The organism is Aeromicrobium endophyticum, assembly GCF_003586285.1.
In the GTDB taxonomy this organism is placed as follows: domain Bacteria; phylum Actinomycetota; class Actinomycetes; order Propionibacteriales; family Nocardioidaceae; genus Aeromicrobium; species Aeromicrobium endophyticum.
Genome location: NZ_QUBR01000002.1, coordinates 54001 through 109382, shown reverse-complemented (window position 1 = coordinate 109382; position 55382 = coordinate 54001). Strand labels below are relative to the sequence as shown.

General features: G+C 71.6%; 58 protein-coding genes and 1 riboswitch (2 of these 59 only partly in view). Of the genes, 15 read left to right on the top strand and 43 right to left on the bottom strand.

Annotated features, from left to right (window positions below; genetic code table 11):
• The 3 genes in view from cydD to DX116_RS11090 are tightly spaced (at most 27 nt apart) and all read right to left on the bottom strand, a layout consistent with a single transcriptional unit that may run on beyond the window.
• Positions 1-446 carry the 5' end (the start) of a thiol reductant ABC exporter subunit CydD gene (gene cydD / locus DX116_RS11100; RefSeq protein WP_119704341.1) on the bottom strand. 1171 nt of this gene lie to the left of the window's left edge, so the window shows 446 of its 1617 coding nt (coding positions 1-446); it begins with the start codon at positions 444-446; its stop codon lies off the left edge, out of view.
• A 5-nt stretch (positions 447-451) separates the two neighbouring features.
• Positions 452-1447, bottom strand: coding sequence for a cytochrome d ubiquinol oxidase subunit II (cydB, locus tag DX116_RS11095; protein ID WP_119704340.1), 996 nt, complete (start codon positions 1445-1447; stop codon positions 452-454).
• Between the two features lie 27 nt (positions 1448-1474).
• Complete coding sequence (locus tag DX116_RS11090; RefSeq protein ID WP_119704339.1) at positions 1475-2875, bottom strand: cytochrome ubiquinol oxidase subunit I; 1401 nt, start codon at positions 2873-2875, stop codon at positions 1475-1477.
• A gap of 107 nt (positions 2876-2982) precedes the next feature.
• Here DX116_RS11090 and DX116_RS11085 point away from each other — a divergent pair, with 107 nt between their 5' ends.
• Both DX116_RS11085 and DX116_RS11080 read left to right on the top strand, forming a co-directional pair.
• Positions 2983-3351 (top strand): BlaI/MecI/CopY family transcriptional regulator, encoded by a 369-nt coding sequence (locus DX116_RS11085; protein ID WP_119704338.1) that lies wholly within the window; start codon positions 2983-2985, stop codon positions 3349-3351.
• Positions 3348-4235 carry a M56 family metallopeptidase gene (locus DX116_RS11080; RefSeq protein WP_119704337.1) on the top strand — a complete coding sequence of 296 codons (888 nt, stop codon included), beginning with the start codon at positions 3348-3350 and terminating at the stop codon, positions 4233-4235. The genes DX116_RS11085 and DX116_RS11080 overlap by 4 nt, the downstream gene beginning before the upstream one ends.
• A 124-nt stretch (positions 4236-4359) precedes the next feature.
• On the opposite strand, the gene DX116_RS11075 is transcribed toward DX116_RS11080, so the two are convergent.
• The 4 genes from DX116_RS11075 to DX116_RS19940 form a co-directional block, all read right to left on the bottom strand.
• Positions 4360-4917 (bottom strand): NYN domain-containing protein, encoded by a 558-nt coding sequence (locus DX116_RS11075; RefSeq protein WP_119704336.1) that lies wholly within the window; start codon positions 4915-4917, stop codon positions 4360-4362.
• Between the two features lie 26 nt (positions 4918-4943).
• On the bottom strand, positions 4944-5387 hold the full coding sequence (locus DX116_RS11070) for an acyl-CoA thioesterase (protein ID WP_119704335.1): 444 nt from the start codon (positions 5385-5387) through the stop codon (positions 4944-4946).
• Complete coding sequence (gene smc, locus DX116_RS11065; protein ID WP_119704334.1) at positions 5387-8938, bottom strand: chromosome segregation protein SMC; 3552 nt, start codon at positions 8936-8938, stop codon at positions 5387-5389. The genes DX116_RS11070 and smc overlap by 1 nt, the downstream gene beginning before the upstream one ends.
• A 106-nt stretch (positions 8939-9044) precedes the next feature.
• Positions 9045-9245: a hypothetical protein gene (locus DX116_RS19940; RefSeq protein WP_158591979.1), complete on the bottom strand. Its 201-nt coding sequence runs from the start codon at positions 9243-9245 to the stop codon at positions 9045-9047.
• Between the two features lie 158 nt (positions 9246-9403).
• On the opposite strand from DX116_RS19940, the gene DX116_RS11055 reads away from it, so the two are divergent.
• Positions 9404-9895 carry a PH domain-containing protein gene (locus DX116_RS11055; protein WP_119704332.1) on the top strand — a complete coding sequence of 164 codons (492 nt, stop codon included), beginning with the start codon at positions 9404-9406 and terminating at the stop codon, positions 9893-9895.
• Complete coding sequence (locus DX116_RS11050) at positions 9879-11189, top strand: PH domain-containing protein (RefSeq protein ID WP_119704331.1); 1311 nt, start codon at positions 9879-9881, stop codon at positions 11187-11189. The genes DX116_RS11055 and DX116_RS11050 overlap by 17 nt, the downstream gene beginning before the upstream one ends.
• A 97-nt stretch (positions 11190-11286) precedes the next feature.
• On the opposite strand, the gene dusB is transcribed toward DX116_RS11050, so the two are convergent.
• Positions 11287-12429 carry a tRNA dihydrouridine synthase DusB gene (dusB, locus tag DX116_RS11045; protein WP_119704330.1) on the bottom strand — a complete coding sequence of 381 codons (1143 nt, stop codon included), beginning with the start codon at positions 12427-12429 and terminating at the stop codon, positions 11287-11289.
• Between the two features lie 54 nt (positions 12430-12483).
• Here dusB and DX116_RS11040 point away from each other — a divergent pair, with 54 nt between their 5' ends.
• Positions 12484-13221 carry a hypothetical protein gene (locus DX116_RS11040; protein WP_119704329.1) on the top strand — a complete coding sequence of 246 codons (738 nt, stop codon included), beginning with the start codon at positions 12484-12486 and terminating at the stop codon, positions 13219-13221.
• A 7-nt stretch (positions 13222-13228) separates the two neighbouring features.
• On the opposite strand, the gene DX116_RS11035 is transcribed toward DX116_RS11040, so the two are convergent.
• From DX116_RS11035 to DX116_RS11010, 6 genes are all read right to left on the bottom strand, one after another.
• The gene (locus tag DX116_RS11035) at positions 13229-13846 is read right to left on the bottom strand and encodes a response regulator transcription factor (RefSeq protein ID WP_119704328.1); all 618 of its coding nucleotides are present in this window, start codon (positions 13844-13846) and stop codon (positions 13229-13231) included.
• Complete coding sequence (locus tag DX116_RS11030) at positions 13843-14940, bottom strand: sensor histidine kinase (RefSeq protein ID WP_199716053.1); 1098 nt, start codon at positions 14938-14940, stop codon at positions 13843-13845. Before DX116_RS11030 ends, DX116_RS11035 begins: the two co-directional genes overlap by 4 nt.
• A gap of 13 nt (positions 14941-14953) precedes the next feature.
• Positions 14954-15733: an ABC transporter permease gene (locus DX116_RS11025; RefSeq protein ID WP_119704327.1), complete on the bottom strand. Its 780-nt coding sequence runs from the start codon at positions 15731-15733 to the stop codon at positions 14954-14956.
• Positions 15730-16677, bottom strand: coding sequence for an ABC transporter ATP-binding protein (locus DX116_RS11020; RefSeq protein WP_119704326.1), 948 nt, complete (start codon positions 16675-16677; stop codon positions 15730-15732). The genes DX116_RS11025 and DX116_RS11020 overlap by 4 nt, the downstream gene beginning before the upstream one ends.
• A gap of 209 nt (positions 16678-16886) precedes the next feature.
• Positions 16887-17480, bottom strand: a complete 594-nt coding sequence (locus DX116_RS11015; RefSeq protein ID WP_147393651.1) for a hypothetical protein — start codon at positions 17478-17480, stop codon at positions 16887-16889.
• A 25-nt stretch (positions 17481-17505) separates the two neighbouring features.
• Entirely contained in the window at positions 17506-18906 is a 1401-nt protein-coding gene (locus DX116_RS11010; protein ID WP_119704324.1) for a glycine--tRNA ligase, read from the bottom strand.
• Positions 18907-19073: 167 nt separating this feature from the next.
• Here DX116_RS11010 and DX116_RS11005 point away from each other — a divergent pair, with 167 nt between their 5' ends.
• The 4 genes from DX116_RS11005 to DX116_RS10990 are packed head-to-tail and all read left to right on the top strand — an operon-like array spanning position 19074 to position 22050.
• Positions 19074-20033, top strand: a complete 960-nt coding sequence (locus DX116_RS11005) for a metal ABC transporter substrate-binding protein (RefSeq protein ID WP_119704323.1) — start codon at positions 19074-19076, stop codon at positions 20031-20033.
• Positions 20030-20821, top strand: a complete 792-nt coding sequence (locus DX116_RS11000) for a metal ABC transporter ATP-binding protein (protein WP_119704322.1) — start codon at positions 20030-20032, stop codon at positions 20819-20821. The genes DX116_RS11005 and DX116_RS11000 overlap by 4 nt, the downstream gene beginning before the upstream one ends.
• Positions 20814-21653 (top strand): metal ABC transporter permease, encoded by an 840-nt coding sequence (locus tag DX116_RS10995; protein WP_119704321.1) that lies wholly within the window; start codon positions 20814-20816, stop codon positions 21651-21653. The genes DX116_RS11000 and DX116_RS10995 overlap by 8 nt, the downstream gene beginning before the upstream one ends.
• A 10-nt stretch (positions 21654-21663) precedes the next feature.
• Positions 21664-22050, top strand: coding sequence for a Fur family transcriptional regulator (locus DX116_RS10990; protein WP_119704320.1), 387 nt, complete (start codon positions 21664-21666; stop codon positions 22048-22050).
• Positions 22051-22068: 18 nt separating this feature from the next.
• Here the strand turns inward: DX116_RS10990 and DX116_RS10985 are convergent, their stop codons facing one another.
• Positions 22069-22722, bottom strand: coding sequence for a VOC family protein (locus DX116_RS10985; protein WP_119704319.1), 654 nt, complete (start codon positions 22720-22722; stop codon positions 22069-22071).
• Between the two features lie 22 nt (positions 22723-22744).
• Between DX116_RS10985 and DX116_RS10980 the strand changes: the two genes are divergently transcribed.
• Positions 22745-23200 (top strand): GNAT family N-acetyltransferase, encoded by a 456-nt coding sequence (locus tag DX116_RS10980; protein ID WP_119704318.1) that lies wholly within the window; start codon positions 22745-22747, stop codon positions 23198-23200.
• Here the strand turns inward: DX116_RS10980 and DX116_RS10975 are convergent.
• On the bottom strand, positions 23197-23952 hold the full coding sequence (locus DX116_RS10975) for a hypothetical protein (protein ID WP_147393650.1): 756 nt from the start codon (positions 23950-23952) through the stop codon (positions 23197-23199). The genes DX116_RS10980 and DX116_RS10975 overlap by 4 nt on opposite strands.
• A 48-nt stretch (positions 23953-24000) precedes the next feature.
• Entirely contained in the window at positions 24001-25608 is a 1608-nt protein-coding gene (gene cimA, locus DX116_RS10970; protein ID WP_267897694.1) for a citramalate synthase, read from the bottom strand.
• A 157-nt stretch (positions 25609-25765) separates the two neighbouring features.
• Between cimA and DX116_RS10965 the strand changes: the two genes are divergently transcribed.
• The gene (locus tag DX116_RS10965; RefSeq protein WP_147393649.1) at positions 25766-26461 is read left to right on the top strand and encodes a hypothetical protein; all 696 of its coding nucleotides are present in this window, start codon (positions 25766-25768) and stop codon (positions 26459-26461) included.
• 96 nt (positions 26462-26557) lie between these two features.
• Here the strand turns inward: DX116_RS10965 and DX116_RS10960 are convergent, their stop codons facing one another.
• From DX116_RS10960 to DX116_RS10950, 3 genes are read right to left on the bottom strand one after another with little or no spacing between them, the layout of a single operon-like run.
• On the bottom strand, positions 26558-27970 hold the full coding sequence (locus DX116_RS10960; RefSeq protein WP_119704314.1) for an aspartate ammonia-lyase: 1413 nt from the start codon (positions 27968-27970) through the stop codon (positions 26558-26560).
• Positions 27971-28021: 51 nt separating this feature from the next.
• Positions 28022-29116, bottom strand: a complete 1095-nt coding sequence (locus tag DX116_RS10955) for a branched-chain amino acid aminotransferase (protein ID WP_119705593.1) — start codon at positions 29114-29116, stop codon at positions 28022-28024.
• A gap of 42 nt (positions 29117-29158) precedes the next feature.
• Positions 29159-30229 carry a 3-isopropylmalate dehydrogenase gene (locus tag DX116_RS10950; protein ID WP_119704313.1) on the bottom strand — a complete coding sequence of 357 codons (1071 nt, stop codon included), beginning with the start codon at positions 30227-30229 and terminating at the stop codon, positions 29159-29161.
• 528 nt (positions 30230-30757) lie between these two features.
• Here DX116_RS10950 and DX116_RS10945 point away from each other — a divergent pair.
• On the top strand, positions 30758-31321 hold the full coding sequence (locus tag DX116_RS10945) for an O-methyltransferase (protein ID WP_119704312.1): 564 nt from the start codon (positions 30758-30760) through the stop codon (positions 31319-31321).
• Here DX116_RS10945 and yczE read toward each other — a convergent pair.
• Positions 31308-31946, bottom strand: a complete 639-nt coding sequence (yczE, locus tag DX116_RS10940; protein ID WP_119704311.1) for a membrane protein YczE — start codon at positions 31944-31946, stop codon at positions 31308-31310. The genes DX116_RS10945 and yczE overlap by 14 nt on opposite strands.
• Positions 31943-32092: a hypothetical protein gene (locus DX116_RS19935; protein ID WP_158591978.1), complete on the bottom strand. Its 150-nt coding sequence runs from the start codon at positions 32090-32092 to the stop codon at positions 31943-31945. Before DX116_RS19935 ends, yczE begins: the two co-directional genes overlap by 4 nt.
• Before the next feature lie 60 nt (positions 32093-32152).
• On the opposite strand from DX116_RS19935, the gene yczR reads away from it, so the two are divergent.
• Positions 32153-33604 (top strand): MocR-like transcription factor YczR, encoded by a 1452-nt coding sequence (gene yczR / locus DX116_RS10935; RefSeq protein ID WP_158591977.1) that lies wholly within the window; start codon positions 32153-32155, stop codon positions 33602-33604.
• Positions 33605-33691: 87 nt separating this feature from the next.
• Here yczR and DX116_RS10930 read toward each other — a convergent pair whose 3' ends face one another.
• From DX116_RS10930 to DX116_RS10845, 18 genes are all read right to left on the bottom strand, one after another.
• Positions 33692-35083: an AMP-binding protein gene (locus tag DX116_RS10930; protein WP_119704309.1), complete on the bottom strand. Its 1392-nt coding sequence runs from the start codon at positions 35081-35083 to the stop codon at positions 33692-33694.
• Positions 35080-36162 (bottom strand): MSMEG_0565 family glycosyltransferase, encoded by a 1083-nt coding sequence (locus tag DX116_RS10925; RefSeq protein ID WP_119704308.1) that lies wholly within the window; start codon positions 36160-36162, stop codon positions 35080-35082. Before DX116_RS10925 ends, DX116_RS10930 begins: the two co-directional genes overlap by 4 nt.
• Positions 36159-37010, bottom strand: coding sequence for a carbon-nitrogen hydrolase family protein (locus tag DX116_RS10920; protein ID WP_119704307.1), 852 nt, complete (start codon positions 37008-37010; stop codon positions 36159-36161). The genes DX116_RS10925 and DX116_RS10920 overlap by 4 nt, the downstream gene beginning before the upstream one ends.
• 4 nt (positions 37011-37014) lie before the next feature.
• On the bottom strand, positions 37015-38268 hold the full coding sequence (locus tag DX116_RS10915) for an MSMEG_0569 family flavin-dependent oxidoreductase (protein WP_119704306.1): 1254 nt from the start codon (positions 38266-38268) through the stop codon (positions 37015-37017).
• Positions 38265-38573 (bottom strand): MSMEG_0570 family nitrogen starvation response protein, encoded by a 309-nt coding sequence (locus DX116_RS10910; RefSeq protein WP_119704305.1) that lies wholly within the window; start codon positions 38571-38573, stop codon positions 38265-38267. Before DX116_RS10910 ends, DX116_RS10915 begins: the two co-directional genes overlap by 4 nt.
• A complete protein-coding gene (locus DX116_RS10905; protein WP_119704304.1) occupies positions 38566-39417 on the bottom strand; it encodes a carbon-nitrogen hydrolase family protein in 852 nt (283 codons plus the stop codon). Before DX116_RS10905 ends, DX116_RS10910 begins: the two co-directional genes overlap by 8 nt.
• Positions 39414-40877: an MSMEG_0567/sll0787 family protein gene (locus DX116_RS10900; RefSeq protein WP_119704303.1), complete on the bottom strand. Its 1464-nt coding sequence runs from the start codon at positions 40875-40877 to the stop codon at positions 39414-39416. The genes DX116_RS10905 and DX116_RS10900 overlap by 4 nt, the downstream gene beginning before the upstream one ends.
• Positions 40877-41968 carry an MSMEG_0568 family radical SAM protein gene (locus tag DX116_RS10895; RefSeq protein ID WP_119704302.1) on the bottom strand — a complete coding sequence of 364 codons (1092 nt, stop codon included), beginning with the start codon at positions 41966-41968 and terminating at the stop codon, positions 40877-40879. Before DX116_RS10895 ends, DX116_RS10900 begins: the two co-directional genes overlap by 1 nt.
• Positions 41969-41970: 2 nt before the next feature.
• Complete coding sequence (locus DX116_RS10890; RefSeq protein WP_119704301.1) at positions 41971-42495, bottom strand: MSMEG_0572/Sll0783 family nitrogen starvation response protein; 525 nt, start codon at positions 42493-42495, stop codon at positions 41971-41973.
• Between the two features lie 65 nt (positions 42496-42560).
• Complete coding sequence (locus tag DX116_RS10885; protein WP_119704300.1) at positions 42561-43385, bottom strand: amidohydrolase family protein; 825 nt, start codon at positions 43383-43385, stop codon at positions 42561-42563.
• Positions 43386-43537: 152 nt separating this feature from the next.
• Positions 43538-44194, bottom strand: a complete 657-nt coding sequence (locus DX116_RS10880; protein ID WP_119704299.1) for a TenA family protein — start codon at positions 44192-44194, stop codon at positions 43538-43540.
• Complete coding sequence (gene thiD / locus DX116_RS10875; protein WP_199716051.1) at positions 44191-44988, bottom strand: bifunctional hydroxymethylpyrimidine kinase/phosphomethylpyrimidine kinase; 798 nt, start codon at positions 44986-44988, stop codon at positions 44191-44193. The genes DX116_RS10880 and thiD overlap by 4 nt, the downstream gene beginning before the upstream one ends.
• Entirely contained in the window at positions 44985-45626 is a 642-nt protein-coding gene (gene thiE / locus DX116_RS10870) for a thiamine phosphate synthase (RefSeq protein WP_119704298.1), read from the bottom strand. Before thiE ends, thiD begins: the two co-directional genes overlap by 4 nt.
• The gene (gene thiM, locus DX116_RS10865) at positions 45623-46426 is read right to left on the bottom strand and encodes a hydroxyethylthiazole kinase (protein WP_119704297.1); all 804 of its coding nucleotides are present in this window, start codon (positions 46424-46426) and stop codon (positions 45623-45625) included. Before thiM ends, thiE begins: the two co-directional genes overlap by 4 nt.
• A riboswitch (TPP riboswitch) is annotated at positions 46417-46511 on the bottom strand. It overlaps the preceding gene by 10 nt.
• Before the next feature lie 74 nt (positions 46512-46585).
• The gene (locus tag DX116_RS10860; protein WP_119704296.1) at positions 46586-47803 is read right to left on the bottom strand and encodes an esterase-like activity of phytase family protein; all 1218 of its coding nucleotides are present in this window, start codon (positions 47801-47803) and stop codon (positions 46586-46588) included.
• 168 nt (positions 47804-47971) lie between these two features.
• Positions 47972-48997, bottom strand: coding sequence for a ketol-acid reductoisomerase (ilvC, locus tag DX116_RS10855; RefSeq protein WP_119704295.1), 1026 nt, complete (start codon positions 48995-48997; stop codon positions 47972-47974).
• 53 nt (positions 48998-49050) lie between these two features.
• On the bottom strand, positions 49051-49584 hold the full coding sequence (ilvN, locus tag DX116_RS10850; protein ID WP_119704294.1) for an acetolactate synthase small subunit: 534 nt from the start codon (positions 49582-49584) through the stop codon (positions 49051-49053).
• Positions 49585-49666: 82 nt separating this feature from the next.
• Positions 49667-51445 carry an acetolactate synthase large subunit gene (locus tag DX116_RS10845; protein ID WP_199716050.1) on the bottom strand — a complete coding sequence of 593 codons (1779 nt, stop codon included), beginning with the start codon at positions 51443-51445 and terminating at the stop codon, positions 49667-49669.
• Positions 51446-51798: 353 nt separating this feature from the next.
• Between DX116_RS10845 and DX116_RS10840 the strand changes: the two genes are divergently transcribed.
• Together DX116_RS10840 and DX116_RS10835 are read left to right on the top strand one after the other, a co-directional pair.
• On the top strand, positions 51799-52116 hold the full coding sequence (locus DX116_RS10840) for a hypothetical protein (protein ID WP_119704293.1): 318 nt from the start codon (positions 51799-51801) through the stop codon (positions 52114-52116).
• 180 nt (positions 52117-52296) lie between these two features.
• Entirely contained in the window at positions 52297-52626 is a 330-nt protein-coding gene (locus tag DX116_RS10835; protein WP_119704292.1) for a hypothetical protein, read from the top strand.
• A gap of 88 nt (positions 52627-52714) precedes the next feature.
• Here DX116_RS10835 and DX116_RS10830 read toward each other — a convergent pair whose 3' ends face one another.
• From DX116_RS10830 to ilvD, 3 genes are all read right to left on the bottom strand, one after another.
• Positions 52715-54157 (bottom strand): SDR family oxidoreductase, encoded by a 1443-nt coding sequence (locus DX116_RS10830; RefSeq protein ID WP_119704291.1) that lies wholly within the window; start codon positions 54155-54157, stop codon positions 52715-52717.
• A 43-nt stretch (positions 54158-54200) separates the two neighbouring features.
• A complete protein-coding gene (locus DX116_RS10825) occupies positions 54201-54869 on the bottom strand; it encodes a hypothetical protein (RefSeq protein WP_119704290.1) in 669 nt (222 codons plus the stop codon).
• A 109-nt stretch (positions 54870-54978) separates the two neighbouring features.
• Positions 54979-55382 carry the final stretch of a dihydroxy-acid dehydratase gene (gene ilvD, locus DX116_RS10820; protein ID WP_119704289.1) on the bottom strand. It continues 1282 nt past the right edge of the window, so 404 of the gene's 1686 nt are visible here — the last part of the coding sequence; its start codon lies beyond the right edge, outside the window; its stop codon occupies positions 54979-54981.

The following is a 55382-nucleotide window of genomic DNA, read 5'->3' as shown; positions in this document are numbered from 1 at the left end:
CCGATCGCGACGACGATCGCTGGCGGGACGAGGGCCGACAGGACGATCTGCGGCAGGAACCGGCCGACGTAGCCGTCGAACGCGTCGAGCCCCGGGCCGAGCAGCGTCACGACACCGGCGCTGCTGGGCCGCGGGCCGAGGCGGCGCGGGTCCATCAGGTCGTCGACGAGCTCGTGGCGCAGCTCGGCCTTGACCGACGCGGCCGCGCGGGCCGCGACCGCCGTGTGGGCCCACGCGATCGCGGCGCGCAGGCCCAGGCCCGCCAGCACCGCCACCGGCAGGAGCCCGATCGCGTCGGCGTCGAACCGGCGGGCCACGACGTCGGCGACGAGGTGCGCGACGGCCACGACCGTCGCCGCGGTGCCGACGCCCAGCAGCACGCTGGTGCCGAGCAGCCGGCGGACGCCGCGCGACCGGCGGACGAGGCGGGGGTCGAGGGGTGCCATCGCCGTCAGCCCGGGATGTGCTGGACGCCGATGCGGCGACGGAACACCCAGTACGACCAGCTCTGGTAGATCAGGACGATCGGCGTGAAGACGACCGCGACCCACGACATGATCTTCAACGTGTAGGGAGTCGAGCTGGCGTTGTCGGTCGTGAGCGACCACGCGGGGTCGAGCGACGACACCATGACGTCCGGGAACAGCGCCGCGAACAGCATCACGACGAGCAGGCCGATCGCGACCGCCGTGCCGGCGAACGCCCAGCCGTCCCGGCGCGCGGTGGCCGCCGCGAGACCCAGGACGAAGGCGACCAGCACGCCGACGCCGACGGCCCAGACCTGCATCGTGTCGTCCCGCAGCGCCGTCCACCCGACGAAGACCGTCGTCAGGAAGGCGGCGAGGACGCCGACCCGCAGACCCATCGCGATGGCTCGCTCGCGGATGGGCCCGGTCGTCTTGAGCCCGATGAAGAAGGCACCGTGGACGAGGAAGACCGTGAGCGTCACCAGTCCCCCGAGCACGCCGTAGGGGTTGAACAGGTCGAGCAGCCCGCCGACGTACTCCTGGTCGGCGTCGATCGGGACGCCCCGCACGATGTTGGCCAGCGCGACGCCCCACACCAGAGCCGGGACGACCGACCCGAAGCCGATCACGATGTCGCACCGCAGCCTCCACCACGACTCTGGGCGCTTGCTGCGGAACTCGATGCCGATGATGCGCACGATCAGCGCCACCAGGATCAGCAGCAGCGGCACGTAGAAGCCGCTGAACAACGTCGCGTACCACTCGGGGAACGCCGCGAAGGTCGCCCCGCCCGCCACGATGAGCCACACCTCGTTGCCGTCCCAGACCGGGCCGATCGTGTTGAGCAGCACCCGCCGCTCCTTGTCGTCGCGCGCGAGCAGGGCCATCAGCATGCCGACGCCGAAGTCGAACCCCTCGAGCACGAGGTAGCCGATCCACAGCACCGCGATGACGATGAACCAGAAGGTCGTGAGATCCATGTGATCTGTCCTGTTCTCTCGGCCGGCTCAGTACGCGAACGCGAGGGGTGCGTCGGCGTCGTCGGGGTCGCCGGGCGGCTCGAGCTCGGGCAGGCCGGCCTTGACGTAGCGCAGCAGCAGCCTGACCTCGATGACGGCGAGCACGCCGTACAGCGCCGTGAACGTCCCGAGCGACAGGGCGACCTCGCCCAGCGACGTGCTCGGCGAGACGCCCGCGGAGGTCGGCATCAGGCCGAACACGACCCACGGCTGACGTCCCATCTCGGTGAAGATCCAGCCGAACGAGTTGGCCGCCATCGGCAGCAGGGGCAGCACGATCGCCGAGCGGAGCAGCCACCTCGAGGTGGGGGTGCGACCGCGGCGCGTGGCCCAGAGCATCACCGCCCCGGCCGCCATCGCCAGCCCTCCCGTCGTGATCATGAGCCGGAAGGTCCAGTAGGTGACGGGGATGTTCGGGGCGTAGTCGCCGGGGCCGTACCTCTGCTGGTACTCGCGCTGCAGCGAGTCGATGCCGCGCACCTCGCCGTCGAAGCTGCCCGTGCCGAGGAACGACAGCAGCTTGGGGATCTCGAGCTTGTAGACCTCCTGCGAGCCGTCGAGCGTCCCGACCGTCAGGATCGAGAACGGGGCCGGCTTGGCGTCCTCGTAGAGTCCCTCGGCCGCGGCCATCTTCATGGGCTGCACCTCGGTCATGACCTTGCCCTGGAAGTCGCCCGAGATCATGGTGCCGAGGCCGGCGACGAGCAGCACGACGGCACCCATGCGGAAGGCCGGGCGGAAGGCGTCCGCGTCGCGGTCGGGGTGCCTCATCATGTGCCACAGCGCGACACCTGCCACGAACGCCCCGGCCACCATGAAGCAGCCGAAGATCTGGTGCGGGAAGGTCACCATCAGCACCTTGTTGGTCAGCACGGCACCGAAGTCGGTCAGCTCGGCGCGCCCCTTCTCGGGGTTGAGCGTGTAGCCGACGGGATTCTGCATGAACGAGTTGGCCGCCAGGATGAAGTAGGCCGAGAACACCGTGCCGAGAGCCGCGATCCAGATGCAGGCCAGGTGCAGGCCGGGGCGCAGCCGCTCCCAGCCGAAGATCCACAGGCCGAGGAACGTCGACTCGAGGAAGAACGCCAGCAGCCCCTCGATCGCGAGCGGGGCGCCGAAGATGTCTCCGACGAAGCGCGAGTAGTCGCTCCAGTTCATCCCGAACTGGAACTCCTGCACGATGCCGGTCGCGATGCCCATCGCGAAGTTGATCAGGAACAGCTTGCCGAAGAACTTGGTGAGCCGCAGCCAGCGCTCGTCGCCCGTGCGCCACCACGCGGTCTGCATCGACGCGACCAGGACGGACAGGCCGATCGTCAGCGGGACGAAGAAGAAGTGGTAGACCGTCGTGATGCCGAACTGCCAGCGAGCGAGGTCGAGGACGTCCATGTGATCTCCTTCGTCTACTACGCACCGTAGTAACTACTACCGACTGTAGTAAGTCCGCGGGTGCACATGCAAGACGAATTACTACCTCTCGTAGTAGATTGGGTCACATGCCTCGCCTCGGAGAGCTCGAACGCTCCGTCATGAACGTCCTGTGGGACGCCCCTGCCCCCCTGACCGTCCGGGAGGTGCTCGACGCCCTGGGCGAGCGCGACCTCGCCTACACGACGGTGATGACGGTCCTCGACCGGCTCGGCACCAAGCAGATGGTGCGCCGCGAGCGCGACGGCCGGGCCTTCCACTACGCCCCCGCGCTCACGCGCGACGCTGCGACGTCCGAGCTGCTGCACGCGGCGCTCGACGAGGCCGGCACCGACCGCACTGCGGCCCTCGTGCACTTCGCCCGCACCGTCGACCCCGACGAGGCCAAGGCCCTGCGCGCGGCCCTCGACGAGATCGTGGCCCGGGAATCGCCGTGACCCCGCTGCTGCTCGGCCTGATCGGGCTGGCCCTGGCACTGCCCGTGCCCGCGCTGCTGGCCCGCACTGCGTGGCCGATGCTGGTCCCGCGCGCCGGCATCGTGCTGTGGCAGTCGTTCGCCCTGGCGGCCGTGCTCGCCATCTCGGGTGCCGCGCTGTCGACGGCCCTGTGGCTCGTGACCCACGACGAGCTGACGTGGTGGCGCGTCGCGCTGCACCTGACGATCATGGCCATCGGCGTGCTGGTCTGGGCGCGCTTCTGGTGGGCCGCGTGGACCGTCTACCGCGAGACGCAGGCGCGCCGGCGCCGGCAGCGCGCCCTCGTCGACCTGCTCGGCGAGGCCGACGGCATGGCGCCTGCGCTGCGCATCCTGCAGGAGCAGACACCCATCGCCTACTGCGTGCCCGGCATCGCGTCGCCCCGCATCGTGGTCTCGCAGGGCACGATCGCCCGGCTCAGCGCCGACGAGTACGCCGCGGTGCTCGAGCACGAGCGCGCGCACGTGCGACGCCGCCACGACCTCGTCCTCGAGGCGTTCACGGTGCTGCACCGGGCGTTCCCGCGGTTCCTGCGCACCGACGCCCCGTTGGTGCAAAGCCAGATCATGGTCGAGCTGCTCGCCGACGACGTCGCCCGGCGCTCGTTCGGCGAGGCTCCCGTCGCGGGTGCGCTCGTGGCGCTCGCCGGATCGCCGACCCCGGCCGGAGCCCTGGGCGTCGGCGGCGCCGCGTCGGTGCGCATGTCACGACTGCAGCAGACCGACCCGCGCCACCCGTGGGCGTCCGTGGCGGCCTACGCGATATCGGCGGTCGTGCTGATCGCCCCGACGGTGCTGCTGGCCGTCCCGTGGATGCTCCACGCCTGGCACACCCTGCGCACCTGACCCCCCAACGGTGACGCGCGGGTTGCGCCCGCAGGAACCCGCGCGTCAGCGGGACAGAACCCGCGCGTCAGCGGGGCGGAACCCGCGCGTCAGCGGGGCGGAACCCACGCGTCAGCGATGTGGTCTAGAGGAACTCGTTGGGATCGAACTCGGCGATGGGGATGACCCGGATGCGCGGCAGCTTGTCGTTGAACGCCCGCACGTCGTACTCGAGGTCGTGGAACTCCAGGCCCCGGTCGAACAGCGGGACGTAGCCCGAGCTGCGGAACTCGTGGAAGGCCAGCAGGGCCGTGCGCCGACCGTCGCCCACCAGCGGCGACAGCTGCTCGATGAAGTCGCCGTCGTTGCTCGCGAGCATGACGTCGGCCTCACGCCGCGCGAGCTCGTCGAGCGTGCGCTGGATGGCGATGTCGACGACCTTCTCGTCGGCGCGTCCCGACAGCGGCACGGGGCGGAACCCCATCGACGTCAGCGCCTGCACGAACGGCATCGGCAGCTCGCCGTTGGCGGCGAGGAAGAACAGCCCCTTGGTCTGCTGGTCCCAGTGGTCCTCGGCGAACTGCAGCAGCCGGTCCCAGCGGGGACGCTCGTGTGGCTGCGGACGCCGCCCGAGGATCGACTGGCCGAGGGTCGCGTCGATGTTCTCGCCGTCGACCAGCACGTACGTGGTGCGATCCGTCATGATCGGACCCTACGCGAGGCTGCGCGTCACGCCACCACGAGCGGGGTCACGGCGGTCCGGATGGCATCGGGTACGGGTGTCACGGCGCGCGTCTGCGCATCGACGTAGACGTGCACGAACCGCCCCAGCGCTGCGGGTTCGTCGCCGTCTCCTTGGAAGATCGCGAGCCGGTAGACGATGCTCGACGTGCCGAGCCGGGTGACCGACAGACCCACCTCGACGTCGTCGGGGAAGCGCAGCTCGCGCAGGAACTCGCACTGCGTCTCGGCCACCAGGCCCACGGCGTCGAGCCGGCGGGTGTCGATGCCCGTGGCGGCGAGGAGGAACCCGTTGACCGCGGTGTCGAAGTACGAGTAGTAGACGACGTTGTTGACGTGCCCGTAGACGTCCTCGTCGTCCCACCGCGTGGTGATGGTGCGCAGGGCGACGAACTCCGAGCGCAGCCGCGGACCGCCGGCCTCTGTCCCCATCACGCCGACTCCTCGTCGCGCAGGCGCTGGCTGATGACCGCCGACACCCCGTCGCCGCGCATCGAGACGCCGTAGAGCGCGTCGGCGACCTCCATCGTGCGCTTCTGGTGCGTGATGACGACGAGCTGCGAGTTGGCACGCAGCTCTTCGTAGAGCTCGAGCAGGCGGCCGAGGTTGGCGTCGTCGAGCGCCGCCTCGACCTCGTCGAGGATGTAGAACGGGCTGGGACGTGCCTTGAACAGCGCCACGAGGAACGCGACGGCCACGAGCGACCGCTCGCCGCCCGACAGCAGCGACAGCCGCTTGACCTTCTTGCCCGCCGGGCGGGCCTCGACGTCGATGCCCGTGGTCAGCATGTTCTGCGGGTCGGTGAGGATCAGTGCGCCCTCGCCGCCCGGGAACAACCGGGTGAACACGTGCTGGAAGGCGCTCTCGACGTCGTACCAGGCCTCGGTGAAGACCTGCTCGACCTTGGCGTCGACCTCCTCGACGATGTCGAGCAGGTCCTTGCGGGTGCGTCGCAGGTCGTCGAGCTGCTCGGAGAGGAACTGGTGACGCTCCTCGAGCGCGGTGAACTCCTCGAGCGCGAGCGGGTTCACCTTGCCCAGCATCGCCATCGACCGCTCGGCACCGCGCAGACGCTTGACCTGGGCCTCGCGGTCGTACGGGACGGCCTCGGCCGGCAGTGACTCGTCCTCGCCCTCGACCGTGACGGGCGGCACCAGCTGGTCGGGACCGTAGTCGGTGACGAGGGTCTCGACGTCGAGGCCCAGCTCGTCGAGCGCGCGGCTCTCGAGGCCCTCGAGGCGCATGCGCAGCTCGGCGCGCGCCATCTCGTCCTTGTGGACCGAGTCGGTCAGGCCGTCGAGCTGCGAGATCAGGTCGCGCAGCTGCGCGCGCACCGTGCGCAGCGTCTCTTCGCGGCCCGAGCGCGACTGCTCGATCTCGGCCCGCAGCGCCGATGCCTGGGCGATCGACGTCTCGAGCCGTGCCAGCACCTGGTCGGCCGCCGCGACGACGGCTCGGGCGGTCTCGGCCTCGCGCAGCTGGCGGGCTCGACGCTGGGCCGCCCGCACCCGCGCGTCACGCTCGGCCGCGGCCGCCTCGAACAACGACGTGACCTGGGCGGCGAGGGCACGCGCGCGCTCCTCGTTGGTGCGCAGCGCCAGACGGGCCTCGGTCTCGGCACGGCGGCACGCGGACGCCTTCTCGGCGAGCTCTTCGAGCAGGGCCGTGTCGGGCTCCTCCTCGGGCGCCGACTCGGCCTGGCTGAGCCGCTCCTCGAGCTCGGCGAGGCCCGACACGTCGCCGGCCCTTGCCTCCTCGGCGGTGGCGATCGCGGCCGCGAGCCGATCGGCCTCGCCGCGCGCGGCGCGAGACGTCGCGCCGAGGTGACCGAGGTTCTCGGCCACCGCGGCCATGGTGGCGTCGGACTCGTGCAGCTCGCCGAGGGCCGCGTCGACGCGCTCCTGGGCCGCGGCTCGGACGGCCTCGAGCCGGCCCTGCTCGAAGCGCAGGCGCTCGATCGTGTGTGCCGCGGCGGCCAGGTCGGCCTCGGCGGCGTCGAGGGCGGCCTGCACCTCGATGAGGCTCTGCTTGGACGTCGACCCGCCGGCCGCGAAGTGCGCGCCGAGCACGTCGCCGTCGCGGGTCACGGCCGTGACGTCGGACGCGACCCGGACGACCTCCTGCGACTGCTCGAGCGTGTCGACGACTGCGACCTTGAACAGCAGCCGCCGCAGCGCGCCCTGAAGCGCCGCGGGCGCCTCGACGACGTCGATCGCGTACGTGGCGCCGTCGGGCAGCCCAGGCCACGTGGAGTCGTCGACCTCTCCCCCGCCCAGCAGCATGCCGGCACGGCCGAGATCTTCGGACTTCAGCCGTCGCATGGCCGTCACGGCGGTGTCGAGGTGGTCGACGGCGACGGCGTCGGCCGCCGATCCGAGCGCTGCCGCGATCGCCGCCTCGAAGCCGCTGCGCACCGTCAGCAGCGCGGCCACCGATCCGAGCAGCCCGCTGATCTCGTCGGTCGCGGCCAGCAGCGCACCGGCCCCGTCCTTGCGCGAGAGGCCCAGCTCGAGCGCCTCCTTGCGGGCCGCGAGGCCCGCCTGCTGGCGCTCGGCCTCGTTGAGCTGCCCGGCGATCGTCGTCAGACCGGCAGCGGCCTGCTCGAGGTCGGCCTCGGCCGCCTCGAGCTTCTCGTCGAGACCGGACTCGCCGGCGTTGAGACCGGCGATCTGGTTCTCGAGCGCCGTGAACTGCTTCTGCGCCTCGACGGCGCGCGACTCGGCCTCGTCGCGGGCGGCCGTCAGACGTCCGATCTCCTCGCCTGCCGCGGTGGCCCGGCTCTTGAGCGCGTTGACCTGCCCGTGCAGGCGTGCGAGCCCCTCGCGCTGGTCGGCCGCGGCACGCAGCAGGCCCGCGACCCGCCGCTCCTCGGCCGTGTAGGCCGTCTCGGCCTCGCCACGCTCGGCGATGACGGCCTCGAGCGCCTCGGTGGCCTGGGCGACGCCGGCGCTGAGCTGCTCGTGCTGCTCCTGCGCACGGCGCGCCTCGGCCTCGAGCTCTTCGGGGTCTCGACCCTCGCGCCGGTCGTCGGCCTCGACCGCGGCCAGGCGGATGCGCTCGTTGGCCAGCCCGGCCGTGCCCCGCAGCCGCTCGCGCAAGCCCGAGAGGCCGTACCAGGTCTCTTGAGCCGCCGACAGCCTCGGCGAGTCCTCGCGCAGCTGGTCCTCGAGCTCGGTCTCCTGCTCGCGGGCGGCGGCGATCGCCTGCTCGACCGACTGCCGGCGCTGCTTGAGGGCGGCCTCGTCGGCCAGCTCGGTCTCGATCGTGGTGCGCGCCGTGACGATGTCGTCGGCCAGCAGCCGCGCACGGGCGTCGCGCACGTCGGCCTGGATGACGGCGGCACGCCGGGCCACCTCGGCCTGGCGGCCCAGCGGCTTGAGCTGGCGCCGCAGCTCGGTGAGGACGTCGTTGAGCCGGGTCAGGTTGCCCTGCGTGGCGTCGAGCTTGCGGAGGGCCTTCTCCTTGCGCTTGCGGTGCTTGAGGACGCCCGCGGCCTCCTCGATGAAGCCGCGCCGCTCCTCGGGGGTGGCGCGCAGGACGCTGTCGAGCTGGCCCTGCCCCACGATCACGTGCATCTCGCGGCCGATGCCGGAGTCGCTGAGCAGCTCCTGGACGTCGAGCAGCCGGCACGTGTTGCCGTTGATCGCGTACTCCGAGCCGCCGTTGCGGAACATCGTGCGCGAGATCGTCACCTCGCTGTACTCGATCGGCAGGGCACCGTCGGCGTTGTCGATCGTCAGCACCACCTCGGCGCGCCCCAAGGGCGGGCGCCCCGACGTCCCGGCGAAGATGACGTCCTCCATCTTGCCGCCGCGCAGCGACTTGGCCCCCTGCTCGCCCATCACCCACGAGAGCGCGTCGACCACGTTGGACTTGCCGGAGCCGTTGGGCCCGACGACGGCGGTGATGCCGGGCTCGAGCTGGAGGGTCGTCGAGGACGCGAACGACTTGAAGCCACGAAGGGTGAGGCTCTTGAGGTACAACGTGGCTCCTACGACGGACGGCGACTGCTATCACTCAGTGCTCGAGGGCCACCCTAGTGCGGCAGGACGCCTGCGTGCGACGTCCGACCGGTGTCGGTGCGAGAGGTCAGTGCGAGACGGTCTCGGCCAGGTCGCTGGCCGAGACGAGGTCGACGCGCTCGCGCAGGGCGGCGAGCAGGCCGTCGTTCTCGACCTTGAGGCGCAGGACCTCGTCCTCGAGGTCGGCGATGCGCCGACGCATCGAGGCCGTCTGCTGCAGCTGTGCCGAGGTGGGTCCGCCGAGGTATCCGACAAGTGCTTTGGCCATGACTGTTCTCCGCGAGCTGGCTTGATGATCCAAGCGTGGGCTGATGAGGCGTGCGCCGACGGTGCCGAGCACGGGGCAGGATCGACGATCCGCGTCTATCAGTCTCCCACCGCGCCAGGCGCCCGGTCAACTCTGCCCCGCGTGGCTAGGCTCGGCGCATGGACAACCTCTTCGTGCCGGCGTCCGGCACGTGGCAGCCCGTGTCCCCCAGGCTCGCGACCGTGCGACGCATCGAGATCGGTGCGGTCGCCGCTGTCGTGGTCGTGGTCGGCCTCGTGCTGCTGGTGCTGCTCGGCGACCTGCGCTGGATCGGCGTGGCCGTGGCGGCGGTGGGGCTGGCCGGCGGCGCGTGGGGCTGGTCGTGGGCGGGACGCAACCAGCGCAGCTGGGGCTACACCGAGAACGCCGACGACCTGCTGGTCACGCGGGGCGTGATGTTCAAGCGGCTCGTGGCGATCCCCTACGGACGCATGCAGTTCGTCGACGTCCAGGCCGGACCCCTCGCCCGGGCCTTCGGCATCGCCACCGTCACGCTGCACACCGCCAGCACCGAGACCGCCGCCGACATCCCCGGGCTGGCGTCCGGCGAGGCGACGCGCCTGCGCAACCGCCTCACCGAGCTGGGCGAGTCGCGTGGCGCCGGGCTCTGACGCCGTCGTCGAGGCCGTGGGGCACCGCACCCATCCCCTCACCGCGGTCGTGCGGGGCGCCCTGCTCGCCGTCGCTGCCGTGCTCGGCCTGCTCGGATCGGTCTTCTCCGGCGACACGTGGGGTGACGTGCCCGCCGTCGTCGCGCTCGGCATCGCCCTGGTCGGGGGGCTGGTGCTGGGCATGGTCGTCGGCTTCGCCGGGTGGCTGTTCACTCGCTACGTCATCGACGGCACCGAGCTGCGGATCGACTCCGGCGTCGTCACCAAGTCGTCGCGGCGCATCCCCTACGAGCGCATCCAGTCGGTCGACATCGCCGAGCCGCTCGTCGCCCGCGTGCTGGGCCTGGCCGAGCTGCGCATCGAGATGGCCGGCGGCAAGGACTCGCGCACGTCGCTGAGGTTCTTGAAGCTCGCCGACGCGCGGGCGCTCCGACGCGTGCTGCTGTCGCGCGCCCACGGCGACGACGTCGAGCAGGCACCCGACGAGCGGCGCAGCATCATCACGCGGGTGCCGCCCGAGCGCGTCATGATCGGCACGCTGCTGTCGCTCGACTTCGCCTTCGCCGCCGCGGGCTCGCTCGTCCTGCTGGTGCTCGCGACGTGGTTCGGCGGCGTCGTGGTGCTGCTGGGCGGCATCGTGCCGCTGGCCACGTGGCTCGCGCAGATCGTCGCCCGCCGCGTGCTGCAGCAGTGGAACTTCACGCTGTCGCGCGGGGAGCGCGGCCTGCGCATCGAGCGCGGGCTGCTGTCGCGCACGTCGCAGACGATCCCGGTCGACCGGGTGCAGGGCATCGCCGTCAAGGAGCCGTTCGTGTGGCGTCGCCTCGGGTGGCAGCGGCTCGAGGTCGACATCGCCGGCTACGCCGAGCACGGCGACGACGACGACGGCGACTCGTCGTCGGTGCTGCTGCCGATCGCCGACCGGGCGCTCGCCGCGGCCGTCATCGCCGAGCTGATGCCGTCGGCGAGCATCGACGTCCCGCACATCGCCGCACCTCGGCGGTCGCGGCTCTTCGCGCCGATCGGTTGGAGGTTCCGCTGGGTGGGCGCCGACGCCGCGTCGTTCGTGGCCCACGAGGGCTGGATCGAGCAGACCACCAGCATCGTCCCGCACCGGCGCACCCAGTCGGTCGAGCTGCGCCAGGGCCCGCTGCAGCGGCGCCGCCGCGTGGCGACGGTCGAGGTGCACACGCCGAAGGGGCCGGTCGACGCCGACGGTCGTCACCTCGACGAGGGTGAGGCCCGCGAGGTGCTGCTGGCCCAGCTCGAGCGCGCCCGCGCGGCCCGCGTCTGACCGCACACGCCCCCGGCCCCGAACTGTGACGCCTACGGCGTCACCCGCGCGTCGTGACGCCGTGGGCGTCACAGATCGCGAACGGACCGGGGCGGGGTCAGCCGCCGGAGGTGGCGTCCTCGGCGAGCGGGTCGAGGGAGCCCACGACCTCCCGGCTGTCGAGCCAGCCGTCCGGGACGACGACGCGCTTGGGCGTGCCCTGGCGTCCACGCGGCGTGCCGAGCTCGGCGACCGGGAACGACTCGGTCGGGTCGAGGCGGCCCAGCAGCTCGTCGAGCGCGGCGAACGACGAGACCATGCCGAGCTGCTTGCGGACGTCGCTGCCGGCGGCGAAGCCCTTGAGGTACCAGGCGATGTGCTTGCGGAACTCGATGCAGCCCCGCTCCTCGCCCATCACCTCGGCGAGCAGCTCGGCGTGCCGGCGCATCATCGCCGCGACCTCGCCCAGCACCGGAAGGCCGACGACGGGTTCGCCGGCGAAGGCCGCCGCGAGGTCGCGGAACAGCCACGGACGTCCGAGGCAGCCGCGGCCCACGACCACGCCGTCGACACCGGTCTGCTCGACCATGCGGATCGCGTCGGACGCCTCCCAGATGTCGCCGTTGCCGAGCACGGGGATGTCCACGGCGGCCTTGAGCTCGGCGATGGAGTCCCAGTCGGCGTGACCCGAGTAGTGCTGCACCGCGGTGCGTCCGTGCAGGGCGATCGCGGCGCATCCGGTGTCCTGGGCGATGCGGCCGGCGTCGAGGTAGGTCAGGTGGTCGTCGTCGATGCCCTTGCGGGTCTTCATCGTGACCGGCACGCCGTAGGGAGCCGCGGCCGCCACCGCCGAGGTGAGGATCTGCCCCAGCAGGACGTCCTTCCAGGGCAGGGCCGCTCCCCCGCCCTTGCGCGTCACCTTGGGCACGGGGCAGCCGAAGTTGAGGTCGACGTGGTCGACGCCGTGGTCGGCGCACAGGATCTCGACGGCGCGCCCGATGGTGTCGGGGTCGATGCCGTACAGCTGCACCGAGCGGAGCTGCTCGTTGTGCGCGAACGTCAGCATGCCGAGGCTCGTCCGGTCGCCCTCGACGATGCCGCGCGACGTGATCATCTCGCAGACGTAGAGGCCCGCGCCCTGCTCGGCGCACAGCTGGCGGAAGGCTGCGTTGGTGACCCCTGCCATCGGCGCCAGCACGACGGGCGTGGCGACCTCGAGGTCGCCGAGCCGCAGCGATCGGGGCAGCGTGGCGGTGGACATGCCTCCATTGTCCCTCACGCCGCGCTGCCGGATCACACGGCAGGATGGTGCCCGATGAGCGGACCACGACGCAGACCGGGCACTGCCACCGGCAGGAAGAGACCCCTGCGGCGGGCGTTCGGTCGCGCCTCGGGCACGATCGCCCACCTGACGTGGGCCGTCACGGTGGTCGGGCAGATCGTCGGGGTGGCGCTGTTCGACGAGGGCGAGGACTTCGGGCCGGGGATGATGGCGTGGACCTTCTCGGGCTTGTTGTTCGGTGCCGTCACCACGGTCGTGGCCATCGCTGACGCGCCGAGGACCCGGACCGGACGGCCGTGGGACGCGCCGGCGGTCTACGGCTACGCCTCCGTGTGGATCGTCGTCTCGCTGTCGATCTCACCCGCCGCCTTCGCCTACGGGGCGCTCGTGGTGCTCATCGCGGGCGCGCTCGGCGTGTGCCTCCTGCTGGCGGTGCTGGCCGAGGGGCTCTGCTTCGCCGGACTCCTCGGGTTCGGCGCGATCCTCCGTCACGGACCCCCGAAGGGCGCGGACGGCTCACGGTGGGTCGCCTTGGGGCCGTTCGTCGCGACGGTCGGCGCGAGCCTGTGGTTCCTGCCGATCATCGGCGTCCTCGGGTACGACAGCCCCCGCTCCCGGGAGATCCTTCCGCTGGTGGGCGTCCTTCGCGACGACGTCGAGACGACCCACCCGACGCTGCTGCTCATCGGGCAGGTCGGAACGTTCCTGGTCCTCGGCCTGATCGCGCTCGGGACGGTGCTGAGGGTGGCCGCCGCCCGTCTCCGTGGGTGACGGGTGCTCAGTGCGGCAGCAGCCAGCCGTTGTCGACGGCGACGCGGACGGCCTCGGCCCGCGTGCGCGCGCCGGTCTTGCCGATCGCGCTCGACAGGTGGTTGCGCACCGTGCCGTCCGAGAGGAACAACCCCGCGGCGATGTCGGCCACCGTGCCCCCGTCGCGGGCGGCCTGCAGCACGTCCGCCTCCCGCGCGGTGAGGGGCGAGTCGCCCTGCGTCAACGACTCGGCGGCGAGCGTCGGGTCGACGACGCGCAGTCCTTGGTGCACCCGCCGCACGGCATCGGCGAGCTGCCGGGCCGGGGTGTCCTTGACGACGAACCCGCTGGCCCCCGCTGCCATCGCCTGCTTGAGGTAGCCGGGACGTCCGAACGTCGTCACCATCAGCACGCGGCACGCCGGCACGGCGTCGCGCAGCAGCCGGGCCGCGGCGAGGCCGTCGACGCCGGGCATCTCGACGTCGAGCAGCGCGACGTCGGGCTGGTGGGCCAGCGCCGCGTCGACGACCTCGTCGCCGCGCGAGACCTCGGCGACGATCTCGAGGTCGTCCTCCATCTGCAGCAGCGCCGCCAGCGCACCGCGCACCAGCGCCTGGTCGTCGGCGATCAGCACCCGGATCGTCATGCCGGCACCGTCACCGTCAGCTCGAAGCCGCGACGTCCCGGGCCCGGGCTCGTCGTCACGGTGGCCCCGGCGAGGCGGGCGCGCTGCCGCAGGCCGTCGAGCCCCGTGCCAGAACCCTCGTCGGCGGGACCACGTCCGTCGTCGCGCACGGCGATGTGCTCGGCGGACACCTCGACGACGCACTCGGACGCCTCGCTGTGACGGATGACGTTGGTGACGCCCTCGCGCAGCGTCCACGCGAAGAGGTCGCGCCACCGCGACGGCACCTCGTCGGCGACGGTCGGCAGCACCGGGCGGATCCCGGCCGCCTCGAGCGCCATGCGGGCCGAGGCGATCTCGCCCGGCAGCGAGATGCCGCGGATGCCGCGGGCGGTGGACCGGACGTCGGCCAGCGCGTCGCGTGACAGCCGCTGCAGGTCGGCCAGCTCGGCCCGCGCGCGGTCGGGGTCGGTGTCGATGAGCCGCTCGGCCAGCTCGGCCTTGACCGTGATGATCGTGAGCGAGTGGCCCAGGATGTCGTGCAGGTCGCGACCGATGCGGTCACGCTCCTGCTCGACCGCGAGCTCGGACAGGTCGCGCTCGGCCGCCAGCAGCCGGGCCTGACGCTGCCACGCGAGGCGGAACGACCACACCGCCGCCGAGGCCAGGATCACCGCGAAGTTGTTGCCGTGGCTCAGCCATCCGTCGACCACGAGCGGCAGCACCGTCGTCGTCGCGAACAGCGCCGCCACGACGGCCAGCGCCTGCCAGCTGGGAAGGGTCGCGACGGCCAGCGCCGCCACGAAGACCAGGCACGTCAGCGCCTGGTCGCCCGCCCCGGGCACGACCGCGGCGGTCAGCCCGACCATCACCGCGACGGCCGCCCACGCGGCGGCGTAGCGTCGCTCGGCGTGCACGCGGCCGACCTGCATCAGGCCGGCCAGGTAGACCGCCACGAACAGGCCCAGCGCGACGACACCGCCGATGCGGGCGAGGTCGTCGGGCTCGTCGAGCAGGCGCCGCAACGGGTTGCCGAGGAACAGCAGCCAGATGCCGGCGCCGAGGAGCCGGCCCCAGCGGGACCGGTCCTCGAACGTCCGGGGCGTCTCGTTCACGGGTCGAGCCTAGTCAGACGCGCTGCGTGTCGCGGCTCATCCGCCACGCGGCGCCGCCGACGAACACCGCGGCCCACGCCGCGATGTTCAGCACCGCGAGGGCGACGTTGCCGTCCTCGCCGAACGGCGAGCGAGCGATGACGCCGACGCCGTAGGCCGGGGTGAACTTCGCGACCGAGGCGAAGACGTCGCTCATCTGGTCGAGCGGCACGAACAAGCCTCCGGCGAACGACAGCAGGGCCAGCGCGGGGCCGAGGATCTGCATGACGTTCTCGCTCGGCAGCAGGTACCCCATGAAGAGGCCGAACGCCGCGAACACCAGCGTGCAGACCCAGGCGAGCACCCCGCACAGGACGAGGCGTCCGACGGGCAGCTCGGCTCCTGCGAGGTGCCCGACGACGAAGACCGCGACGATCGACGCCAGCCCCATCACCATGGCCACCGCGACCTTGATCGCCACGTACGCGACGGGCTGCAAGGGCGTCAGGCGCAGCTGCCGGCTCCAGCCGAGCGCCCGCTCGGTCGCGACCATCGCGCCGCCGCTCGTCGTGGCGATCATGGCGCCGTAGACGGCCATGCTGACCATGATGTAGGCCGTGGTGTTGCCCTGCCCCGACCGACCGGACCTGTAGGACGAGTCGGTGCCGAACAGCAGGAAGAACACGCTCGGGAACACCAGCGTGAAGATCACGGCTCGCTTGTTGCGCAGCATGCGGCGCAGCTCGAGGCGTAGGAAGGTCGGCGAGAAGCCACCCAGCGGCGGGACGGTCCGGGTCGTGGCGACGGTGCTCATGCGTGGACTCCTTCAGGGATCGCGTCTCCGGTGGCCGGAGTTTCAGTGGTCGGGGCTTCGTCGGCCGTGAGCGCGACGAAGGCCTCCTCGAGGTTGCGGGACGTGATCTCCAGGTCACGGGCCTCGGTGTGGCCGAGCAGGTGCCGCGCGATGGCATCGCTGTCGGACCCGTGCACGATGACCGAGTCGCCGCGGACGTCGACGGCGTCGACTCCCGCGAGCCGGGCGAGGCTGGCGGCGTCCGCGTTCGGCAGCGTCGCGCGCACCGTGCGGCCCGACGCCATCGCCTTGATCTCCGCCGCGGTGCCGTCGGCCACCACGCGTCCGTGGCGCACGAGCACGATGCGGTCGGCGTACGCGTCCGCCTCCTCGAGGTAGTGGGTCGCGAAGACCGTCGTCCGTCCGCGGGCGGCGTCGGAGCGGATGGCGCTCCAGAAGTCGCGCCGGCCCTGCACGTCCATGCCCGTCGTCGGCTCGTCGAGGATCAGCAGGTCGGGGTCGGGCAGCAGCGCCAGGGCGAACCGCAGCCGCTGCTGCTGGCCACCCGACGCCTTGCCCACCGGACGGTCGGCGACGTCGAGGATGCCGGCCCGCTCGAGCACCTCGTCGACGGGGCGCGCGGGGCGGAACAGCGAGGCCGTCAGCTCGACGGTCTCGCGGAGCGTGAAGTCCTTGAGCAGGCCGCCGCTCTGCATCACGGCGGCGACCCGTCCGAGGGCGACGGCGGCGCGGGCGTCGCCGCCGAACACCTCGACGACGCCCTCGTCGGGCCGGGTCAGACCGAGGATCATGTCGACGGTCGTGGTCTTGCCGGCGCCGTTGGGTCCGAGGAAGGCCACGACCTCGCCCGGGTGGATGTCCAGGCTCAGGTGGTCGACCGCGGTCACGTCGCCGAAGCGCTTGACGATGCCGTCGACGTGGACGGCCGGAGTGGATCGGTTCATGGCTCCAGCCTCGTCGCGGCGGGACCCGCGCCCCTCGTCGTCCCGTCACGACTCCCCCATGACGGATGTCACCCCGCCGGCCGGACCGACCACACCTCGAGTGGTGCTGTGCGGGTGCCGAGTGGTGCGTTTCGGTCAGACACGCCGTCCCAGTAAGTCCATTCCGCACCACTCGCGGATCTGGGTGGGCGGATCCGGGGCGGCAGCGGTCAGGGGGTCCAGGAGATGGCGGCGTCTGGCGTGGTGGTCTGCAGGCTGACGGAGGTCAGCGTGCGCCCCTTCGGCAGCAGGTAGACCAGGCAGAGATCGGCCGACGCGCCCGGCAGGAAGCTCTCGGGCAGGGCCGGGACGGGGCACGGCTCGAACGTCCCGACGATGTCGTTGGCCGGGACGGAGGTGCCGGTCGAGTCGACCGCGAACAACGGCATCGCGGCCCCGCCGAGGCCGGCCGGCCCATCGTTCGTCACCGTCGCCCGCACGTAGTAGGGGCTCGACCTCTTCGTCGCGGCATCGAGCGAGAAGTACCTGAAGTCCTTCATGGATCCACGCGTCACGGCCGAGACCGTGACGGTGATGGCACTCGCCGCGCTGTCGGCGACCTGGTGCACCACGGTGCCCGGCTCGCCGACGGCGAGCCGCGTGCCGCCCGGCGTGATCGAGACGCCGGGCGGAGGGTCGAAGGCCTTCGACGGCTCGGCCGTGGTCGGGCTCGGCGCGGGCTTGGGCTCGGACGACGAGCAGCCGACCAGCACCACCGCCATGGCCGAGGCGGCCACGGCGGCGACGGCACGAGAAGTTCTCACGCGCCGATTCTGGTGCACCCCGGGTTCAGCAGCCGATCAGCCGTGCGGCGAGGTAGCCGGCCACCTGGTCCAGCGCGACGCGCTCCTGCTTCATCGTGTCGCGCTCGCGGATGGTGACCGCGTCGTCCTCGAGGGTCTCGAAGTCGACCGTGATGCAGTACGGCGTGCCGATCTCGTCCTGACGGCGGTAGCGCTTGCCGATGGCCTGCGCGTCGTCGAACTCGACGTTCCAGAGGGCGCGCAGCTCGGCGGCGAGGCCGCGGGCCTTGGGCGAGAGATCCTCGTTGCGCGACAGCGGCAGCACCGCGGCCTTGACCGGCGCGAGCCGGTGGTCGAGCTTCAGCACCGTGCGGGTGTCGGTGCCGCCCTTGGCGTTGGGCACCTGCTCCTCGGTGTACGCGTCGATCAGGAAGGCCATCATCGAGCGGTTGACGCCTGCGGCGGGCTCGATGACGTACGGCGTCCAGCGCTCGCCCGAGGCCTGGTCGAAGAACTGCAGGTCCTTGCCCGAGTGCTCGGCGTGCGTCTTGAGGTCGAAGTCGGTGCGATTGGCGATGCCCTCCAGCTCGCCCCACTCCGAGCCGGCGAACTCGAAGCGGTACTCGATGTCGACGGTGCGCTTGGAGTAGTGCGACAGCTTCTCGGCGGGGTGCTCGAAGAAGCGCAGGTTGTCGGCGTCGATGCCGAGGCCCGTGTACCAGTCCATGCGGGTCTGCATCCACGTCTCCTGCCACTGCTCGTCGGTGCCGGGCTCGACGAAGAACTCCATCTCCATCTGCTCGAACTCGCGGGTGCGGAAGATGAAGTTGCCGGGCGTGATCTCGTTGCGGAAGCTCTTGCCGATCTGACCGATGCCGAACGGCGGCTTGCGACGCGACGTCGTCATGACGTTGGCGAAGTTGATGAAGATGCCCTGGGCCGTCTCGGGACGCAGGTAGTGCAGCCCCTCGTCGGACTCGACGGGGCCGAGGTACGTCTTGAGCAGGCCGTTGAACATGCGCGGCTCGGTCCAGCGACCGCGGGTGCCGCAGGCCTCGCAGACGATGAGCTCCATGTCGACCGAGTCGGGGTCGATGGTCTCGCCGTCCTTCTTGGCCTTCTTCTCGGCGTAGGCCTCCTGCAGGTGGTCCTGCCGGTAGCGCTTGTGGCAGTTCTGGCACTCGACGAGCGGGTCGACGAACGCCGCGAGATGGCCTGACGCCTCCCAGACCGCGGTGGGCAGGATGACCGACGAGTCGAGGCCCACGACGTCGTCACGGCCCTGCACCATCGAGCGCCACCACTGGCGCTTGATGTTGTCCTTGAGCTCGACGCCGAGCGGGCCGTAGTCCCAGGCGGACTTGGTGCCGCCGTAGATCTCGCCGCACTGGTAGACGAATCCCCTGCGCTTGCTGAGGCTGATGACGTGGTCGACGGTCGTTGCCATGAGGGGATGTTTCCAATCCGGCTGGGTGTCGGCGGGCCTGTGCGAGGCATCGTGATGCCCCGCGCCCGAGGTACGCCGCAGTCTATCGAGGCCGCGCGACGTCCCCGCCTCTGGTGGCCCTCACGTTGATTTGACAATCGTTGTCATGACGAATGACAATCGTTGTCATGAAGAGGACCCTCGCCCTGCTGGCCGTCATCCCGCTCGTCTCGCTCGCCGCCTGCGGCGGCTCGTCCGACGACGGAGGTGCCGGCCGTGGCGGCGACAAGGTCTCGGTCGCGGCGTCGTTCTACCCCTTCGCCTACGCCGTGCAGCAGGTCGGCGGCGACCTCGTCGACGTCCAGAACCTGACCGCGCCGGGCGTCGAGCCGCACGACCTGGAGCTCAAGCCCAAGCAGGTGGGGGCCGTGCAGGACGCCGACCTCGTCGTCTACGAGAAGCACTTCCAGGCCGCGGTCGACGAGGCCGTCGAGCAGGCCGACCGCTCGGACGACGACACGGTCGACGTCGCCGACGTCGTGACGCTCAAGCCGACCCAAGCGGGGGGCGAGGAGGAGCACGGCGACGAGGGGCACGATCACGAGGACGAGGGGCACGACCACGGCGACGAGGACCCGCACACCTGGCTCGATCCCGACAACATGATCGCGATCACGAAGGCCGTCGAGTCCAGGCTGGCGAAGATCGACCCCGCCCACGCCGACCAGTACGCCGCCAACGCCACCGCGTTCGAGGGCGAGCTCACGACCCTCGGCGACGACTTCGCGACCGGTCTGGAGACCTGCACGACGCGCACGATCGTCACGAGCCACGCGGCCTTCCAGTACCTCGCCGCCCGCTACGGCCTGACGCAGGTGCCGATCGCCGGCATCGACCCGTCCAACGAGCCGTCGCCGGCCCAGCTGGCCGACATCACGAAGCTCGTGAAGGCGCAGGGCATCACCACGATCTTCACCGAGGAGCTCGTCAGCCCGGCGATCGCCGACACCATCGCCAAGGAGACCGGCGCGACGACCGCTACGCTCGACCCGATCGAAGGTCTCTCGGCCGACACCAAGGGCGAGACCTACCTGACCTTGATGCGCAAGAACCTCGACACCTTGAAGAAGGCCAACGGCTGTTCATGACACTGCCCACCACCCCGTCTCCCCTGGCGGTCCGCGGCCTGACCGTGGCACTCGACGGTCGACCTGTCCTGCGACAGGTCGACCTCGACGTGTCCGCCGGTGAGTTCGTGACCCTGCTCGGCGCGAACGGATCGGGCAAGTCGACGCTGGTGCGCGCCGCGGTGGGGCTCGTCCCGTTCTCGTCCGGCACGGTCGAGCTGTTCGGCACGCCGCTCGGACGCTTCCGCGACCGGCAGCGCCTGGGCTACGTCCCCCAGCGCTCGCGCGCCGTCGCCGGTGTGCCGGCCACGATGCACGAGGTCGTCATGAGCGGACGCCTCGCCCGCCGCCGGTTCGTGGGCTGGCGCTCCAAGGACGACCTCGCCGCGGTCGAGGCCGCCATCGCCCGCGTCGGCCTGTCCGATCGCACCCGCTCGGCCGTCAGCGAGATGTCGGGCGGCCAGCAGCAGCGTGCCCTGATCGCCCGTGCCCTGGCCGCCGGCGCCGAGCTGCTGATCATGGACGAGCCGACCGCCGGCGTCGACCACGACAACCAGGAGTCCCTCGCCGAGCTGCTGGCCGGTCTCGTCGCCGAGGGCACGTCGATCCTGCTCGTCGCCCACGAGCTCGGCCCCCTGCGTCCGCTGATCCATCGCGCCGTCGTGCTCGAGAACGGCACCGTGACATACGACGGCCCGGTCGATGCGGTCCGCGACCCCGAGCACGTCCACGTCCACGTGCACAGCGGCCGGCCCGAGAAGGCCGACGGCTTCAAGGGCAACCCCGTGGGTGGCGGCCAGGATGCTTGACGCGCTGCAGTACGACTTCATGAAGTACGCGCTGGTCGCCGCGATCTTCACCGGCCTGGCCGCGCCCGCCATCGGCACCTTCCTGGTGCAGCGCCGCCTGGCCCTGCTCGGCGACGGCCTCGGCCACGTCGCCCTCACCGGTGTGGCACTCGGCCTGCTCGTCAACGTCGCGCCGATCTTCACCGCCGTCGTCGTGGCGGCGCTCGGAGCGGTGGTCATCGAGCTGCTGCGCATGTACGGCCGCACCAGCGCCGACGTGGCCCTCGCGATGCTGTTCTACGGCGGCATCGCGGGCGGCGTGCTACTCACCAACATCGCCGGCGAGAGCGCCAACTCGCTCAACGCCTACCTGTTCGGCGCGATCACCACCGTCAGCTCGAGCGACCTCGTCCTGGTGGGGATCCTCGGAGTCGTCGTGATCGCCCTGTCGCTCGGGCTGTCGCCCCAGCTGTTCGCGGTCTGCCAGGACGAGGAGCACGCCAAGGTCAGCGGCGTGCCGACCCGGGCCTACAGCATCCTCATCGCGGTACTCGCAGCCGTCACGATCACCGTCGCGATGAAGACCGTCGGGCTGCTGCTCGTGTCGGCGCTGATGGTCGTGCCGGTCGCCGCCTCCCAGCAGATCACCCGCAGCTTCCGCACCACGCACCTCACGGCGATGGTCATCGGCCTGTTCGCGGCGGTCGGCGGCTTGTTCACGAGCTACCAGATCGACACCGCCCCCGGCCCCACCATCGTCATGATCGCCCTGGTGGTCTTCGCCGTGGCGGCGACCGTCGGCGCGGTGCTGACTCGCACCCGGTCGAGACGCGCCCGAGTAGATTGGGTCTGAGGAGGACGTCATGGTCGAAGCACCGCGCAACACCCGTCAGAGGCGAGCCGTCGTCGCGATCCTGGAGGATCTCGACGGCTTCGCCAGCGCCCAGGAGATCCACGACATCCTCAAGAGGCGCGGCGAGTCCGTCGGCCTGTCGACGGTCTACCGCAGCCTGCAGGTGCTGGCCGACGCGGCCGAGGTCGACGCGCTGCGCAACGACGACGGCGAGGTGCTCTACCGCCAGTGCAGCGCGGGTCACCACCACCACCTGGTGTGCCGCTCGTGCGGACGCACCGTCGAGATCGAGGGGCCGTCGGTCGAGCGCTGGGCCGACAAGATCGCCGACGAGAACGGCTTCCGCGACGTCGCGCACACCCTCGAGATCTTCGGCACCTGCTCGTCCTGCGCCTGACGCGCGTCCCGGAGGACCTCAGTCGGGCCGGGTGACGTGGGTGCACAGGCAGATCTTGTTGCCCTGCGGGTCGGCGAGCACCCAGAAGCGCGGTGCCGCCTGGTCGGAGACCACGACCCCGCCAGCGGCGACGGCCGCCGCGATGCGGTCGTGCACGACCTCGGGCGGCACCCGCAGGTCGAGGTGCCAACGCTGGTGCGGCTCGTCGTGCGGCTCGCACCGCTGGAACCAGATGGTGGGCGTGCGGTGCAGCGGGTCGACCACCTCGTCGTCGCCCCGTGCTTCTGCCTGCAGGACGGCGGCCCAGAACGGTCTGATCGCCTCGATGTCCCAGGTGTCGAGGGCGAGCTCGGGTCGCTGGACGAGCGTCGGATCGGCCACGACCCCCAGGTCGGCGGCGGCGGCGCTGATGCGGCGCGCCAGGTCGACGTCTCGCAAGGTCTTGCCGCCGGCATCGTGACTGGTCAGCACGACGGCGACGTGCTCGGCGCGCAGCTCGACCTCGGGGTGGTGTCCCGCCTCCTCGGCGGCGGCACCGATCGCGACCACCAGCCGCAGACCGGTGGCGAAGTCGCCCGTGGCGAACCTCGCCTCGAGGGTGCCGTACATCGAGCGCCAGTCGTCGAGCCCCATCGGCACGATCTGGTCTCCGGACAGCACGTCGTCAGCCATGTCCCCAGCGTAGGGTCGGGGTGTGACCGAAGCACCTTCCCCGACCACCATCCATCACGTGACCGGCGACCAGCTCACGGCGCAGCAGGTCCACGACGTCTGGCGCATCCGCGACGCGGTCTTCGCGGTCGAGCAGCGGTGCGACGAGGTCGACGTCGACGGACGTGACCTGCTGGCGTCGACGACGCACCTGTGGCTCGCCGACGACGACGGGATCACCAGCTACCTCCGGTCGTTCGTCGAGCACGACGTCCGCCACGTCGGACGGGTCTGCACGCGCCGCGACGCGCGGGGTCGCGGCCTGTCCGGCCGCCTCGTCGCCGAGTGCACGCGCCTGTGGGGCACGGCCGCCCTCGAGCTCAACGCGCAGGCTCATCTCGAGCAGTGGTACGGCCAGCACGGCTACGTCCGCTCGGGCGAGAACTTCATGGAGGCCGGCATCGACCACGTGCCGATGGTGCGGGCGGCCGAGCGCTAGCCGCTCGCCGTCACGGCGTTCAGCGCCTCGGCCAGGTCGCCCTCGACCGTCGTCGCGTAGTCGTCGACGGCGTCCGCCGCGGCGGTGAACTCCTGCGTGTAGGAGAACGAGTAGCTGCGACCCACCTCGATGCTGTCGGCGAGGGCACCCGCGCGATCGATGACGTACTGCAGCGCCTCGCGGACGGTGGCGGCGAGCGCCCGCTGACCCTTCGGCACGCGGACGTCCGCGAAGTCGTCGCGCGCCTCGACGAAGGCGGGGACGAGCCGCGTCCGCACCGCCGCGCTGTCGCCGATGGGTCCGAAGCCGACGTAGTCGGTCGCCCGCGTCTCGAGCGCCTCGCGCGCCGCCCCCACGAAGGTCAGGGCGACATCGGCCCTCCGCAGCTGGCGGTCGAGCCGCCGGTAGGGAGCCAGGAACGTCCTGGCCGTCGCGGTCGCCGACGCGTAGGTCTCCGACCGCTCCGCCCCGGCGGGAGGCTCGCCCAGCTCGGGAGGATCGGCGACGGCCGAGGCGAGCACCCGGCGCAGCTCTGCCGGCTCGGCCTCTCGCGCGCGGGCGATCACGCGGGCGACGTCGCCCCGGAACATGCCGACGTCCGACAAGAACGCCTCGGCCACCTCATCGGCCCTGGCCATCCGTGCGGTCTCGCGGTGGTCCTGCACGACGATCGCGGCACCGACGGCTGCGGCGGTCAGCAGCGTCACGACGACGGGCACGAACATCACGAGCCGCACGGAGCGGGAGGTCACCCTCCCACGGTGCCAGGGGCCGCGGCCGCTGGCAAAGGTCGAGGGGCCTCAGTCGTCGATGCGAGGACGCACCTCGTGCAGGCGCAGCCCGTACGTCACGGCGTCGACGAGCGCCTCCCACGAGGCCTCGATGATGTTGGCACCGACGCCGACCGTGACCCACACGGACTTGCCGTCGGTCGTCTCGATCAGCACTCGGGTGACGGCGTCGGTGCCGTGACCCTGGTCGAGGATGCGGACGCGGAAGTCGGTCAGGTGGAAGCGCGCGACATCCGGGTACACCTGCTCGATGGCCTGCCGCAGCGCGTGGTCGAGCGCATTGACCGGGCCGTTGCCCTCGCCGATCACGGCCAGGCGCACTCCCCCGGCCCGCAGCTTGACGGTGGCCTCGGAGAGCGCCGCCGCGCCGCGCGACGACTCGGCCAGCACCCGCCACGACTCGACGTCGAAGAACGAGGTGCGCGCACCGTCGACCTCCTCGGCGAGCAGCAGCTCGAACGAGGCGTCGGCCGCCTCGAAGGTGTAGCCCGCCTGCTCCATCTGCTTGACGCGGTCGGTCACGCGCGCGAGCAGCTCGGGGTCGCTGGCCAGGTCGTACCCGAGCTCCTTGCCCTTGAGCTCGATCGTGGCGCGGCCGGCCATCTCCGAGACGAGCAGCCGCATGTCGTTGCCCACCAGCGACGGGTCAATGTGCTGGTACAGGTCGGCGTCGACGCGGATCGCGCTCGCGTGAAGACCTGCCTTGTGGGCGAACGCCGAGACGCCCGTGTAGGGCTGGCGCGCGTGCGGCGGGTAGTTGGTGATCTCGGAGATCGCGTGCGAGATGCGCGTGGCGTCGGCCAGGTGGCCCTCGGGCAGCAGCGACATGCCGAGCTTCAGCTCCAGGTTGGCCACGCACGTCACGAGGTCGGCGTTGCCGGTGCGCTCGCCGTAGCCGTTGATGCACCCCTGCAGGTGCGTCACGCCGGCCTGAACCGCCGCCATCGAGTTGGCCACGGCGCAGCCCGTGTCGTTGTGGGCGTGGATGCCGAGGCGCGCGCCCGTGCCCATGACGTCCGCGACGATCTCGGCGACCCAGTGCGGGAGCATGCCGCCGTTGGTGTCGCAGAGCACCGCGACCTCGGCGCCGGCCTCGGCGGCGGTGCGGACGACCTCGAGCGCGTAGTCGCGGTTGGCGCGGTAGCCGTCGAAGAAGTGCTCGAGGTCGACGAAGACCCGCTGGCCCGCCTCGCGGAGGTGCGTGACGGAGTCGCGCACCATCGCCAGGTTCTCGTCGAGCGTCGTGCGCAGCGCCAGCTCGACGTGGCGGTCGTGGCTCTTGGCGACCAGCGTGACGACCGAGGCGCCCGAGTCGCGCAGGGCCGCGAGCAGCGTGTCGTCGGCCGCGGCGACGTGGGGGCGCCGCGTGGCGCCGAACGCCGCGAGGGTCGCGTGGCGCAGGTCGAGCTCCTTGGCGGCGAGCTGGAAGAACTCGGTGTCCTTGGGGTTGGAGCCGGGCCAACCACCCTCGATGTAGCCGACGCCGAGGTCGTCGAGGTGGCGGGCGATGTGCAGCTTGTCCTGCACCGACAGGTTCAGGCCCTCCTGCTGGGCGCCGTCGCGCATCGTCGTGTCGTAGACGTGGAAGTCGCCCACGTGCTGGTGGCCTGCGTTCACTGCGTCGTCCTTCGGTCCGGTCATCTCGCGGTCTCGGGCATAAAAAAACCTCCCAGGGAGTGGGAGGCAGCGCGTCGGGTGGAGTGTCAGCCCCCGGCGCGCCCGTCGATAATCATCGAGATGCTCTGCATGCGCGCCAGTCTAGACTGAGCCGCCTATGACCGCCAGACCCGTCCCGCACCCTGAGCAGACGCGTGTCATGTACGCCGTGATGACCGCGCAGCCGCTGGCCACCGACGACCTGATCCCTCCCCCGTCGCCCGAGCTATTGCGCCGCTACGGCACGTCCGAGGTGTCGTTACGGCGTCTCAGGTCGCGGCAGCACCAGACGTTGCTGCTGCGCACGTCGGACGTCGAGGGCGCCGCGTTCGCGCAGCGCGACGCGAGGGTCGAGGCGCTCGCGATCGCCGAGGACCACGACGGCGTCGTGATCGACCTGGCCGTCCCCCGGGTGGTCGAGGGACGGCCCGGCGACGTCTCGCTGTCGCACGCCACCCAGTGGTACGTCGTCGACTACTCGGACCTCGAGTCCGGACGCATCGCGACCGTGGGGCTGGCCGGCTTCGGGCTGCCCGAGATCGTGGTCGACGGTGTGCACCCCGAGCAGCACGCGATGCACGGTGCCGTGCTGGCCGGGCTCACGCATCGCGTCATCGCCGAGTGGCCCGCCAACGATCCGGTCGGACGCGCGACCGTCACGCTGCGCGACATCGCCTACGGGCTCGGCGACACGGCTGCGGCGCAGACCCCGAACGACCGCTCCATCGACGTCGAGATCGACTACGACGCCGATGTCGAGCAGCTGGTCGTCCGGCTGCTCGGCGATCCCGCCATCACCCTGTTCGCCCCCTGACGCGCCCCCGCGGGCGGTGCGACAGCGTCCACCTGGCCTCGAGAGCGGTGCACCGGCGTCCAAAGACACGCGACGGCTGGACGCCGGCGCACCGTCTCAGCGCTCGGGGCGCTTGGCGAGGTTGGCCAGCACCTCGGGACGCAGGATGGCCTCCAGCTGCTCGCGCGGCAGCAGGCCGCGCTCGAGCACCAGCTCGGCCACGCCGCGTCCGGTCGCCAGCGCCTCCTTGGCCACCTCGGTCGCGGCGGCGTAGCCGATGTAGGGGTTGAGCGCCGTGACCAGCCCGATCGAGTTCTCGACCTCGGAGCGCAGCAGCTCGACGTTGGCGGTGATGCCGTCGACGCAGCGGTGCGCGAGCGTCAGCACCGCCTGCTCGAGCCGCGAGATGCCGGCCGACAGCGAGTAGCAGATGACCGGCTCGAAGGCGTTGAGCTGCAGCTGCCCGGCCTCGGCGGCCATCGTGACGGTCATGTCGTGGCCGATGATCTGGAAGGCGACCTGGTTGACGACCTCGGGGATCACGGGGTTGACCTTGCCCGGCATGATGCTCGACCCGGCCTGCACGGCCGGCAGGTTGATCTCGTTGAAGCCGGCCCGCGGCCCCGACGACAGCAGGCGCAGGTCGTTGCAGATCTTCGACAGCTTGACCGCGACACGCTTGAGCGTGCCCGACAGCTGCACGAACGCACCGCAGTCCTGCGTCGCCTCGATCAGGTCGACCGCGGTCTCGAGCGGCAGCCCGGTGATGGACGCCAGGTGCCCGCAGGCCGACGGGACGTAGCCGGCCGGCGCGTTCAGCATCGTGCCGATCGCGGTGGCGCCCAGGTTGATCTCGTGCAGCAGCAGCACGGCCTCACCCAGTCGCGCGCGGTCCTCGCCGATCATCAGCGAGTACGTGCGGAACTCCTGCCCCAACGTCATCGGCACCGCGTCCTGCAGCTGCGTGCGCCCCATCTTGAGCACGTCGTGGAACTCGTCGGCCTTGCGCGCGAACGAGTCCTCGAGCACCTGCATCGCCGCGAGCAGGTCGTGCGTGGCGAGGATGATCGCGATCTTGACGGCCGTCGGGTAGACGTCGTTGGTCGACTGGCTCAGGTTGACGTGCTCGTTGGGGTGGATGACGGCGTAGTCGCCCTTCTCGTGCCCCATCAGCTCGAGGGCCCGGTTGGCGATGACCTCGTTGGCGTTCATGTTGGTCGACGTGCCGGCGCCGCCCTGGATGACGTCGACGACGAACTCGTCGGCCAGCCCCCCGGCGCGGATCTCCTGGCACGCGTCGCGGATCGCCGCGAACCGCTCGTCGTCGAGCAGGCCCAGCTCGTTGTTGGCGGTCGCGGCCGCCTGCTTGACGGCCGCGAGCGCCTCGACGAGGTACGGGCTGACGGCGATGGGGATGCCGGTGATGGGGAAGTTCTCGAGGGCGCGGAGCGTGTGCACTCCCCAGTAGGCCTCGACAGGTACCTCACGGTCTCCGATCAGGTCGTGCTCGGAACGTGTGGCGACGGACATGCGATCTCCTTGCTTGTGACGGTGGTCACAGGACACCCAACCACAGGCGGTCTAGGAGACGCGCGTGAGCCATCCGTGGCGGTCCTCGGCGCGTCCGTACTGGACGTCGACGAGTGCCGAGCGGATGTCGGTCGTGACCTTGCCCGGCTGGCCGTCACCGCTGACGGCCTCGCCGCCCTCCCACTTCAGCGACGCGACGGGCGTGACGACCGCGGCCGTGCCGCACGCGAACACCTCGGTGATCGTGCCGTCGGCCGCCCCTTGGCGCCACTCGTCGATCGACACGCGTCGCTCGACGACCTCGTGCCCGAGGTCGCGGCCGATCTGCATGATCGAGTCGCGGGTGATGCCCTCGAGGATCGACCCCGACAGCGACGGCGTGACGATCGAGCCGTCGGACTGGACGAAGTACAGGTTCATCCCGCCGAGCTCCTCGATCCACTTCTGCTCGGTGGAGTCGAGGAAGGCCACCTGGGCACATCCGTGCTCGGCGGCCTCACGCTGAGGCAGCAGCGACGCCGCGTAGTTGCCGCCGCACTTGGCCGCACCGGTACCGCCGGCGCCGGCACGCGAGTACTCGGTCGACAGCCAGATCGAGACGGCCTGCACGCCGCCCGCGAAGTACGCACCGGCGGGCGAAGCGATGACCGAGTACGTCACGTGCTGGGACGGGCGGACGCCGAGGAAGACCTCGGAGGCGAACATGAACGGACGCAGGTACAGGCTCTTCTCGCCGCCGGCGGGCACCCACGCGCGGTCGGCCTCGACGAGCGCCTGGATCGAGCCCAGGAACCAGTCGGTCGGCAGCTCGGGCAGCGCCAGCCGCTGGGCCGAGCGCTGCATGCGTGCCGCGTTGGCCTCGGGACGGAACAGCCACACCGAGCCGTCGGCGTGCACGTAGGCCTTGAGACCCTCGAAGATCTCCTGGGCGTAGTGCAGCACCGCGGTGGCCGGGTCGATCTGCAGCGGACCGTAGGGCACGACACGACCGTCGGCCCATCCGGTGTCGGGCGTCCACTCGGCCAGGAACATGTGGTCGGTGAAGTGGTTGCCGAATCCGGGGTCGGCCAGGATCGCGTCGCGCTGCTCGGCGGTCCTGGCCGCCGGGTTGGTGGTCAGCGTGGCGGCGAAGGGGGTGGAGGTCATGGTCGTCACGATATCTCTTCCGGGTCGGAGGGTGAACAGTCGTTAACCGACCGGTACGCCTCCGGCCACTCGTGACGCGATGGCCTCTCCCACCTCCTCGGTCGAACGCGGGGTGGACGAGCGCTCGGTGATGTCGGCCTCGACGGCTGCCGTGATCTGCGCGGCGGCCTCGGGGAAGCCGAGGTGGTCCAGCAGCATCCCGCCCGACAGGATCGCCGCGGTGGGGTCGGCCTTCGACTGACCCGCGATGTCGGGCGCCGAGCCGTGGACGGGCTCGAACATGCTGGGCGCCGTACCGTCGGGGTTGACGTTGCCGCTGGCGGCCAGGCCGATGCCCCCGGTGATCGCCGCCGCGAGGTCGGTCAGGATGTCGCCGAAGAGGTTGTCGGTGACGATGACGTCGAACCGCGCCGGATCGGTGACGAGGAAGATCGTCGCGGCGTCGACGTGCAGGTAGTCGACCGAGACCTCGGGGAACTCCGTCGCGACGGCGTCGACCGTGCGCGTCCAGAGATGACCGGCGTGCACGAGCACGTTGTTCTTGTGGACGAGCGTCAGCTTCTTGCGCGGACGGGCCTGGGCGCGGGCGAAGGCGTCACGGACGACGCGCTCGACGCCGAAGGCCGTGTTGATGCTGACCTCGGTGGCCAGCTCGTGCGGCGTGCCGACGCGGATGGCGCCACCGTTGCCGACGTACGGTCCCTCGGTGCCCTCGCGGACGACCACGAAGTCGATGTCGCCCCGACTCGTGACGTGGTCGCCCAGCGGCGTGGCCACGCCCGAGTACAGCTTGGACGGACGCAGGTTGACGTAGTGGTCGAGCGCGAAGCGCAGCTTGAGCAGCAGACCGCGCTCGAGCACACCGGACGGCACGCTGGGGTCGCCGACCGCGCCGAGCAGGATCGCGTCGTGCCCGCGGATCTCCTCGAGCACCGAGTCCGGCAGCGTCTCGCCGGTCGCGTGGTAGCGACGCGCGCCGAGGTCGTAGTCGGTGGTGGCGAACGAAAGTCCGTGGGCGGGTGCGACGACGTCGAGCACCGCGAGGGCCTGGGCGGTCACCTCGGGTCCGATGCCGTCGCCGCCGACGACGGCGAGCGAGAAGGATGTGGTCATGACGACATCCTAGGAGCGACGTCTCAGGATGTGAAACCAGCATCCTGAGATATGAGATGTACGCATCGACGTCAGTTGTCGTCGGGGCGGTCGCTCAGCTCGATCTCGTGCTGGGTCGCCTCGTCGCGCAGGTGCGCCGGTCCCCACTCGATGGGTGTGCTCGATGTCGAGAAGCTGGTCATGATGGTTCTCCTTCGGTGATCGATCGGATGGTCAGGCGCGGGTCCGGCGTAGGTCCGCCGTCCAGCAACGCCACAAGATCCGGGATCACCGGGGAGTGCGAGAAGTGATGGAGACCAGGTCATGATCTCTCGTACCCTGCTGCGGAACGGCGGGCCAACGCCGAAACACCGCGGCAGGGTGTGGCCCTAAGAGGCCCTGCCGCGGCAAGCGATGAGTACGAGCTGCTTCCGCATGTCCGAGAGCGTACTGCAGGTACGCCCGCCGTGGGCGGCATCTGCCCCGCGTGTCTCAGCCGCCGAGACGTCGTGGACGTCCGGGCCCCTCAGTCCGTGAAAGACTGGCCGCGTGAGCGCACCCGCCGAAGTCCCCGAGCTCGTCTCGGCCACGCTCGACCTCTCACGCCAGCGGGGGTTCATCACCTCGATCCGCAACGAGACCGGTCGCCTGCTCGCCTCGCTGGCGGCCTCGCGCACCGGCACCCTGGCCGAGCTGGGCACGGGCTGCGGCGTCGGATCGGCCTGGTTGTCGAGCGGCGCACCCAAGCACGCCCGGGTCGTCAGCGCCGAGCTCGACCCGGCCCTGGCCGGCGACGTGCAGAAGATCTTCGCCGGCACCGACAACGTCGACGTCATCGCGGGCGACTGGTCGACGCTCGAGCAGTACGCACCGTTCTCGCTGCTGTTCATCGACATCCGCGACGTCATGGAGAGCATCGACGTCATCGCCGACCTGCTCGAGCCAGGCGGCATCGCGGTGCTCGACGACTTCGTGCCGTCGGCCTTCTGGCCGCCGATCGTCGAGGGACGGGTCGACACGGTGCGCGAGCAGTGGCTCACCGACGAGCGGTTCGCCGCCGTCGAGATGCTGATCGACGTCGACGCCTCGCTCATCATCGCTACGCGGCGCTGACCTCGCACTCCTGACCCGTCTCCCCCGACCTGCTCGCCACCTCGACCTGCACCAGCGGCAGGAACGCCTGCACGATCGGCCCGATGGTCACGGCGTACAGCACGGTGCCGACACCGACCGTGCCGCCCAGCGCGAAGCCGATCGCCAGCACCGACACCTCGATGACCGTGCGCCACAGCCGCACGCTGCGCCCCGTCCGCCGCACCAGACCGAGCCACAGCCCGTCGCGCGGCCCGGGGCCCAGGGCCGCACCGATGTAGAGCGCCCCCGCGAAGCCGTTGCCCACGATCCCGCCCACCAGCAGGAGAGCCCGCAGCCACAGGGCGTCGGGCTGGGCCAGCACGGCGATGCCGACGTCGGCGGCCAGGCCGATCACGAGGACGTTGAGCACCGTGCCGACGCCGGGCAGCTGGCGCAACGGGATCCACAGCAGCAGGACGACGGCGCCCGTCGCGATGACGACCTGCCCGAACGTGAGGCCCACGTGCTGCGCGACCCCCTCGTGGAAGACGTCCCACGGGTCGAGGCCGAGGGTCGACTCGACCATCATCGCCATCGTGAAGCCGTAGAGGAACAGCCCGAGGTTGAGCTGCACGAGGCGGGCTGGCAGGCCGCGGCGCGTCATCGGCCGAGCTCCCGCTCGACCCGGGTGCCGCGCTCGGCGTCGTGGCTGCGCGGCGGGGCGAGGGTGCCGTAGCCGTCACGGACGGTCAGACGTGCGAGGTGCACCACGAGCGCGATCGGGGCGAGGAGGGCCAGGAGCTCTTTCATGGCACCAGCCTGACGGAGATTGGCATCACGATGAATAGCCAATCGTGCAACACTGGCCTCATGCCTGCGATCCTGTCCGCCCGCCGTCTCGCCCAGCTGCTCGGGCCCCTCGACCACGCCGGCCCTGCCTACCGCGAGATCGCCGACCGCATGCGCCTGCTGGTGGTCGACGGCCGCGTCTCGGACGGGAGCCGGCTGCCGTCCGAGCGCGAGCTGGCCACGGCCATCGGGGTCAGCCGCACGACGACGACCCGTGTCTACGCCGAGCTGCGCGACGCGGGGCTGCTGCAGTCGCGCCAGGGCTCGGGCAGCGTCGTCCGCGTCCCGCTGTCGACGTCGAGCGCGAGCAGCCTGATCGTGACGCCCGACGGTGCTGGCACGATCGCGATGACGTACGCGGCGCCGGTGGGGCCACCGGGGCTCACCCGCGCGTTCGAGACCGCGGTCGCCAAGCTGCCGGGGCTGCTCGCCACGACCGGCTACCTGCCCGACGGCCTGCCCGTGCTGCGAGAGGTGCTGGCCCAGCGGTACACCGACGGCGGCCTGCCGACCGATCCCGAGCAGATCGTCGTCACGAGCGGCGCCATGGGCGCGATCTCGCTGCTCGCCCGCACGTTGATCTCCCCCGGTCAGCGGGTCGCCGTCGAGGGCATGGGCTATCCGCACGCGCACGACTCGCTGGTCGCCGCCGGCGCCCGGCTGTCGGCACTGCCGGTCGACGGGTCGCCCTGGGACACCGAGGGCCTGGGCGCCGTCCTGGCCGGCTCGCCCCACCGCGCGGCCCTCTTCGTGCCCGACTTCCACAACCCCACCGCGGCGGTCATGAGCGATGCCGAGCGCACGGAGTGGGCCCGGCAGCTGCGCCGCCACGACGTCGTCCCGATCGTCGACGAGTCGCTGCGCGACATCAACCTCGACGGCCTCGAGCTGCCGCCGGTGTTCGCGACCTACGACCCCCGCGCGCTGCTGATCGGCTCGTCGTCGAAGGCGTACTGGGGCGGGCTGCGCGTCGGGTGGATCCGCGCACCGAAGGATGCCGTCATGCCCCTGGTGCAGGCCCGCATGATGGACGACCTCGGATCGTCGGCCTTCGACCAGCTGGTGCTCTCCGAGCTGCTCGTCGAGGGCGGCCAGACCGCCGCGGCAGGCCGGGCGCGTCTGCGGGCCGGACGCGACCACCTGCTGTCGGAGCTGGCCCGCGAGCTGCCCGACGTCCACGCTCCCTGCCCGCCGGGAGGCCTCAGCCTGTGGGTGACGCTGCCCGAGCGGATGTCGTCGCGGCTGACGGCCGCGGCGGCCCGCCACGGCCTGCTGCTGACGCCTGGCCCGCGGTTCGTCACGCGCCCCGGCACGGTCGGCGAGCGGCACCTGCGCCTGCCCTACAACCAGTCGCACGAGACGCTGACCGAGGCCGTGGCGCGACTGCGCGCGGCCTACGACGACGTCATCGGTGCGCGCACCACCGAGACGTCGACCGCGGCACCCTCCAAGACCCTCGAGATGATCGCCTGACCCCCACCCCCACCCCCACCGCTGACGCGTGGGTTCCGCCTCGCTGACGCGTGGGTTCCGCCTCGCCGACGCGCGGGTTCCTGCAGGTCAGCGGTGGTGGCGACGACGAACCTTGCCGGTGTCGTCGCGCAGCGGGTGGCGGACGAGACGCCAGCTGCGGGGCACCTTCTCGGGGTCGAGGCGGGCGCGCGCCCAGGCCAGCAGCGTCGCCTCCGTGACGTCGGACCTGTCCACGTCGACCACCGCGTGCACCACCTGACCCCGCTCGGCGTCGTCGCGTGGGACCACGACGGACGACCGGACGTCCGGGTGCTCCTCGAGCACCGCCTCGACGTCGGCCGGGTGCACCTTGACGCCACCGGTCACGATGACGTCGTCGAGCCGGTCGGCCACGTACAGGTATCCGTCGGCGTCCGTCCAGCCCGCGTCGCCCAGGCTGTGCCACCCGTCTCGATCGGGCGGTCGCTCCCCCACGTACGAGTACGTCGGCGGTCCGTCGCGGCGCATGACGATCTCGCCGAGCTCGCCCGCCTCGGCGCGGGTGCCGTCCGGCCGGACGATCATGAACTCCGAGCCCGACACCCCGCGTCCGACGGAGCCCGGCCGCTCGAGCCACTCGGGACCGCTGATCATCGCCAGCCCCTGCGACTCCGTGCCGGCGTACACCTCGACGACGCGCTCCGGGCCCAGCCACTCGAGCCACCCGCGCTTGAGCCATGGTGGGCAGCGCGCCCCGAGGTGCAGGACGCTCTCGAGCGACGACACGTCGTGCGTCTCGCGATCGGGCAGACGCCAGATGCGGTGCATCATGGTCGGCACCAGCACGGCCCAGGTCACGTGGTGCCGCTCGATCGTCCGCAGCGCCTCGGCGGCGTCGAACCGTGGCATCACGACGAGCTCATGGCCCGTCATCAGCCCTCGCATCGCGTACGCGAAGGGTGCCGCGTGGAAGAGCGGTCCGGCGACCAGCTGCACGGCCTGCCGCGGGACGAACGGCGCGACCTGACCGCCGGGATCGACCGTCGCCGCGGCACCGGCGCGGACGATCTTCGGCCGGCCGGTGCTTCCGCTCGAGGTCGGCGCCTTCCACGACGACGCCGACAGAGCCGGGAGCGGTGAGTCGTCGGTGGACCGCTCGAGCCCGCCCGCCGCGAAGGCCTCGTCGACGACGAGGGCGGGGCGCACGAGGTCGAGGATCGCCTCGCGCTCACGTGACCCGAGCCGGGGCGACATCGGCTGAGGCGTCGCGCCCAGCTTCCACGTGGCGACGCACGCCAGCACGACGTCGAGACCGTTGGGCAGGGCGATCGTCACCAGGTCGTCGTGCCCGACCCGGCCGGCCCATGCGCGGGCGACGCGGTTCGACTCCGCATCGAGCTCGCGGCGGGTCAGCACCGCGTCGCCGCACCGGACGGCCACGGCGTCGGGCGCCGCGTCGGCCAACAGCTCGAAGGCCCGACCGATGGGCACCGAGGTCACGCGAGGTGCCGGGCGTAGAACGCCAGATGGGCCTCGGCTGCCGCCTGCCACGTGTACGAGGCGGCCAGCGTCCGGCCGACGGCCGGATCGGGCGGGTCCGACAGCACCGACGCCAGCGAGCCCGCCATCGCCATCGGCTCGGCGGCGAACCGCACGGCGTCGCCGAACACCTCGCGCAGCACCGGCAGGTCCCGCGCGACGACCGGCACGCCTGCCGCGAGCGCCTCCATCGCGGCCAGGCCGAAGCCCTCCTTCGTCGACACGAACGCCATGGCGGACGCACCGGCGACCAGCGCCGGAAGCTGCTCCTCGGCCACGACCCCGAGCATCTCGTGGTGCACGCCGAGCTGATCGGCCCGTCGCTCGAAGGCCGCCCGGTAGTCGCGGTAGTCGAACAGCGTCTCGCCGCCGGCGAACACCAGGCGGATGTCCGCACGTCGCCGGCGCATCAGCGCGTACGCCTCGAGCAGGTCGATGCTGCCCTTGCGGGGCTCGATGCCGCCCAGCGCCAGCACGTACGGCCCCAGCTTCTCCTGCCACGCGTGCCGGGCCTCCTCACCATCGGGGCCTGCGGCCCGGCCGAACCGGGCGGCGTCGACGCCGTTGGGGATCACGACCGGGCTCAGCCCCCAGCCGGCCTTGACCTCGGCCGCCACCGACTCCGACACGCAGACCCGTCCGACCGGCTCGACCACGGCCCGCTCGTGGCACGCGACCAGCGCGGGCGTCGAGAACGTGTCGAGGTGGTGGATCGTGCGCAGGCACGGCAGCGCCGCGTTGGCGCTGATACAGTCCTGGGCGTGCACGATGTCGTAGACGTCGGGCGTGAACGCCTCGCGCAGCACGGCGATCGAGCGCTGGATGCGCGCCCCGACGTCCTCGCCCGGCTGCTCCGGGAACGGCACCGCACGGATGCCGACGGACGGGTCGACGCCGCGGTAGAACGTGGTGTCGCCGCCGCGGCCGAGGGTCCAGACGTCGACCTCGGCCCCCGCACGGCTCAACGCCTCGGCCAGGGCGAGCGTGTGCACGACGCCCCCGCGCGGCTTGGTCGAGTACGTCAGCAGGGCGATCCTCATGCGTCGCTCGTGCGCTCGGTCGTGCGGTAGCTCGCCGGCACCCGCTCCTGGAGGTGGTGCAGGATGCGCCGCGAGCGCGCGACCTCCGTCTCGACGTCGATCTCGGCCACGGCGAGTGCCCCCTTGGACCACGTCCGGGCCAGCACGTCGCCGCCAGGGCCCACGACCTTGGCCTGCCCGAGGAAGCGCAGTCCGCCCATGACGCCGGTCTGGTTGGACGAGACCCACACGACCTGGTTCTCGGCGGCGCGGGCGCTGTCGTAGAGGTCGAACAGCCGGGACTGACGGTCCTTCGGCAGCCGCGAGGCGCGATCGGTCACGCTCGCCGGCCACGCCGACAGGCACGCGATGACGTGCGCGCCGTCCAGCGCGAGCGAGCGTGCCGCCTCGGGGAAGGTCTTGTCGTAGTCGATCAGCATGCCCATGCGTCCGATCGGGGTGTCGAAGGCCGAGAAGGTCTCGCCGGCGCGGTACGCGAGCGCCTCGCCCGCCGGCTGGTGCACCTTGCGGTGGCGACCCAGCACGCCGTCGCCCGTGACGCACAGGGCGGCGTTGTAGTGCACCGGCCGGCCGTCGACGACGTCCTCCTCGGTGTAGCCGAAGCACACCACCATGTCCTGGGCCGCCGCGATGACGCGTCCCACCTCGAACGAGCCCTCGACCAGCGCCGGCGGGAGCGCGTGCGCGTCGGGGTGCCTGAGATCGGACAGGTAGCCGCCGAGCGTCGCGTCGGGCAGCACCAGCAGGTCGACGCCGGACGCGCGGGCGTCGCGGACGATCCCGTCGATCTTGTCGAGCGAGCGCTCGATGTCGCGACCGAAGTGCGCGGCGACGGAGGCCAGGCGCACCTGCCTAGCGCTCCGCCGCGGCGGGCCGCCGCGCGCCGACGATGCACCGGAAGACGTGCTCGGCGTCGCGAGCGATGCCGGCGAACCGTCCGGACCCCCACGTGTGCATCCACGGCAGGCCGAGGAAGTACAGGCCCGGCACCGACGTCACGCCGCGCGTGTGCGTGGGAGCCGCGGCGCCGTCGAAGACGCCCACCTTGACCCACCGGTAGTCGGGTCGGTAGCCGATGCCCCACACGATGGAGGTGATGCCGGCCTGGGCGAGATCGAGCAGCCGGGGCTCGTGGTCGGGAGCCCACACCGGCTCGTAGGAGGCCCCGGGCGGCGCCGCGATGCCCTCCCGCTCGATGTAGGCGTCGATGTCGCGGCAGATCGAGTTGTACACCGCGTCCGCGGAGTCGAGGGCCGAGGCGACGGTCGGCTCGAACAACAGGCGTGTGCCCTCGGCGCCCGACATCAGCCCGTAGAGGCGCATCCCCTCGACCGCGAACTGGCGCAGGTCGATGTCGCGGCCGCCGTCGCGCCCGGTCACGTAGTGATTGGTCTTCTCCCTCGCCGCCCTGCCTCCCGGGTACTGCTGCACCGGCGTGTCGTACAGGCCCATCTCGGCCAGCCAGGTCATGCAGTCGCGTCCGCGGTACGTGCGGGCCACGCGTGGGGCGTCGCCGAGGGCCAGGTGCACCGCACGTCCCTCGAGGTGCAGGTCCTCGGCGATCTGCGCGCCGGACTGGCCCGAGCCCACCACCAGCACCTCACCGGGCGGCAGCTGAGCGGCGTTGCGGTAGTCGGCCGAGTGCACCTGCGCGATCGACGGGTCGATCGCGGCGGCGAAGGGCGGGACGATCGGCAGGTGGTAGCCGCCCGTCGCCAGCACGACGTGCTCGGCCTCGAGCACCTCGTCGCCTGCCGGGCCGCCGAGCGTCAGCACGAAGCCGCCGCCCTCGCGCTCGGTCAGCAGCGTCACCGGGGTGTGCTCCCTGACCGGCGGGTCGAAGCTCGCGGCGTACCCGGCGAGCCACGCGGCGACCTCGTCGCGCGTCATGAACCCGTCGGGGTCGTCGCCGTCGTAGGCGTAGCCGGGCAGCCGGCAGTGCCAGTTGGGCGTCACGAGGGTGAAGTTGTCCCACCGCCGGTCGGTCCACTCGTGCGCGGTCGTGGAGGCCTCGAGCAGCACGTGCTCGACGCCCTCCCGGGTGAGGAACCAGCTGACCGACAGACCGGCCTGGCCGGCGCCGACGATCGCGACGGGGATGCTCATGGTGCCTCCTGAGGGGCGGGTAGGGACGGCTGCATCGCGAGGACGTCGACGGAGTCGTGCCGGTCGAACGCCGCGGCACTGCGCTCGATGCGCTCGAGCGAGGCGGCCGAGGCCGAGCACGTGAACCCGTACCTGGCCCGGACGCGCTCGCTCGCCTCGCCGAGGGCCACCGAGGCCCGGCGGACGAACTCGTCGACCCGGTAGGTCGTGCCGGCCGCCAGGTGGTCGTGCATCACCAGCGACGGCGAGTAGCAGTCGGTCACGCGTCCGTCGGGCCACCGGACCGTCACGGTCATCTCAGGCATGCGCCGGCGCCCGCATGGAGTAGGTGTCGGGACGCCGGTCGCGCAGGTGGAACATCGAGCGCCTGGCCATGTCGAGCGCCTCGTCGATGTCGACGCCCGCGACCGCCAGGCCGGCATCGGCGCCCGTGGAGGCCAGCACGTCGCCGCCCGGACCGACGACCTTGGCGTGGGCGACGAACCGCATCGACCCGAACGTGCCCACCTGGTTGGCCGCGACCCAGACGACCTGGTTCTCGAGAGCGCGCGCCTGGTCGAACAGGTTGAACCGCTTGGTCCACCGGTCCTCGGCGATGTCGGCGGCACCGGCCGTGCGCGACGACGGCCACGCCGAGATGCAGGCGATGACCTGCGCGCCGTCGAGTGCCAAGGAGCGGGCCGCCTCGGGGAAGGCCTTGTCGTAGCAGATCAGCATGCCGAGCCGGCCGACCGGAGTGTCGAGGGCCTCGTACACGTCCCCGGCCTCGTAGTAGAGGTTCTCGCCCAAGGGCTGGTGCACCTTGCGGTGCACGCCCAGCACGCCGTCACCGGTCACGGCCGCCGCGCTGTTGTAGCGGGTGCCAGCGTCGGCCTCGCAGAAGCCGAGGACCACGGTCATGTCACCGGCGATCGAGGCCACCCGGCGCAGCTCGGGACCGTCGAGGTCGATGACGGGCGGCAGCGAGTCGGCCCCGTCGCCGTCGGTGTGCAGCGTCGAGAGGTAGCCGCCGAGCGCGGCCTCGGGCAGCGCGAGCAGGCGCACGTCACGCGCCCTCGCCTCGGCCACGAGCCTGGTGATCTGGGCGTAGGCCTCGTCGAGGTCGCGGCCGAATGCGGCCGACGCGGCCGCGAGGTGCGTGATCGTCATGCGCAGTCCTTGGTCGTCGTGGTGGTGGTGGGAAGTCCGGTGACGGTGCCGGCGACCGCGGTGGTCACGACGCCGTCGGGCCAGCGCAGGTCGACGCCCCGCCCGTCCGTCAGCCGACCGCAGACGGCGCTGTCGACGAACGGCGGGAGCGGTGCCCGGGCCGGTTCGCGCTCAGCCGAGACCATCGCGAACCCCGGGAAGCAGGTCAGCCAGTCGCCCGCGGTGGCACCGGCCGGGGCAGGGACGCGCGCGACGTCGAGCACGGCCTTGCAGCCGCTCGCCTCGGCCAGCATCCCGGTGGTGCCGATGAGACCGGCCATGCTGACGTCCTTGGCCGCCGTGGGGCGCAGCGCCGGCACGACACCGGCCAGGGCGCGCAGCTCGTCCGCGCTGCGGTGCGACGAGGAGTCCCACTGCGAGCCCGAGTAGCCCGGGCGCCACCGACCGCCGAGGTCGGCCGTCAGGCGCAGCGACTCCCCCGCGCTGCCACCGCCTCCGGCGACGGGCCGGTCGGTGCGCCCGAGGGCCGTGACGCTCAGCGAGGCCGGGACGCCGAGCTGCGTGTGCCCGCCCAGCACCGGCACGCCCCAGGCGCGCGACGCGTCCTGCAGCCCCCGGAACACCCGCCGCGCGAAGGAGGCGTCGCGGGCGCCCACGGCGTCGAGCAGGCCGACGGGCGAGGCACCCATCGCCGAGAGGTCGTTGAGGTTGACCAGCACGGCGCACCAGCCCGCCCACTCGGGATCGCGCTCGACCATCGACGGCAGGATCGCGTCGCACGCCGCCAGCAGGTCGGAGCCCGGCACGGGAGAGGCGTCGTCGCCGACGAAGCCCCTCCCGCCGAGGGCGCGATCGCCCACGCCCGTCCCGTCCAGGGGGTCGGGACGCGTGAAGCCCTCGAGCAGCGGCCCGAGGACGGCCTTCGTCGCCCGCGCGAGACGCTCGACGCGGTCGATGGGCCAGATCATGTGGACGTGCGGACGTCCGTGCACCTCGACGGCGCCGAGCGTGCGCCAGCCGAGACGGGCGAACAACGGCTCGTTCTGCGTCTGCACCGTGGCGTCGAAGCGCAGCGCACCCTCGGCCTCGGCGCGGGCGCACGCGGCTCGCACCAGCGCTCCCCCGACGCCGGCGTGGGTGCGGGAGGTCGCGCTGACAGCCAGGCGGCTGCCCGACCACCACCCGATGTCACGGCCCTCGACCGCCGGGGCGATGCGCACCCCGCCGAGCAGCGTGCCGTCCGCCGCGCGTGCGAGCAGCACGACCGTCCGTGGATCGTCGTCGACGCGGTCGGCGTCGTCACGGGCGAAGATGCCCTGCTCGGCGACGAACACCTCGCGTCGCAGCGCGCGGTACGCGGCGAGGTCGGCCCGGGTGTCGGCCTGCGACACCACGAACGCCGGGATCGGGGCCGGCCGGCCGCCGGTCAGGATGCCTCGGTCGAGGTCGACGATCGACATCAGGCACCTTCGCTCTGCAGGACGCTGCAGGCGCCGCACGCCGCACAGCCCGCCGCTTGGTCGGAGCCGTGCATGCCGGCGTCCATCAGTGCTCGGGCGACCCGACGCGTGACGTCGTGCAGCACGTCGGCGGGCGGAGGCGGCACCTGGTCGACGTCGGTGGCGAGCGTGCCGGCCAGCGGCCTGAACGGCACGACGAACGGGTAGACGCCCATGTCGACGAGCTCGTGCGCCGCGTCGACCAGCTCGTCGGGGTCCTCACCGAGCCCGACCAGCAGGTACGTCGAGACCTGGTTGTGACCGAAGACCCGCACCGCCTCGCGCCACGCGGCGCGGTACTCGTCGAGCGGCACCGTCGACTTGCCCGGCATCCAGCGCCGGCGCACGTCATCGTCCATCGACTCGACGTGGATGCCGATCGACCGGGCACCCGCCTCGAAGAGGTCGGTGATCGTGCGCAGGTCGGCCGGCGGCTCGCACTGCACCTGGATCGCGAGGTCCGGCAGCACCTCACGCACCGCGCGCACGCAGCGCGCCAGGTGCGTCGCACCGCGGTCTCGCCCGTTGGACGTGCCGGTCGTCATGACCATCTGCGTGATGCCGTCCAGCTCGTGCGCCGCCCTCGCGACCTCGGCGACCTGCGCGGGGGTCTTGACCGCGATCGTCGATCCGGCCTCGAGCGACTTCTCGATCGCGCAGAACCGGCACCGCTCAGCCTCGTCGTAGCGGACGCACGTCTGCACGACGGTCGTCGCGAGGACGTCGGCCGAGTGCAGCCGGGCGATCTTCTCGTACGAGACGCCGTCGGCCGTCCGCAGGTCGTAGAAGCGGGGACGGCGCACCGGCTCCACGCCGAGGCCGGTGTCGGCCCCGTCGAGGAGCAGGCGCCCCCGGTTGATCGTGAACGGGCTGTCGGGGTTGATCGGGATCGCGGTCCCGACACCCCCCAGCAGCACGTGGCCGTCGTCGCTGGGTCCTGCGCCCGACTGCCGGCTGACCGGCGCATCGAGCAGGCGGATGCCCTGGATCGCGACGTCCACGCGGGTGCTCGTACGGGTGGCGGTGGATCCACCGCAGCTGGGCGCGTTCATGATCAGAGGTTGTAGACGGAGTTGATGATCGCGCCCTTGCGGGCGTAGTGGATGATCGCGTCCTGCACGTCGAGCGGGTGGGCGGGGATGACGCCCTCGATCAGGTCCTCCTCGCGGATGCCGTGCAGCGCCAGGCCGAAGCGGCAGCAGTAGACCGTCCCGCCCTCGGCGATGTACGTCTCGAGCGAGGCGTTCATGTTGAGCTCGCCCGGGAAGCCGGCGTCGCCCGTCGTCGGGAAGCCGCGGTTGGCCGAGCAGGCCAGCGTGCCGGGTCCATAGAAGTAGATCGCCGTCTCGAAGCCCTTGCGCAGCGCCCGCGTGGCCTGCAGGATCGCCACGAAGCTGACCGACGACTCGTGCGGGATGCCGTGGATCAAGGTGAAGTACGACTGTCCCTCCTCGGCCTGGTAGTCGGGGAAGATCTTGGTCGAGCCGTACAGGTTGGTGCCCTGGGGCAGCGAGGGGTGCTGGATCTCGGCGAGCGAGGCCTCGATGTTGGCGGCGATCTGGTCGTCGATCTCGGTCATCAGTTCTCCTGTGGGGGTCGTGAGGTGGGTCGTGCACTGACCGTGGCGGGCCAGGGAATGGGGGGTCAGCCGTACAGAGCGGTGAAGTTGCCGCGGAAGAAGGCCTCCGCGAGCTCGGGGTCCTTGGCGACGGCCGACAGGCGCGCGTGCTCGCCCTCGAAGTCGCCCCAAGGGCAGTCGGTCGCGAACAGGATGCGGTCGTGCCCGATCCCGCGCTTCTCGATCTCCTGCACCAGCCACACAGGTGCGAAGCCGATCGTCCAGCTGGTGTCGGTGTAGACCTGCTTGCCGGCCTCGATCCAGTCGAACAGCCGGCCGCCGATGAGCTTCATGTGCCCGCTCATGCCGCCGCCCAGGTGGACGAGGTGGATCTTGGTGTCGTCGCCGTACTTCTCGACGAGCGTGCCGACCTGGTCGATGTCGGAGGCGGCGCCCGGCGACGTGTGCACGTGGACGACGAGGTCGTGCTGCGCGGCGGTCGTGAAGATCTTGTCGATCTCGTCGGCGCAGTCGGGATCGGCGGGGTGCCCGCCGAGCAGGAAGCTCGTCTTGAGCGCCTTGACGCCGGACTCGCCGACGAGCCTGAGCGCCTCGTCGTTGCGGGCGGCGTCCGAGGCCTTGGGCGAGACCCAGAGGCCGCAGCTCACGCGGTCGTCCTTCTGCGCCGCCTCGACGGCCAGCGGATTGAGGTCGAACGCCGCGTCGGGCACCGGCACGCCGTAGTTGGGCAGCACGAGGGCCCGCTCGGTGCCCTCACGGTCGAGATCGGCGAAGAAGCCCTCGACGGTCTCCTTGGCGGTGACGTCGGCGCGGATGGCCGGTCCGCCGTAGAACGCGTGCTCCGGCAGCGCGCCGATGTGGCGGTGGCTGTCGAACACTCGCTGGGTCATGCATCAAGTCAGCGCCCCGCGTGTTTCGGTCTGGTCACGCCCGGAACAAAGGCCCGTGAAGTGCCTGTGTCCCCGTGTTACGCCCCTCCCGCCGACGCGCGGGTTCCGCACCGCTGGCGCGCGGGTTCCGCACCGCCGACGCGCGGGTTCCGTCAGGGGGCGGGCCAGGTCTCGGCCCGCCAGGCGCTGTCCCAGAACATCCACTCGAAGCGGGTCGAGCGGCGGTACGCGGCCAGCACCCCGACGCGGTCGGTCGCGACGACATCGAGGTAGGCCTCGGCCCGTCCGACCGCTTCGTCGAACTCCGGAGCGGCGTAGGTGTCGATCCACGCCCCGTACGGGTGGTCGCCCGGCGCGCGGCGCGCCAGCACGTGCCGACCGACCTCGGCGTACACCCGGAAGCACGGCAGAACTGCTGCCAGGGCGACGTCGAACGGCGCCGTGTGCGCCGCCGCCTCCAGCGAGCCGGTGTAGGCCACGCACGTCGGCGACGCCTCGGGCACGGTCGCGGTGTCGGGGTCGAGGCCACGCGGCGCCAGGTAGGCCCGGTGCAGCTCGCGCTCCGCGGCGACCGCCCCGACGGCCGATCCCGCCAGCAGCTCGGTGCCGGCCACGTCGGGCGCCCGGCACGCCAGCGCCGACAGCACCCTCGCGTAGCGATCGAGGTAGTGCGCGTCGTCGACCAGGTACCGGACGAAGACGTCCTCGGGCAGCGAGCCGTCCACCAGCCCGGCGACGAACTCGTGGCGGCAGATCGCCTCGAACCAGTCGTCGACCGACTGCCAGCACTCCTGCGAGACGGCGGTCATCCGCGCACCCGGTGGTCGACAGGCCCGCTGCCCTGCCCCAGCTCGAGCGACGCCCCAGCGAGCAGGGCCCGGCTCAGGTAGTCCTTGGCCGACGTCACGGCGTCCGGCAGGTCATGTCCCCGCACCACGTACGAGGCGATCGCCGACGACAGCGTGCAGCCCGTGCCGTGGGTGTGCGGCGTGTGCACGCGCGGCGACTCGAGCCGGACGGCACCGTCGGCGGTGACGAGCACGTCGATGCAGCGGTCTCCGTCGAGGTGCCCGCCCTTGGCCAGCACCGCGCCGGGTCCGAGCGCGAGCAGGGCTCGCCCGGCGTGCTCGAGGTCGTCCGCCGAACCGATGCCGAGCCCCGTCAGCACCTCGGCCTCGGGCACGTTGGGCGTCACGAGGGACGCCAGCGGCACCAGCAGATCGCGGATCGCGGCGGCGGCCTCCTCCGGGACGAGACGGTCGCCGGACGTCGCGACCATCACGGGGTCGAGCACGACCACCGGCACGGGATGCTCGCGCAGCATCGCCGCCACGGTCCGCACGACCTCGACCGAGCCCAGCATGCCGATCTTGACCGCGCGCACGTCGAGATCCGTCACGACGGCCTCGTACTGCTCCGCGACGAACTGCGCGGGCACGGCGTGCACGCCCGTCACGCCCAGCGTGTTCTGCGCCGTCAGCGCCGTGACGACGGTGGCGCCGTACACGCCCAGCGCTGCAGCGGTCTTGAGATCGGCCTGGATGCCGGCACCCCCGGACGGGTCGGACCCGGCGATGCTCAGCATCACCCCGGTGCGGCTCATCGCGGCACCACCGTCTCGCCGAGCGCAGCGTCGACCACGCGGCGCAGGTGCTCGGCCGCGGCTCGCGGATCGGGTGCCGCGCAGATCGCGCTGACCACGGCCACCCCTCCGGCTCCCGCACGGATCACGTCGGCCGCCCGGTCGCGGTCGATGCCCCCGATCGCCACCAGCGGGAGCCGCCCCGCGAGCCGGTCGGCCACGGCCCGCACGCCCGGCAGCCCGAACGGCGCGCTCGCGTCGGGCTTGGTGGCCGTGGCCCACACGGGGCTCACCGCGACGTAGTCGCACGCCGCCAGCTGCGTGTCGTCGCCCAGCTGGTCGAGGTGGTTGATCGACCAGCCGATCACGGCGCCCGGGCCCAGTGCCGCCCGGGCGACGCTGGGCGCGACGTCGTCCGCGCCGACGTGCAGGCCGTCGGCGGACCGTGCCGCCTCGACGTCGTCGTCGACGATCACGGCCACCCCGGGGGGCAGCAGCGTCCTCAGCGCACCGGCGCGGTCGGCCAGGGCCTGCGTCGTGGCGTGCTTGTCGCGCACCTGCACGCAGGTCACTCCCCCGGCGACGGCCGCGGCCACCACGTCGTCGAGCCCATCGGTGCCGGGGTCGGTGACCAGGTAGAGCCGCAGGTCGGCGGTCACGACCGGTCGACCCGGGCCGAGGCCACGCGGACGTCGTCGAGTGCCGCCAGCTCGTCGAGCAGCGCGACCCGGAACGAGCCGGGACCTGCCGCTCGCGCGCCGGCGCGCTCGCCCGCGACCGACAGCATCACCATCGCCGCGACCGCTGCCTCGACGGCGTCCTCCTCGACGGCGCAGCACGCGGCGACGAGTGCCGTGGCCGAGCACCCGAGCGCGGTGACCATCGGCATCCACGGGTGGCCGCCGTGCACGATCGCGGTGCGCGCACCGTCCGTCACGACGTCCTCGACCCCCGTGACCACGACGACGGCCTGCAGGTCGCGGGCCAGCTCCCGTGCTGCCTCGACGGCGTCCGACGAGGAGGCATCGCTGTCGACGCCGCGGCCGCCCGCCTGCGAGGTAGCGATCGCGAGGATCTCGCTGGCGTTGCCGCGCACGACGGTGGGCCGGTGCTCGAGCAGCTGCGCCACGATCCGGCGGCGGTAGGACGTGGCGCCGACGGCCACCGGGTCGAGCACCCACGGTGTGCCGACCTCGTGCGCGGCACGGGCCGCCTCGATCATCCCCTCCACCCAAGGCGGTGACGGCGTGCCGATGTTGACGCCGACCGCGGACGCGAGGCGGGCGAACTCGCCCGACTCGTGCGGGTCGTGCACCATCGCCGGTGACGCGCCGACCGCGTTGAGGACGTTGGCGGCGACGTCCATCGAGACGAAGTTGGTCAGGTACTGCACCAACGGCGACTGCGCGCGGACCGCCGCGACGATCGATGGGGTCGCGGACGTGACAGTGCTGCTCATGACAGGCTCCCTAGCGCCGGTGCTAACCGGATCAGGTTCGTCGGGTCTCATCTCAGCCCCTCGTGGGGCACCCCGGCCGTGTGACGCCGACGATACACATACGCTCCGTCGCCCGCTGCGGGCCCTCACGCACGCGAAGGCGAGGTGGCGAGGTGGCGACTAGGTGCGCGGGTCGATCACGATCAGCTCGGTGTCGTCGGGCGTGCCGGGCCGCCGCGCCGAGTTGCCCGGGTAGTTGTTGTCGTTGGCGATCAGCAAGCGGCCGCCCGACAACGGCACGAGCGTCTCGACCGACTGGAACCCGAACGAGAACCGACGGCCTGTCCCCCAGCCCCCGCCCTCGCTGAGGCCCTTGTCGTCCGAGATCGAGAGCAGGTCGACGACGAGCTTCTTGCGCACGGACGACGCTCCCGCGCCGAGCCTCACCTCGTACACCTTCTTCGTCACGGCCTTGGGGCCGTCGAGGTCGTCGCGCTCGAGCACCAGCAGCCGGCCTCCCGTCGTGATCTGGGCGTCGGCGACGAGGTTCGCGTCGGCGTCGACCCGGTAGTCCCACGACCGGGACGTGTAGCGGTTCGCACGGGTGTCGAACTCGCGGACGACACGCCGGCGCGCGTCGGCGTCACCGACGACGGCCTTCTCGAGCACCGGGTAGAGGTAGCGCCGGTCGGGTGACTGCGCCATCGCCTCGAACCCGCCGCTCTGCTGGGTGCGGGGCTGCTCGCCGCCCAGCTGCGGGTTCTGCGGCGACCTGCCGAGTGGTGAGGCCACCGGCGCGGACAGCACGCGCCCCTTCGCGTCGACGTGCACGATGAACGGACCGAACTCGTCGCCGATCCAGAAGATGCCGTCGCGGCCGCGCTGCACCGACTCGATGTCGAGGTCGTCGCCCGTCAGCTGACGGTCGCGCGTGCCCTCGTTCACGATCGGGAACGGGATCTCGTGACCTGGGTCGGACAACGTGATGTGTCGCAGGACCTCGACCGCGCCGCTGCCGCCCTGCGCCGTCCTCCACCGCGGCTTGACGAGGTAGAGCCGCAGCAGGAAGTCGCCCGAGTTGCCCTTCGCGCCGAAGCCGTTGTCGGGCTGCGCCCAGAACGTCCCGTCGCGATTGTCGATCGCCGCCGAGAAGCCAGGTATGACCTGGCCCGGGAACGGTCCCTGGCGTCCGTTGGCCGGGGTGGCCAGGGCGCCGGACGGAGGACCGGGCGCCTGGACGTCCGCCGACAGCGTGGCGCGGGCGAGCAGCCGCGCACCGTCCCCCTCGTGGTGACCGTGATGACCGCGGTGGTCGGACGCTGCGGCGGGCGAGACGGTCGCCGCGGCGAGCGCGACGACCAGGCCGCCGACGAGGTGGTGCCGTGAAGGACGAGACATGACGTGGCTCCTCTGGTTCGGTGGACCGGACCCCCCGGGCCTGCCTCGACCCAACCCCAGCAGGGCGACACCCCGGCGACGCGCGAGCGAACACTCCGGTGCAGACGCGACAGGGGCGCCGCACCTCTCGGTGCGACGCCCCTGCGGTGGTGCGGGTGGTGCTGCTGGCTAGCGGGCGGCCTGGCCGTCGATGTAGTCGGCGTCCTGCTGCTTCCAGGAGAAGTGCGAGCGCAGGACCTTGCCGGTCTTCTCGATCGGGTGCCCGGCCTCCTCCTCGCGCAGGCGCAGGAACTCCGGCGCGCCGGCGTCCTGGTCGTCGATGAAGCGCTTGGCGAACGTGCCGTCCTGGATGTCGGCGAGCACGGCCTGCATGCGCTCCTTGACCGACGCGTCGATGATGCGCGGGCCCGAGACGTAGTCGCCGTACTCGGCGGTGTCGGAGATGCTCCAGCGCTGCTTGGCGATGCCGCCCTCCCACATGAGGTCGACGATCAGCTTCAGCTCGTGCAGCACCTCGAAGTAGGCGATCTCGGGCTGGTAGCCGGCCTCGGTCAGCGTCTCGAAGCCCGCCTGGACGAGGTGCGACATGCCGCCGCACAGCACGGCCTGCTCGCCGAACAGGTCGGTCTCGGTCTCCTCGGTGAACGTCGTCTTGATGACGCCCGCGCGGGTACCGCCGATGGCCTTGGCGTACGAGAGCGCGAGGTCCCACGCCTTGCCGCTGGCGTCCTGCTCGACCGCGATGATGTCGGGGATGCCGCGACCGTCGACGAACTCGCGACGCACGGTGTGCCCGGGAGCCTTGGGGGCGACCAGTGCGACGTCGACGCCCTTGGGGGGCGCGATGTAGCCGAAGCGGATGTTGAAGCCGTGGCCGAACACCAGCGCGTCGCCGTCGACCAGGTTGGGCTCGATGTGCTCGGCGTAGACGTGACGCTGCACCTGGTCGGGCGCGAGGATCACGATGACGTCGGCCTCCTCGACCGCCTCGGCGACGTTGCGGACCCGCAGCCCCTCGGCCTCGGCCTTCGCGCGGCTCTTGGAGCCCTCCGGCAGGCCGACGCGCACGTCGACGCCCGAGTCGCGCAGGTTGAGCGCGTGCGCGTGCCCCTGGCTTCCGTATCCGATGACCGCCACGTGGCGGCCCTGGATGATGCTGAGGTCAGCGTCGTCGTCGTAAAAGAGTTCAGCCACGGGTCATGTCTCCTCGGAAAGGGCTTGGAAGGGTTCTGGGGTCGGGGTGGTGGTCAGCCGGCCTGCACGCCGGGGACGGTGCGCAGGCTGCGGTCGGTGATGGAACGGGGCCCGCGGCCGATGGCCACGCGCCCGGACTGGGCAATCTCGCGGATGCCGAACGGCTCGAGGACGTTCAGCATGGCGGTGAGCTTGCCGGCATCGCCGGTCGCCTCGATCGTCACGGCGTCCGTGGCGACGTCGACCACCTTAGCCCTGAACAGGTTGACGGTCTCGAGCACCTGTCCACGGGTCTGGGGATCGGTCTTGACCTTGATCAGCATCAGCTCGCGCTCGACCGCGTGGGTCGAGTCGAGCTCGACGATCTTGAGCACGTTGACGAGCTTGTTGAGCTGCTTGGTGACCTGCTCGAGCGGCAGCTCGTCGACGTTGACCACGATCGTCATGCGCGAGATCTCGGGGATCTCGGTCTGCCCGACCGCGAGCGACTCGATGTTGAAGCCGCGTCGCATGAACAGGCTCGAGACGCGCGCGAGCACGCCCGGCGTGTTCTCGACCAGGACGGAGAGAGTGTGTTGAGTGGTCATCGCAGTCCCTCCTGCGTGGAAAAGGCAGAGTACGCAGTCGCGACTGCATGCCACTCATGGTTCATTCGCTGGCGCTCATTCACTAGATGTCCTCGTCGTCCCAGGTGGGGGCCAGATCACGGGCGATCTGGATGTCGTCGTTGCTGGCACCGCCGTGCACCATCGGCCAGACCATGGCGTCCCGCTCGACCACGAAGTCGATCACGACGGGGCGGTCGGTGATCGCCAGCGCCTTCTCGATCGTCGCGTCGAGGTCGGCCTCGCTGTCGCAGCGCAGCCCGACGCAGCCATAGGCGTCGGCGAGCTTGACGAAGTCGGGGATGCGGCGCGCACCGATCGACTCCGGGCCCGTGTTGAGGTCGGTGTTGGAGTAGCGCCCCTCGTACAGCAGCGTCTGCCACTGACGGACCATGCCGAGCGAGGAGTTGTTGATGACCGCGACCTTGATCGGGATGCCCTCGAGCGCGCACGTGGCGAGCTCCTGGTTGGTCATCTGGAAGCAGCCGTCGCCGTCGATGGCCCACACCACCGAGCCGGGCAGGCCCACCTGGGCGCCCATCGCGGCGGGCACCGAGTAGCCCATCGTGCCGGCGCCGCCGGAGTTGAGCCACTGGCGGGGACGCTCGTAGTCGACGTAGTGCGCCGCCCACATCTGGTGCTGGCCGACGCCTGCGACGTAGGTGGCGTCCGAGCCCGACAGCGCGCTCAGCCGCTCGATGACGGTCTGGGGCGCCAGCCCCTCGGCCGGCTTGTCGTAGCCGACCGGGAAGCGCTTCTTGATGCCGAGGACCTGCTCGCGCCATGCGGCGTAGTCGCCCTCGACGCCGTCGTCGTCCGACTGCTTGCGCAGGGTGCCGATCAGCTCGGCGATGACCTCGCGGCAGTCGCCCACGATCGGGACGTCGGCCGTACGGTTCTTGGAGATCTCGGCGGGGTCGATGTCGGCGTGGATGACCTTGGCGAGCGGCGCGAACGACGACAGCTGGCCCGTGACGCGGTCGTCGAAGCGCGCGCCCAGCGAGATCAGCAGGTCGCTGCGCTGCAGGGCGGTGACGGCCGCGACCGTGCCGTGCATGCCGGGCATGCCCAGGTGCAGCTCGTGCGAGTCGGGGAAGGCGCCCCGCGCCATGAGCGTCGTGACGACCGGGATCTGCGTCAGCTCGGCGAGCATCTTGAGCTCGGCTGCCGCATTGGCCTTGATGACGCCTCCGCCGACGTACAGCACCGGACGCTCGGCGGCGGCGATGAGCCGGGCCGCCTCGCGCACCTGCTTGCCGTGCGGACGCGTGGTGGGCCGGTAGCCGGGCAGCGCCAGCTCGGTGGGCCAGTCGAAGGTCGTCGACGACTGCAGCGCGTCCTTGGCGATGTCGACCAGCACCGGACCGGGACGGCCCGTGCCGGCGATGTGGAACGCCTCGGCGATGACGCGCGGGATGTCGGCCGCGTCGGTCACGAGATAGCTGTGCTTGGTGATCGGCATCGTGATGCCGCGGATGTCGGCCTCCTGGAAGCCGTCGGTGCCGATCAGGTGCGTCGCGACCTGCCCCGTGATGGCCACGATCGGCACCGAGTCCATGAAGGCGTCGGCGATCGCGGTGACCAGGTTGGTGGCACCGGGACCGGACGTCGCCATGCACACACCGACCCGGCCGGTGACCATCGCGTAGCCCTGGGCGGCGTGCCCGGCGCCCTGCTCGTGGCGCACGAGGATGTGGCGGATCTGCTCGGAGTCGAACAAAGGGTCGTAGGCCGGGAGGATCGCGCCGCCCGGGATGCCGAAGATCGTGTCGACGCCTGCATGCTCCAGCGCCTTGACGAGGCTCTGGGCCCCGGTCAGCTGCTCCGCGATCTGCTCTGTCATGTCTGTTGCTACCTCACTGTTCGGATGATCGGAGGCCGGTTCCGACCGGCTCGTCCCCCGTCGCACGGACCCATAAAAAAATCCCCCGGCCCCCAGCGTTCGCTGGGTGCTGTCGAGGGAGACGCTAAGCCTGGTGGGGCGTCGCGTCAGTGGCGTACTACGAGAAGGTGCGCATGCATGCCTCAAGGATGGGCCTGCGCTGGCTAAATATCAAGTCGCGAGACGCTCCGTACCATCATGTGGACGATTTGGGGGCGCGAGCGCGCCCCGATTGGCCCCCTACCGTGGTCATGCGCTGAGATGGTCATCGGACCTGTCCCCACGCGACAGGCAATCTACCTAGGGGAACCCTCATGAAGAAGACCTTGACCGCGGCGTTCGTCGTCGCCGCCCTCTCCCTCACGTCCGCCTGCGGCGGCGGAGGCGACCGTCCCTCGAAGGCGGATGTCAAGGAGGCGCTCACGAGCAAGGACAACGTGTTCGGCACCAAGATCCCGTCCAAGACGGCCGACTGCATCGCCGGAGCGCTCGTCGACTCCGACGTCTCCGACAAGACGCTGCAGGCCATCGTCGACGGCGACAAGAAGTACAAGGGCAGCGACAAGGACAAGGACGCCCTCAACGGCCTCCAGTCCGACCTGACGAAGTGCGCCACGGCTGCGGCCAACTAGCCCGACGCGCGGCGGTCCACGCCGACCCCGGCCCGGACGGTGCAGACGCCTGCGCCCTCCGGGCCGTCGTCGTCCTGGCACCAGTGCCAGGGCGGCAGTGACGCCAGGGCGCACGGGTGCGACCATGAGCGTGCCTGTCCGCGAACCTCCGGCGCGGACCCGATCCCTGCGGGAGACCCCATGAAGAAGACTCTGAGCGCGGCCTTCGTCGTCGCTGCCCTGACCCTCACGTCCGCCTGCGGCGGCGGTGGAGGCGACCGTCCCAGCCAGGACAAGCTCGCGGCACAGCTCAAGAAGTCCACGAACGGCGCCATCACCGGCAAGCAGGCCGACTGCGCCGCCAAGGCGATCATCGACTCCGACCTGTCCGACGAGGCCGTCAAGGCCGTCGCCGAGAACAACACCAAGTACAAGCCGTCCGATCAGGACACCAAGGCCCAGGGCGACGTCTCCAAGGAGATCGGCAAGTGCATCACGCCGCAGACCCCCTCGTCGACGCCCGCGCCGTAGCAGCCCGCACAACGCAGCAGACGGCCCGGCGGCCTGGCCGCCGGGCCGTTCGCTCGCCCGGGGCCGGAGCAACGACCCGAGCGGCGGTCTACCAGGGCGAGGCCACGTAGTCCTTCAGGAAGACGCCGTGCACGTCGTCGCCCGCCTCGCCCCGCACGATCGGGTCGTACACGCGCGCAGCCCCGTCGACCAGGTCGAGCGGCGCCTTGAACCCCTCCTCGGCGAGCCGCACCTTCGTCGGGTGCGGTCGCTCGTCGGTGATCCAGCCGGTGTCGACGGCGGTCATCAGGATGCCGTCCTGCTCGAGCATCTCGCCCGCGCTGGTGCGGGTCAGCATGTTGAGCGCCGCCTTCGCCATGTTGGTGTGCGGGTGGCCGGGCCCCTTGTAGCGACGGCTGAACTGACCCTCCATCGCCGACACGTTGACGACGTAGGTGCGGCGCGCCTCCGCTGCGGCCATCGACGGGCGCAGGCGGCTGACCAGGATGAAGGGCGCCGTCGTGTTGCACAGCTGCACCTCCAGCAGCTCGAGGGCGTCGACCTCGTGCACCCGCTGCGTCCAGCTGTTGACGTCGACCGTGTCGGGCACGAGTCCCCCGGCGTCGATGCGCTCGAGATCGGCCGACCCTGCCGCCATCGCGAGCGACGTCAGCTCGTCGGCGGTGTAGGCGTCACCGGCCATGACGGGGTGGGCCGAGACCGAGCCGACCAGGGCGGCCGGGTGGGCGTCGCTGGTGTGGCCGAACGTCATCAGCTCGGGCAGCGGCCCGTCGGGCAGCGGCGCCGACTCGGCCTCGGCCAGCGGCGCATACGCCCCCGGGGTGCGCCGCACGGTCTGGGCGGCGTTGTTGATCAGGATGTCGAGGGGTCCCTGCGCCGCGACCGAGTCGGCGAGACCCACGACCTGGGCCGGGTCGCGCAGGTCGATGCCGACGATGCGGAGCCGGTGGATCCAGTCGGCGCTGTCGTGCATCGCCGTGAAGCGGCGGACGGCGTCGTGGGGGAACCGCGTGGTGATCGTCGTGTGCGCGCCGTCGCGCAGCAGCCGCAGGGCGATGTACATGCCGATCTTGGCGCGTCCGCCCGTCAGCAGGGCGCGCTTGCCGGTGAGATCGGTGCGAGCGTCGCGCTTGGCGCGGTTGACGGCTGCGCAGTCGGGGCACAGCTGGTGGTAGAACGCATCGACCACGGTGTACTTCTGCTTGCAGATGTAGCAGGGCCGCGGCACCAGCAGCGTGCCTGCGGTGGCGCCGGCGGCGTTCGACACGAGCGGGATGCCCTCGGTCTCGTCGTCGATGCGGGTCGGCGAGCCGGTCGCGGTGGTGGCCACGACGGCTCGGTCGGCGGCCGCGACCTCGGCCCGCTTGGCCAGGCGACGCTGCTTCTTGACGTCCTTGTAGAACTTGCCGCACGCGTGCCGCAGCGCGACGTAGGCCTGGTCGTCGTCCTCGAGGAACTGGGCCTCGCCGAGGACCTTCAGCGCGATCGCGAGCTCGTCCTCGGTGAAGGACGCGGGACGGGGAGATGGCATTCCTCCATTGTCCCCGACCGTCCGAGGCGGGGTCGGCGCGGGCTCAGCGGCGCCAAAAGCCCGACCGCCGACGACGAAGCCGCAGGACGTGCCGGTCGCCGATGGCCGACCGCACCTCCTGAGGGAGCGCCGCCAGCTCGAGCACCCGCACCGTCACGACACCCAGGTCGGCCGGTCCGGCCGCGGTCAGCAGCGCGGTCTCGAGCGTTCGACCGACGGCGGACGCGTCGGCCGTCGCCTCGCCCACCCACGCCAGGCAGCCGATCGGCGGGCTGTCGTCGACGGTGTACATGAGGGCGTGCAGCTCACGGACGTCGTGCTCGCCCGCCGCCTGCGTCAAGGCCGCGAGCGCGCCGTCGGGGATCTCGTCCCACATCGTCACGCGGACGGCTGCGCCGACCGGAAACGGCTCGCTGAACGGCTTGAGGCCGGCCACGTAGGCCGCAGACGCCGTCATGCCGGACGTGCGCTCGGGGTCGACCTGCACGCCGACGCCCGGGGGCAGCAGCTGCAGCAGGTCACGCACGAGGATGGGGCGCAGCTCCCACGACTCGACGTGCAGCGCCTGCTCGGCGATCTCGGCGCTCGTCCACACCGCGACCATCTGCTGGCCCACTGCCGCCTCGGTGCCCGAGAACACCCCCGTCGTCCGGTCCACGCCGATCAGCACCGACGCGAACAGGAAGTCCCACTTCGTCGCGAAGACGATCACACGCCCGCCTCCATAGCCGACTCCCGCGATGTGTGACGTCCTGCCCCTCGCGACGACACAGAGCGGTGCACGTCGTCACACATCTCGAGGGAGCAGACTCCGGCCACGATCAGCCGCAGACCGCGCCGTCTGCGGCCGAGCTGACGAGCTTGCGGTACTTGGCGAGCACGCCCTTGGTGTACTTGGGCGGCAGCGGCTCCCAGCCGACCTTGCGGGCCTCGAGCTCGTCGGCGTCGACGTCGACGTCGAGACGCTTGTTGGCCACGTCGAGGGTGATCTGGTCGCCGTCCTTGACGAACGCGATCGGGCCACCGTCGACGGCCTCGGGTGCCACGTGACCGACGCACAGACCCGTCGTGCCGCCCGAGAAGCGTCCGTCGGTCATGAGCAGGACGTCCTTGCCGAGCCCGGCGCCCTTGATGGCACCGGTGATCGCGAGCATCTCGCGCATGCCGGGGCCGCCCTTGGGGCCCTCGTACCGGATGACGACGACGTCGCCGGCCACGATCGTGC

Coding starts and splice junctions, on each gene's coding strand:
- DX116_RS10880 (WP_119704299.1), bottom strand. CDS start 44,194: ATGACCGCCGTCTCGCAGGAGTGCTGGCAGTCGGTCGACGACTGGTTC.
- thiM (WP_119704297.1), bottom strand. CDS start 46,426: ATGAGCAGCACTGTCACGTCCGCGACCCCATCGATCGTCGCGGCGGTC.
- DX116_RS10900 (WP_119704303.1), bottom strand. CDS start 40,877: ATGTCGATCGTCGACCTCGACCGAGGCATCCTGACCGGCGGCCGGCCG.
- DX116_RS10905 (WP_119704304.1), bottom strand. CDS start 39,417: ATGACGATCACGCACCTCGCGGCCGCGTCGGCCGCATTCGGCCGCGAC.
- yczR (WP_158591977.1), top strand. CDS start 32,153: ATGCCTGCGATCCTGTCCGCCCGCCGTCTCGCCCAGCTGCTCGGGCCC.
- DX116_RS11055 (WP_119704332.1), top strand. CDS start 9,404: ATGGACAACCTCTTCGTGCCGGCGTCCGGCACGTGGCAGCCCGTGTCC.
- DX116_RS10895 (WP_119704302.1), bottom strand. CDS start 41,968: ATGAACGCGCCCAGCTGCGGTGGATCCACCGCCACCCGTACGAGCACC.
- DX116_RS10890 (WP_119704301.1), bottom strand. CDS start 42,495: ATGACCGAGATCGACGACCAGATCGCCGCCAACATCGAGGCCTCGCTC.
- DX116_RS11025 (WP_119704327.1), bottom strand. CDS start 15,733: ATGAGCACCGTCGCCACGACCCGGACCGTCCCGCCGCTGGGTGGCTTC.
- DX116_RS10910 (WP_119704305.1), bottom strand. CDS start 38,573: ATGCCTGAGATGACCGTGACGGTCCGGTGGCCCGACGGACGCGTGACC.
- DX116_RS10830 (WP_119704291.1), bottom strand. CDS start 54,157: ATGCCATCTCCCCGTCCCGCGTCCTTCACCGAGGACGAGCTCGCGATC.
- DX116_RS19940 (WP_158591979.1), bottom strand. CDS start 9,245: ATGGCCAAAGCACTTGTCGGATACCTCGGCGGACCCACCTCGGCACAG.
- DX116_RS10885 (WP_119704300.1), bottom strand. CDS start 43,385: ATGACCCAGCGAGTGTTCGACAGCCACCGCCACATCGGCGCGCTGCCG.
- DX116_RS19935 (WP_158591978.1), bottom strand. CDS start 32,092: ATGAAAGAGCTCCTGGCCCTCCTCGCCCCGATCGCGCTCGTGGTGCAC.
- DX116_RS10915 (WP_119704306.1), bottom strand. CDS start 38,268: ATGAGCATCCCCGTCGCGATCGTCGGCGCCGGCCAGGCCGGTCTGTCG.
- DX116_RS10965 (WP_147393649.1), top strand. CDS start 25,766: ATGACCGCCAGACCCGTCCCGCACCCTGAGCAGACGCGTGTCATGTAC.
- ilvN (WP_119704294.1), bottom strand. CDS start 49,584: ATGACCACTCAACACACTCTCTCCGTCCTGGTCGAGAACACGCCGGGC.
- DX116_RS11005 (WP_119704323.1), top strand. CDS start 19,074: ATGAAGAGGACCCTCGCCCTGCTGGCCGTCATCCCGCTCGTCTCGCTC.
- DX116_RS10950 (WP_119704313.1), bottom strand. CDS start 30,229: ATGACCACATCCTTCTCGCTCGCCGTCGTCGGCGGCGACGGCATCGGA.
- DX116_RS10860 (WP_119704296.1), bottom strand. CDS start 47,803: ATGTCTCGTCCTTCACGGCACCACCTCGTCGGCGGCCTGGTCGTCGCG.
- DX116_RS10990 (WP_119704320.1), top strand. CDS start 21,664: ATGGTCGAAGCACCGCGCAACACCCGTCAGAGGCGAGCCGTCGTCGCG.
- DX116_RS11075 (WP_119704336.1), bottom strand. CDS start 4,917: ATGACGGATCGCACCACGTACGTGCTGGTCGACGGCGAGAACATCGAC.
- DX116_RS10840 (WP_119704293.1), top strand. CDS start 51,799: ATGAAGAAGACCTTGACCGCGGCGTTCGTCGTCGCCGCCCTCTCCCTC.
- DX116_RS10985 (WP_119704319.1), bottom strand. CDS start 22,722: ATGGCTGACGACGTGCTGTCCGGAGACCAGATCGTGCCGATGGGGCTC.
- DX116_RS11085 (WP_119704338.1), top strand. CDS start 2,983: ATGCCTCGCCTCGGAGAGCTCGAACGCTCCGTCATGAACGTCCTGTGG.
- DX116_RS11090 (WP_119704339.1), bottom strand. CDS start 2,875: ATGGACGTCCTCGACCTCGCTCGCTGGCAGTTCGGCATCACGACGGTC.
- DX116_RS11035 (WP_119704328.1), bottom strand. CDS start 13,846: ATGACGATCCGGGTGCTGATCGCCGACGACCAGGCGCTGGTGCGCGGT.
- yczE (WP_119704311.1), bottom strand. CDS start 31,946: ATGACGCGCCGCGGCCTGCCAGCCCGCCTCGTGCAGCTCAACCTCGGG.
- cydB (WP_119704340.1), bottom strand. CDS start 1,447: ATGGATCTCACGACCTTCTGGTTCATCGTCATCGCGGTGCTGTGGATC.
- DX116_RS11010 (WP_119704324.1), bottom strand. CDS start 18,906: ATGGCAACGACCGTCGACCACGTCATCAGCCTCAGCAAGCGCAGGGGA.
- DX116_RS10845 (WP_199716050.1), bottom strand. CDS start 51,445: ATGACAGAGCAGATCGCGGAGCAGCTGACCGGGGCCCAGAGCCTCGTC.
- DX116_RS10925 (WP_119704308.1), bottom strand. CDS start 36,162: ATGAGGATCGCCCTGCTGACGTACTCGACCAAGCCGCGCGGGGGCGTC.
- DX116_RS10995 (WP_119704321.1), top strand. CDS start 20,814: ATGCTTGACGCGCTGCAGTACGACTTCATGAAGTACGCGCTGGTCGCC.
- dusB (WP_119704330.1), bottom strand. CDS start 12,429: ATGTCCACCGCCACGCTGCCCCGATCGCTGCGGCTCGGCGACCTCGAG.
- DX116_RS10835 (WP_119704292.1), top strand. CDS start 52,297: ATGAAGAAGACTCTGAGCGCGGCCTTCGTCGTCGCTGCCCTGACCCTC.
- DX116_RS11000 (WP_119704322.1), top strand. CDS start 20,030: ATGACACTGCCCACCACCCCGTCTCCCCTGGCGGTCCGCGGCCTGACC.
- DX116_RS11020 (WP_119704326.1), bottom strand. CDS start 16,677: ATGAACCGATCCACTCCGGCCGTCCACGTCGACGGCATCGTCAAGCGC.
- DX116_RS10955 (WP_119705593.1), bottom strand. CDS start 29,116: ATGACCTCCACCCCCTTCGCCGCCACGCTGACCACCAACCCGGCGGCC.
- DX116_RS11040 (WP_119704329.1), top strand. CDS start 12,484: ATGAGCGGACCACGACGCAGACCGGGCACTGCCACCGGCAGGAAGAGA.
- DX116_RS11070 (WP_119704335.1), bottom strand. CDS start 5,387: ATGGGGACAGAGGCCGGCGGTCCGCGGCTGCGCTCGGAGTTCGTCGCC.
- DX116_RS10960 (WP_119704314.1), bottom strand. CDS start 27,970: ATGTCCGTCGCCACACGTTCCGAGCACGACCTGATCGGAGACCGTGAG.
- thiD (WP_199716051.1), bottom strand. CDS start 44,988: ATGAGCCGCACCGGGGTGATGCTGAGCATCGCCGGGTCCGACCCGTCC.